Origin of the sequence: Clostridium swellfunianum (assembly GCF_023656515.1) — a bacterium.
GTDB classification, from domain to species: domain Bacteria; phylum Bacillota; class Clostridia; order Clostridiales; family Clostridiaceae; genus Clostridium_AT; species Clostridium_AT swellfunianum.
This window is the reverse complement of sequence record NZ_JAMOFV010000006.1, coordinates 1,125,343-1,183,013: the sequence shown is the minus strand read 5'-3', so window position 1 is coordinate 1,183,013 and position 57,671 is coordinate 1,125,343. Positions and strand designations below refer to the sequence as shown.

Here is a 57,671-nt window from a genome sequence, read left to right as displayed (position 1 = left end):
AGTAGCAAAGGCTTATACTAATGCAAATAAGGATATAGTTATAGCAGATATAAAATTAAAGACTGAAGAAGCAGGTTCTGCAGTAGCAGTTAAAAAAGGAAATGAAGAGCTTGTGAGCACAATAAACAAGACTTTAGATAAACTAGCAACCAACAAGACTATTGAGACTTGGGTAAATAAGGCAAACGAAGATGCTGATAAACTAGCAGAATAATTTAATTACAATTACTAATAGAGAATGAGGGAGGAAAACAAATTTGGATTTTTCATTCATGTCTAAGTATTATTCGTTCTTTTTGGATGGAGCAAAATTTACTATAATACTTGCAATATTTACAGTTTTATTTGGAGTCTTATTTGGAGTCTTATTAGCTCTGTTAAGATTATCTAAGAATAAAGTTTTAAACTTTATAGCAACCGCTTATGTTGAGTTTATAAGAGGAACCCCTCTTATGGTACAGCTTTTCATAATTTATTTTGGGCTTCCTAATCTTATAGGTTTTCCTCTGCCTGATATGCTTGCTGCTATATTGGCACTTTCAATGAATAGTGCTGCGTATATAGCTGAAATAATTCGTGCAGGAATACAAGCAGTTGACAAGGGTCAAATGGAAGCTGCTCGTTCTCTTGGAATGAACTATGGAATGGCAATGAGGCATATAATAATACCTCAAGCTATTAAGAACATTTTACCAGCACTAGGAAATGAATTTATAGTTGTTATAAAGGAATCTTCAATAGTTTCAGTAATTGGTATTGGCGAACTTATGTATAACGCTGATACAGTAAGAGGAAATACCTACAAGGCATTCGAACCTCTTTTAATTGCAGCGCTTATGTACTTTATTATGACTTTTACGCTTTCAAAGCTTATGGGAAGACTTGAGAGGAGGCTGAAAAATAGTGATTAAGGTATCTGATTTAAATAAAAGCTTCGGCAAGCTTCATGTGCTTAAGGGAGTGGATATTGAAATAAGTAAAGGTGAAGTTGTAGTTGTTATCGGTCCTAGCGGCTCTGGTAAAAGTACCTTCTTAAGATGTCTAAATCTATTAGAAGAGCCTACAGGGGGAGAGATAGTATTTGAGAATATCTCCATTACTGATAAATCTACAGATATAAATAAATTAAGAGAAAAAATGGGAATGGTTTTTCAACAGTTCAATTTATTTCCTAACATGACTGTATTAGATAACATAACACTAGCACCTATAAAGGTAAAGAAACAGTCTAAAGAAGAAGCGGAAAAAATAGCTTACGGACTTCTAAAGAGAATTGGACTTGAAGATAAGGCTAAAGCATATCCAGCTCAGCTATCAGGTGGACAGAAACAGAGAATAGCTATTGCAAGAGCGCTTGCTATGTCGCCTGATGTAATGCTGTTTGATGAGCCAACTTCAGCACTGGACCCAGAAATGGTTGGAGAAGTTTTAGATGTTATGAAAGAGCTTGCTGCCGAAGGTATGACAATGGTTGTTGTTACACACGAAATGGGCTTTGCAAGAGAAGTGGGAGACAGAGTGCTTTTCATGGATGGAGGAGTTATACTAGAGCAGGGAACTCCAGAAGAGATATTCAAAAATCCACAACAGGCAAGAACACAAGACTTTTTGAAAAAAGTACTTTAATAAATGAGGAATGAAGAATGAAATGGGGCTTCATTCTTCATTTTTTTATGTATATATATCTGAAAGTTCAATATTAATTCTATCGACTTTCATTTGGCTATCTGAAGTTATTTGCTCTGAGTCTATTCTACAGGCAGGAATTACTTTCATTGGAAGTTCAATAATGAATTCACTCCCAACCCCAACAGTACTATTTACTGTAATTGTTCCTTCGTGAGCTTCAATTAGTGCTTTAACTAAGGATAATCCTATTCCACTTCCTTCAGCTCTTCTTGTAAGCAATGAATCCACTTGCCTGAATCTTTCAAATATAACCTGAAGCATGTCAGATGGGATGCCGCAGCCTGTATCTTTTATGCTTATAAGAACGCTGCTTTCTTTAGCTTTAACTGTTACCTCTATAGTTCCACCTGGGGATGTAAACTTAATTGCATTTGATAGCAGGTTTAAAAGTATTCTCTCAAGTTTGAGTACATCAACAGCTTGAATTTTTTCTTCTACATCTGTATCAAATATAAGGGAGATGCCTTTGTTCTCTATGTACGGAGCTACAGATAGAGCAATATCCTCAACCATTTCGACTATATTTAAATTTGTATATTCCATCTTAAAGAAACCAGAATCAAATTTAGTTATGTCTATTAGATTATTGATAAGCTTAAGAAGTCTATAGCTGTTTTGCTGAAGTCCAGGTATGTATTTTTCGTAGGCATAAAAAAATTTATTTAAATTTGTAGCCTTATTTTCATAAAAGATATTTAATAGTTGAATGCTAGACATCATTATGTTTAAAGGAGTTCTAAGCTCATGTGATATATTGGAGAAGAACTCTGTTTTTAGCCTGTCATATTCCAACGCTTGATCAAGAAGCTTTTTATTTTGCTCTAAGATAAGCTTATGTTCAGTTGTATCTCTGACATAGCTAATAAAGGAATAGCCAGTTTCGTCAGGTATTATAGTTGTAGATATTTCAGCAAAAATCTTTGAACCATCAGGCCTTAGAAGTTCCATTTCCATAGGAAGTATCCCGTGACCGTCAGCTAAAAGACTAAGCCTTTTGGAGGATATATCCTTGTAAAAAGGGAGAATATACTTTTCTATAGGCTCTCCAATAATACTATCCATAGAATCTACTCTAATCAAGTCCAAGGCCCTTTCGTTGGCATAGGTTACTATACCATCTTTGTGTATAACAACAGTATGAGGGGACAAATCTACAAGGTTTTTAAATTTCCTCTCATTTTCTTCTGCTCTTCTTCTTGCAGTTATATCTACAAAAATACCTGATAAATAAAGGGGTTTCTTAAAAGCATCTCTAAATACCTTTCCTTTGCCCAAAACCCACTTATATTCACCAGATTTAGTGTTTATCCTAAACTCGTTTTCAAAAACATCAAGGTTATTATTTAGTATATCTTCTATAATAGTTTTATACCTTAAAACATCCTCAGGATGAATAATTGCATGCCAGTAGTTTATGTTATCGGTAATTTCACTTGCTGAATAGCCTAAAGACTTTTTAAAATTGTCAGATGTTTTTGCTTCTCCTGTTTCAATATTAATTTCCCAAACCCAATCCAGTATACTTTCTATTATTAACCCATCCCTTATATTCTTATCAATCATAAATTCCCCCTGATGCAAGCATTATTGCCAACATAAAAAGACATAAATTACTAATGTATTAAATATTATACAATGATTTTCCTTTAAATGCTATAAACATATAAACAAAATGAAGAATTAAGAGTGAAACTTTGTTTCTTAATTCTTCATTTTCCTTAAAGAATCATCTTTTCAGCTAAGCTTAAAGCTGTTTCTGTTACCTGCATATCTACTTTATACTGTTCGTGAAGATCGTAAGCATTGTAAAAGCCTCTTTTTATCATATAATTCGTAATCGCTTCATGTGCATCTATAGTATCATTGAGTTGCCTTTTTAGAGTTTCTCTTATTTCATCGGAGGTTGTTTCGGTAATTGCTACTGCGTAATTTTGTATACCTGCCTTAGCTGATATTAAAAAATCTGTTGCGATAACCTGATCGCTAAGTTTATCCATTCCAGTTAGCTTTTCTATTAATGCATTCACAAGTTTCACCTGCCTTCAATTATTTATTTAAGCCTGACTTTTGCAAAAGCGATTGCAGTTCCTTAACATGCTGCTGACCTAATGAAACATCGTTTTTAAGAATTGCCTTTAGCTCTTCGTCAGAAACTAATGGAGACATCGCAACTGATTTTGTTAAGCAAAGATTTTTGAAGGTCAGCATTTCAAGCAGTTGAACATTCTCATTAGGTTCAATACCCTTATTTTCCATCATATTCTCTCCTTTGTTTATGGTTTAAGCACTACCTTGATACAGTCTTCAGTTTTTGTGTCAAAAACATGATAAGCATGTTCTGCATCATCTAGAGGTAGTCTATGGGTAATGATATCGCTAGGATCAACTTTTCCTTCAACAAGCAGATTGTATAGTGTAGGCATATAAGGAATAACTGGTGCCTGACCTGTTCTTATATTTATATTTCGATTTATAATATCTCCAAAAGGAAAAGCATTATATCTGCCGCCGTAAACACCAGTAACTTGAATCATTCCGCCTTTCCTAACAGCTTGAGTAGCTATAATAAAGCCACCTAAAGCACCACTTTGAAGCTTTAAGCCAGTACCAACAAATTCAAGTGGGGTCATTTTCCCATCCATCCCAACACAATCTATAACTATGTCTGCACCTCCATGTGTGATTTCTTTTAAATATTCTCCAGTATTTTTATGCTGCTCGAAATTTACTGTTTCTACCTTATTGTACTTCTTAGCGTGCTCTAAACGATAATCAATGTAGTCTACTGCAATAACTCTCTCAGCTTCATGAAGCCAGCAGAACTTTTGAGCTAAAAGTCCAACAGGACCACACCCAAGTACAATTACTGTATTTCCTTTCTTTACTCCAGCGTTTTCAACGCTCCAGTAAGCAGTTGCCATAGCATCAGACATTAATAATAGCTTTTCATCTTCTACCTCACAGTCTTCTGGAATTTTAAAAGGGGTAAAATTAGCATAAGGTACCCGCATATATTCAGCTTGACCTCCAGGATAGCCACCAAAGGTTTCTGAATAACCGAAGAAGCCGCCATTTTCACCATGAGGATTTGAATTATCGCACATGCAGGTTAAGTCATGCTTGCAGTAAAAACATTCTCCGCAGCTTACATTGAAGGGGACTATAACTCTATCACCTTTCTTTAATTTTGTAACTTCAGGACCAACTTCTTCTACTACTCCCATTGGTTCATGGCCGATAATATAGCCTTGGGGCAGATTTGGAACCATATCATGAATAAGATGCAAGTCAGATCCGCATATTGCGGTACTTGTTATTTTAACAATTATATCATCAGGTTTATGTATTTTAGGGCTTTCTACCTGTTTTACTTCAACTCTCTTTATACCTTGAAATGTTACAGCCTTCATAATTTGAATGTCCTCCTTTCTCTATTTTTCTGGTGTTGCAAAAGTTCCTAGTCTGCTTGTATCGCCAGGGAAAAGATTTAAGCTGACAATTTGAGACACTGTTTCAGAGGATTCTATGTCCATATGAAATTGCTTACTCAAAGCATGAGGATGAAACCAGCCTTTTTCTATCATCATCTTAGAAATTTGCTCATGCATAATAATTGCTTCGTCTAGTTGTTTTTTTAGAGCTGCTCTAACCTCTGGAGTAGCAGATTCTGATAAGGCTATAGCATAATTTCTTACTCCGCTTTTAGCATTTAATAAAAAAGTAAGTGCCATCATATTATCAACTAACTTAGGCATGCCTTCTGCATTTCTTACTTCTAAATAGTCGTTAATCATTTTAATCCTTCCTCCAATCTAGTCTCTCCTAATGGAGCTTTTGCTAAAAGTTCTTGAAGCTCTTTAACGGCTGGAAGGGATTGTTGAACATCTTTTTCAAAAAGCGCTTTAAGGTCTTGGTCAAAAACAACGCCTTCCATAGCTTTAGCTGTAGCCATACATACAGTTTTAAAGTTAAGCAATTCGTGTATTTGAAGTGTTTCGTGTAATGCTAAAGTTTTTTCTGCCATGATATTCCTCCTTGTATTGTGACAAAGCTAGTTTCCCACTTAAGAAAATGGTTTATACAAATAAAAAAATCACAGCTAGAATAAGCTGTGATTTCCTATTATGCTCCTTCACTAAGGAACTTATATTGTGACATGTATAGATTGTGATATAAACCTTTGTTTTTCATAAGTTCGTCATGAGTTCCTGCTTCAGCAATATTCCCATCACTTACAACCATGATTTTATCGCAGTCTCTAATGGTTGAGAGTCTATGAGCTATTACAAAGGAAGTTCTGCCATGCAGAAGCTTCTGAATACCTCTTTGAACAAGCTTTTCTGTTTGAGTATCGATATTTGAAGTTGCTTCATCAAGAATTAAAATTCTTGGATTAGCAAGAAGAGCTCTTGCAAAGGAGATTAACTGTCTTTGACCTACTGAAAGTCTTGAACCTCTTTCGTTAACCTCTGTGTCATAGCCGTTTTCCAGACTCATTATAAATTCATGAGCACTAACAGCTTTTGCTGCTGCAATAACTTCTTCGTCTGTGGCATCAAGCTTTCCATACCTAATATTCTCTTTGATTGTTGTAGAAAACAGGAAGGTATCTTGAAGCATTATTCCCATTTGGCTTCTTAAAGATTCAAGCTCAACATTTTTAACATTCTTGCCATCTATTAAAACTTCTCCAGACTGAGTATCATAGAATCGGCTTAAAAGATTTACTATGGTAGTTTTGCCAGCTCCTGTTGGGCCAACTAGAGCAATAGTTTCACCAGGATTAATTTTAAAATTTACATCGTTTAAAACTATTGTACCGTCATCATAACCAAAGGTAACATTTTTAAATTCAACTTGACCTTTGATTTTAGGCATCTTTAAAGCACTGCTTATATCAAGTATATCTGGCTCAATATCCATTATTTCAAATATTCTCTCACCAGCAGAGAAACTCATAATAAGATTGTTGTAGAAGTTACTTATTTCAAGTATTGGTCTCCAGAACATCCCTATATACATAGTAAAAGCTATTATAGTACCTATACTTAGGCTGCCGCTGCTTATTAGTTTTGCACCAAACCAGTAAACTATTACTGTACCAATACCCCAAGAAGTATCAACCAAAGGCCAGAATAAGTCATTAAGCCTAACTGCTTTTATAAAGCTTCCCATCATATCCTTAACAAGGTCGGAGAAGTTGTTTGAAGTCTTTGACTCATTTGCAAAAGCCTGAACGACCTTTATACCTGAAAAGTCTTCATGAGTATAAGCATTGAAGGTAGAACGCTTTCTTCTGTAATCCTGCCATCTTCTTCTTGAAATTGTTTCTATAGAGAACAAGCTAAAGGCAAGAATTGGAAGCATTGTTATTGAAGCAAGCGCTAGTTTAGGGTTTAGATAAAACATCATTCCACCAACGCAAATTACAGTTAATATTTGAGGTATAAAGTTTGTTACTGCATTGTTAAATAATTCTTGAAGCGAGTTAACGTCACCAATAACTCTAGCAAGTATTTTTCCTACAGGCCTGCTGTCAAAGAAGGAAAAAGATAGCTTCTGAATGTGAGTGTAAAGATCATGTCTTATTTTCAGAAGTATGTCATTAGTAACGGAAGCCATCTTTATTATTCTTAGACTCGAAGCAAGCATGGATAAAATATTCAATACAATCATTGCTGCTCCGATAAAGAGCAGCCCTTTCATATCATTGTTTTTAATATTAGTATCTATAGCTACCTTTAATAAGTAAGGATTAATAAGGTTAACAATCATTACAAACACTAAAAGCATAAGCACTATAAAAACTTTAAATTTGTAGGCTTTTAGATAGCTAAAGAGCCTAACTAATATTTCACTGTTAGAAAACTTTCTTATATCTTCATCTTGTCTAACTGTATTTCTAGCCAATTATCCCACCTCCTGTTCACTGTCTGCACTATCAAAGTCCTTAAATTGCTCGCAATAAACTTCGTAGTATTTACCTTTTTTAGCAAGTAGATTTTCATGATTTCCGCTCTCTACAATGTGACCATTTTCAACATACAGTATTATATCCGCATTTTTTACGGCTGAAATTCTATGAGCGATAATGAAGGTTGTAGCCTTCTTATGCTTTTCATTTAAGTTTTTAAGAAGTCTGTATTCTGTCTCCATGTCTAAAGCTGAAGTTGAGTCATCAAGAATTAGTATGCTGGAGTTTCTTATTAGAGCTCTGGCAATAGATAATCTTTGTTTTTGACCACCGGATAGACCGATTCCTCTTTCGCCTATTACAGTATCGTACTTGTGCTCAAGTTCTTCTATAAACTCATCAGCACAGGCAAGTCTACAGGCTTCTCTAATTTCATCAAAAGTAGCATCTTCTTTTCCAAAACGAATATTTTCTTCAATACTAGCTGAGAAGAGGAAGGTGTCTTGAGGAACTATTGACATTCGGCTTCTTAAATCCTTGAGATTCATTTCCTTGACATCATAGTTGTCGACATAAACAGCACCTTCGGAAACATCGTAGTATCTTCCAATCAAATTTATAATTGAGGATTTTCCTGAACCTGTAGTTCCCATTATAGCAACTGTACTTCCGGACTTAACCTTGAGATTTATATCTTTTAAGATCAAGTCATCTCTGTACTTAAAGGATACATTTCTAAATTCGATATCTCCTCTTACACTAGGAACTCTAAAGGAGTCATCATTATCCTTTATTTCTGGTTCTGTATCCATAATCTTTTCTATCTTCTTAGCAGAAGCGTTTGTTTGAGCTATTAAATTCGTAAGCCATCCCAGCATTCTCATTGGCCATATAAGCATCCAGATGTAACCGTTGAAGGCAACAAGTTGGCCTATAGTCATGCTGCCGCCCATTACGAATATTCCACCAAGTACTACTAATAGCACCATAGCAAGGTTTGTTAGGAACTCAATAGGAGGAAAGTAGCGAGCAATAATTTTGTTTTGCTCCATACTTAAATCAAAGCTTTGATTATTAAGCTTTAAGAACTTTAGTATTTCATGCTTTTCTCTAGCAAAAGCTTTAACAAGTCTAACTCCTGCTATATTTTCCTGAGCAGCTGTGTTTAGCAAAACTCCCTGATCACTTATTTTTCCATAGGATTCACCAATCTTCTTTTCAAATTTCAAAGCTAAATAAGCGATAGGAGGCATTCCTACAAGACAGATAAGAGTAAGTTTCCAGTTTAATGAAAACAGTATAGTAGAAGCAGTTAAGAAGTAAATCATATTCTCGATAAATAGTCTAATACCAAAGGATACGCTCCTCCAAACGTTATCTACATCTTCACCTATTCTTGACATGAGCTCTCCTGTATTCATACTATCAAAATACTTGAAGGGAAGCTTTTGAATATGATTAAAGACATCCTTTTTGATGTCTATGCTGATTTTTGCAGAAAGCACATCGAATAAATATTCCTTAGCATAGCCTAGTAATGCTCTTAATGCAGTTATTGTGATAAAGCCCCCAAGTATAGGCCATAGAAGATTCATCTCTCCACCTATAAATACCTTGTCAGTAATAAGCTGTTGCAGATATGGGTTGAACATATCTAAGCCTATAGAAAGCATCATAGCAATAGAAGGTATGAGTACAAGTAGTTTGTATTCCCAAACATATTTAAAAATCCGTTTCATTCTGTGAGTCCCCCTTTCAATTTGCGACTTAAATTTTTAGAATGAAAAAAACCATGGTTATCCCATGGCTTTAAAAACAATAACTTTCCAAGGCAAAATATGCCTCAAAAAACCTATATAAAAAGGCCATGGGTTATCGTAGCCCATGACCTGTATTCACAATCAATGAAAACTGGTTAAGTATCAAGGCGTAGAAACCGATACTGAGGTAGGGCTACCATATGAAATTTTGAGCGCAAACATGCCATTAAAAGACACAGCTATTCCTGTAAAGGACGCAAAATTGCCGTTAATACTGCTATTTCTTTGTCTATTTTTTACTGTTGACATATTTACTAACATTTTCCTACCTCCTTTTTAAAATTTAATAATTACTTCCATTTAAGGTTACAACCTTTTACAACTTCTGTCAATAGGTTTTTTTGAAATATATTGACAATTTTTAAACATATTCAATTAGATTGGCCTTTTCTTTAATAGTTTATTCATAAGTTATTGTTTTGATACTTGTAAAAGAATAAGAAAAAATATTTTGTTAGCTTATTTCAATGTGACGCTAGGGGTTATATAATTAAATTAAGAAGCTTTACTTTATAAATAGTAAAGAGATGGGGGATAGAATGGAAATATTACTTTTATTTTTTGGAGCTTTAATACTTATTGCTGCATTATCATCAGGACAAAGACAAACTAGAAGAACAGTAAGGAAAAGTTTACCGAGTAATTTCAGAACTTATTTTCACTCACTTCCACAGGATTCACAGGTGGACTATATGAATACTTTAAACGATATACAAAGGATGCAGTTCATGGAAATGCTTGATAATGACAATATTCAGGTTACGGAAGAAATAGTTAACGAATTTAATGATTGGACGGACACCGAAGAAAACTCTACTATTGAACCATATGATAACTGTGATTTCCAACAGGATTATAACTGTGAAGGCCTAAGCAGTGAAGAGGAAAAATGGAAGGACAATTACTACGATGACAGTAGTTCATGGGATTTAAACGACTTTTCTAACTCCGATGATTCCTATAGTGACTTATCAAATTTTAGTGATTCTGGAAGTTATGACAACAATTCTGATACAAACTCTTCAGATTTTTAAGCTGAATAATAAAAATGTAAGAAGTTCAGCATAATAAAACTATGAATTTTATTATGAAAAGCTTAAAAATGTAAGAGGGAGAGATTAAAATGGATGTTGAAAAGGTTATAGGAAATATAAAAATGATTGATTGTCCTGTTGATAAGCTAAAAGAAAATATAACGGCTGCTTGTAAGGTACCAGGGATGGCTGGAGAGCCTGTAGTTGTTGTAGATAGAAATGAAAAGATGGATAAGGTAGGGCTTCAGGCTTATAATGTGCACATTATGAATGGAGAAGCGCCTAAAATTGTTGCCATGGTTAGAGAAGGCAGTGATGGTTATGTTTCTACTGTTGAGGATGCATTTTTAGAATATTAAAGCAAAGGTATTTAGATAGGGCGCTTAGCTGCCCTATTTTTATTTTTTGGTATCGATTTTAATTTCGACTCGTATATATAAGTAAGTTGGGTATGATGGGATTAATTGGATTTGGTATTTAACAATTGATAATTGTTATGTACCCTAAAGGAATACAGGAGGCATAATAATTGATAATTGTTATGTACCCTAAAGGAATACAGGAGGGATTATAATGAAAAAGAGAGTTTTACTATGCAGCTTTATGGCATTGTCAATTATACTATCGTCTTGTGCTAAGAAGGCTGAAACCGGCATGTCTGCAGCAAGTTCACCAAATGGAAAACCTAGTGCTGCCTACGACAGCTTAGCTTTGAAAAATGAAGCCAAAAATTCATCTAGTAATTCATCAATAAAAGAAGCACCAAAGGCTGACATGAAAGACAAAAAAGCAGAGGAACAAGAGCAAAGCAAAAAAATAATTAAAAATGCTTCACTCTCCATAGTTGAGGAAGACTTGACCAATCTTTCTGAAAGTATACGTAAAAAGGCGGAAGAACTTGGTGGCTATATTGAAAGTGAAAATACAATGGAAGTAAGACTAGAAGCTAGGGTAAGAATTCCGGCGCAAAGATTTGATGAATTTATAGCCTATGCAGAAAAAGGGTTTACAGTAAGAAATAAAAATGTTTCTGCAGAAAATATTACTGATGCATACGTGGATAACGAAGCAAGACTTAGGAATCTTAGAGCTCAAGAAGAGCAAGTGCTTACTATATTGAAAAAAGCTAATACTGTTGAAGAAGTGTTAAAGGTTCAGACCGAGCTTTATAAGATAAGAGGAGAAGCAGAAGCTTTGGAAGCTAGAAAAAAGAGCTGGGATAAGCAGGTTGATTATGCAACCATAACTCTTAATGCTGACAAAAAAATAGGCGTTATAGATAACAAAAAGACAGTGTTAGGTGGAAATGAATTTTTCAAGGCCATAGGTACTGGCTTTAGAAACACCTCTGTGACTTTGGTGCTAGCAGTACAAAATATTTTAATATTTATATTATCAAATATAATTGTATTTGCTTTCTTAGCTATAGCAGCTGTGTTTGGGATAAAACGCTACAAAAAATATAATAAGAAGTAGATAGTGGAATAAAGCTATATTTTATGGAAAAACTACGTTATATGTACGTAGTTTTTCTTTATTATTTAGTATTTTTATAGGAGGAATGGATATGGCTTCAAACAACAACGGCGAATCCTTAGACGATTTTTTTAACTATAACGGTAACGGTGACACAGAGATGGCTCAAGAAATAAGCAATCTAAAGGAACAGCTTAACAGCATGCAGCAGACTCTTTATGATATGCAGTCAAGCTCTATTACTGGCGGCAATTTCAACATGAGCAGCAGCGGAGAAAGTCAGCAGCAGGAGAAAAAAGGACAGGAAAACAAGAGTAAAAATGGAGCAAATGAGAGTTTAAATCAACTTTTAAAACAGATGCACGATTTTAGAAACCAAGCTCAAAAGCAGCAGGAGCAGGTACAACAGCAGGTTCAAAAATCTATTCAGGAGGCTATGTCTGCGCTTCAGCAAGCAAATGAGCAAATACAATCTAATCAGGCTCTTACTCAAATGAATCAGCTTATAGATCAAGCTCAGCAGCAGCTTAATGGTATGGGACAACAGGGAGGAGAACAGAAGGAAAAAGAAAAGCCAGATCAAAAATCAGATCAAAAATCAGATCAAAAGAATAAGTAAATTACTAATCAACAATGAAGAATGATTACTCATTCTTCATTATATTTTGGGGGTATTATGAAAAAGCTTAATCGAGAATTTTACAATAGAGACAGTGTTACAGTAGCAAAAGAGCTTTTAGGGAAATACTTAGTTCATGTAGTAGAAGGTGAAAAGCTCATTGGAAAAATTGCAGAGGTAGAAGCTTATATGGGGCCTACTGATAAAGCGGCTCACTCCTATAACAATAGAAGGACAGAACGTAATGAAATTATGTATGGCGGCCCTGGATATTCTTACGTTTATATAATATATGGAATGTATAATTGTATGAACGTGGTAGTTGAGGAGCCAGAAAAGCCGCAGGCTATTTTGATCCGTGCTCTTGAGCCTGTTGAGGGTATGGAGAGTATGAGTAAATTTAGATATGAAAAGGAGTTAGAGCAGCTTACAAAAAGAGAAAAATTAGGGTTAACCAGCGGCCCTGGAAAACTCTGTAGAGCACTAAATATAGATAGGTCACATAATGGACTGGATCTATGCGGAGACGAACTTTACATTTTACATGATGATAATGAAGAAAGTTTTGAGATAGTAGCTACCACAAGGATAAATATAGACTATGCAGAAGAAGCAAAAGACTTCCTTTGGAGATTTTACATAAAAAATAATCCATACGTATCGAAGAAGTGATTTGTCGCCATTTATCGTATTGACAGGAATTTTGTTATACAGGTACAATGAACTTATAATGATTTTTTTAAATAGCTTTAACGTAGGAGAGTGACTTGGGAATGGGGTTTATTAAGGAGGTTCTTGACAAGGAAATTACTAAGAGGATATTAGTTTTACTTGCTTTAATATTGATATTTTATTTTATGGGAGGTCTTTTAAATCTTTTTCTATTAACCTTTGTGTTTACTTATTTTATCTACAGCCTGCAAAGCATAATTATGAAGAAGCTTGGAAAGATAATTCCTTTAAACTATGCTGCAGTAACTATTGTTTTTTACGTGGTGTTTGCTACCCTAATAGCATTTTTTATTTACAAATATGTTCCTGTAGTTATAAATCAAATTATAAACATAACAAATCAAGTTGCAGAATTTGATTTTAAGTCTAATATACATATTCAAAAATATTTATTGCCTGTGTTTGATCAAGTAGATATTAAAGGCTACACAAAAGGAGGAGTTAATTTCCTTTTGGCTCTTGCTGCAGACATTGGAAAGTGGAGTATAAACATTTTTATTGCTCTTATGCTTAGTATGTTTTTTATGCTTGAAAAGCATAAGGTGGCAGACTTTATGAGAAGATTTAAGAACAGCAGAATAGGAGGTTTTTATACATACCTTCACTATTTCGGCTCTAATTTTTTAAATTCTTTTGGAAAAGTTATTCAAGCACAGATACTTATAGCTTTGACTAACTCTGTACTGTCAGTTATATTTTTAAAGTTTTTAGGGTTTAAGCAGCTTTTAGGTTTGGGAGTTATGATATTTTTCTTTAGCTTAATACCTGTAGCAGGAACGATTGCTTCACTCATACCCTTATCTATAATTGCTTTTAACATAGGAGGAGTAGTAAAAATACTCTATGTTCTTGCAATGATTGCTGCACTTCATGCTTTGGAAAGTTATGTGTTAAATCCTAAGCTTATGGCATCAAAGACAGAATTGCCGGTATTTATCATATTTATTGTACTGCTAGTATCAGAGCATTTTATGGGAGTATGGGGACTGCTTATAGGTATACCGCTTTTTATGTTTTTACTCGACTTATTAAATGTAAATGTAGAAGAATAAAAGTGCCTAATTTAGGAGAGTTTAATTTCCTAGATTAGGCGCTTTTTTACATTTATTATATCGTATATTTGTTTTAAAAGTATGTAGAAAAGAATAAATAGAAGGTTTTTTTCAGCAGCTTCAATTAATCAAGCAGACAAATGCTTTGAGAAGATATGCCTTCACCTCGTCCAGTAAAGCCTAACCCTTCTTCAGTAGTTGCTTTTACATTGATTTTATCTTCTGAAACTCCTAAGACTTCAGCAATATTTCTTACCATTGCAGGTATGTGAGGCGCCATCTTCGGTTTTTGAGCTATTATAGTTGAATCTATATTTTGTATTTTAAAGCCTTTTTCTTTAATAAGCTTTCCAACTTCCTTTAAAAGCAATATGCTTGATATTCCTTTATAAGATTCATCAGTATCTGGGAAATGCTTTCCTATATCCCCAAGAGCAGCTGCCCCTAAAAGGCTGTCCATTATTGCGTGAAGCAGTACATCTGCGTCTGAATGGCCAAGCAGACCTTTTTCATAAGGAATGTGTATTCCTCCCATAATAAGTTTTCGCCCTTCTACTAATCTATGAACATCATAGCCCATTCCAATTCTCATAAAAGTTCTCCTTTCAATAAGTTAATTAGTTTTATTTTATCATAAATTCTGAGAAGAATACATTTATCTAAAGCGGTCGATAAAAGAAGAAATATAAGGAACGATTTTGAGTACAAATGCTGTCATTAAGCCGTTTTATGTGAAGGAATTATTAGGTAATTGTAGAATATATTTATGGGGAAATGAAATAAAGGCAAATAATGTAATTTTATATATTGCTATGGATAGTCTATAGGAAGGGTAAAGGTGGGCTAATTTGAATAGATTTTCTGATAAGGGAACTTTGATAAAGAACAGCTTGTTTATAGTTTTAGTTTTAATTGGTTCATACTATTTAAGCTATATTAACTATACGCTATTTCATTTGGTATATGAAACAGCGTGTATTATTATTGGTTGTAGTATATTTATAATAACGAAAAATACCCATAAGGTATCACAGAACAATTATTTTATTTTTTTAGGAATATGTTTTGTTATTGCCAGTATATTCGATTTTATGCACTTAATAACCTATGATGGAATGAATCTAATATCTGCAGTGTCTAGAGATGTTACAATACAATTCAGAATAGTTGCAAGATGGATACAAGCATTTTCGTTTTTAGTATTTTGCCTGCTTATAAATAGAGAAAACAAACCTGTCAAGCTTACAAACCTTTTAAGAATTTGCTATGCCTTATCAATTATGATGTTTGTTTCAATATTTAACTTAAGAATATTTCCAAAGGTTTATACAGTCTATGGAAGGTGGGCTAGTTTTAAATATATTAGCGAAATTTTTATATGCTTAACTTTTATGTTAGTGGTTTTAGTTCTTTATAAAAACAAGAAAAAGATTCATGAAAATATATCTCTATTTTTAATATCTTCAATAGGTATTCTTACTGCATCAGAATTATGTTTTATTTTTTATAAGTATTATGGAGATTTTATCGGAATTACGGGGCATATACTAAAGCTTATAAGTTACTATCTGCTTTATAAGGCAATAGTTCAAACTACTTTAGAAAATCCATACAATGTGCTGTTTTATAAGCTTACTGAAATAAATAGCAGTTTAGAAATTAAAACGAGACTTCTTATGAAGATTAATCAGAAGCTAAATGGAGAAATAAATGAGCGCAAGGCTGTTGAAGAGAAGCTTAGGGAAAGTAAAAGAAGATATCAGGAACTCTTAGATTTTCTTCCTTATGCAATAATAACTCATTGTGAAGAAAAAATAGTGTACTTAAACAATGCTGCCTTATCACTTTTTAAATTGGAAAATTATAAAGATGCATTAGATAAAGATATATTAGAGTTTATACATCCAGATTATCGAGCTGTATCAAGAAGGAGAATACAAGATGTATATAACAGCATTGAAGGGGATATAGATGAGATTAAAGTGATTTCTAGCGATGGTGATGAGATATTTGTTGAAACAAAGGCTGTTCCGTATGTATTCAAAGACAAACCAGCAGGTTTGGTTGTGTTAGGAGACATAAGCGAAAGGAAAAAAGCTGAAGAAAAAGATAAGGCTTTAAAGGAAGCTATTGAATACGATAGAATAAAGAATGAGTTTATGGCTAATATCTCTCATGAACTTAGGACTCCGCTAAATGTAATATTTGGAGCTGTACAGCTTATCGAATATTACTCTGAAAGCAATTCTGTATTAGAAAATAAAGCAAATATATCCAAGTATTCAAAAAGTATGAGACAAAATTGCTATAGAATGTTGAGGCTTGTTAATAACCTGATTGATTTAACTAAACTGGACTCGGGATTCTTAAAACTTAATCTTTGTAATCATAATATAATAAACATTGTAGAAGACATAACTTTGTCAGTTGCACAATATATTGAAAGCAAGGACTTAAAAATTGAATTTGATACAGAGGTAGAAGAAAAGCACTTGGCTTGCGATGCTGATATGATTGAAAGAATAATGCTTAACCTGCTCTCAAACGCGGTCAAATTTACACCCGCAGGAGGAAAAGTCGCTGTTAATATTTATGATAGAGGAGAGTTTATATTAATTTCTGTTAAGGATACAGGTATAGGTATTCCAGAAGATAAATTGGAACTTATATTCGATAGATTCAGGCAAGTTGATAAATCCCTTACTCGTAACACTGAGGGCAGTGGAATTGGGCTCAATCTTGTTAAGTCTCTTGTTGAGCTTCATGGAGGAGAGATATCTGTGGAAAGCATATATGGTGAGGGAAGCGAATTTATAGTTGAACTTCCTTCAAGAACTGTTGCCTATGATGAAGTGGCAGCAACATTGGATATTCCTCATGGAAAGGTTGAGAGAATTCACATAGAATTTTCTGACATTTATTCTTAATTTATAGAAAAGGTGGTAATAGCTTGGTCGAGATTTTAAATTTAAGCAAGAACTTTAAAAATATTAAAGCAGTAGACAGTATAAGTTTCAAGGTACACAAGGGCGAAATAGTTGGATTGCTAGGAGAAAATGGAGCTGGAAAGACTACAACCCTAAGAATGATAGCTACAATGCTTAAGCCTACAGAAGGTACAGCTATTATAAATGGTTATGATATAACCAAAGATCAAAGCAAGGTTAGAGGGGAAATCGGAATTCTCTTCGGAGGTGAAGTTGGTCTTTATGACAGACTTACAGCAAGAGAGAACATAAGATACTTCGCGGAGCTTAATGGCATGAAAAGGGCTGAAATTAATGAAAGCATAGCTTATTTAGTTAAGGTTTTGGACATGAGTGAATATATGGATAGAAGAGTAGGGAAATTTTCAAGGGGCATGAAACAGAAAGTTGCAATAGCTAGGTCTATAGTTCATAAGCCTTCTATAATGCTGTTTGACGAGCCTACAGCAGGACTAGATGTAACCGCTGCAAGAATAGTACAGGATTTCATTATTAAATGCAAGGAAGATAATAAAGCCATAGTATTTTCTAGTCATAGCATGGCAGAGGTAGAAAGACTTTGCGATAGAATAGTCATCATACATAAAGGCAAGATACTTGAAGAGGGAACTGTAGATGATTTAAAGAGAAAGTATGGAAATGATAACATGGAAGATATATTTATGCAGTTAGTAGGTGATAGCTATGGGAAGTAAAGTCAGTTGGATAGTTTTTAAGAAAGAACTTATGGATATATTTAGAGATAAAAAGACCTTTATCCTCGGAATACTTATCCCACTTATAATGTTTCCTGTATTATCATTAGTTATGGGAAAAAGCATGGATAAAACAACCAAGCAGGTTGAAAATAATCTTAAGGTAGCTATTGTAGATAATAGTGGGAAGAGTAGTTTAGCAGAGTTTATCAAGACTCAAAAGAATATAAACCTCATACAATCAGATAATATAGACGAAGACGTCAAGAGTGGAAAGATACTAGCGGCTCTTGAGATTCCTAGGGATTTTGATGGAAGCATTGAAAAGGAAATTCTAGCAAGCCTTAAAATAACTTATGACAATTCAAGTCAGGCTTCACAAATTGCAATGAATAATCTTAAGGGTTTTATAGATGCTTATTCAAAAGGTGTGGTATCTCAAAGACTATCAAAAAGAAATATAAGCGGAGAAATTTTAAATCCTGTTAATGTTGAAATGAAAACTTCGGTAAAGGAAGAAGAGGGATTTGGAAAGTTTATGTTATCTTTAATGCTGCCGCTTATGCTGGTTATTTACAGCGTAGCAGGACCAATGGGAGCAGCAGTAGATCTTGGTGCTGGGGAGAAGGAAAGAGGCACCTTAGAACCTCTTTTAACGACACAAGCCGGAAGATTATCACTCCTATGGGGAAAGTTTTTTGCTATAACTGTAATGGGGCTTTTAACATCAGTAGCTTCGTTGGCTGGTCTTTTTATAGCTATGAGGCAAGAAGGCGGGCTTTTTGAAGGAGCTTCAGGCAACATTGGTACAACAATTATACTTTTAATAGGATTAGTTACTCTGCTGCTCACTATGGTATTTGGGGCGCTAGAGCTTGCTATAAGCATTTATGCTCGTTCCTTTAAGGAAGCACAAACTTATATATCCCCTCTTATGATGATATCTTTCGTGCCGACTTATGCTACCTATATGCTTGATGCTAAAAATATTGAAAGCTTTTACTTCCACATTCCTCTTGCAAATGTATCCTGCCTTTTGAAGGAATTTATTTCAGGAATATATAACTATAGCCATATAGGAATAACCTTTGGTTGGATAGCTGTTTATATAATAGGTTCGGTATTGTTTGCCAGATATATGTTTAGTAAAGAAACAGTAATCTTTAGAACATAAAAATAAACTCTCATTTTCCTTTGAAATGGATTATGAGAGTTTATTATTTTCATAAAATAGACTTATGATTATTATCCAAAAGTTTTGGTTTAGGATTGTATTTTTTCGAAGATTTAAGTTTTGATTTTATACTGTTTATAATGTCCGCAAAAAAACCTTTAGGTTCACTCTTGCTTTTCATTTTTGCAGTGAAATCAACCCATATTATATTATTTTTCATAACACCGCCCCCAAAAAACAATTTAAATAGCCTTATTATAAGCATACCATATATGGATATAAATGTTAATTGATAATATTATGAACGTTCTGTAAAGATAATATACAATTCTACCTATAACTCGATGGCACTTAATTTCTATGATATAATTGTATTTGAAAAATATGTTAATTATTAGGGAGGGGTATGCTTGAAGAGAAGAATAATAGGAATTATTTTTATATTTATGGGGTTAAGTATTATAGGAAGTGCATTATTTATGAGATATAGCGCCAATAGGCAACAGCAGGCCATGTTGGAGGCTTTTGAGAAAACTATTCAAAAGGTTGATGAAGATCTTGGAAATGAAAATGCTCAATCTTCTGAAATAGAAGCATCTCCAAATGCAAAACCTCCTTCAGAAGATGTAAATGCTGCAATTGGCATAATCAAAATCCCCAAAATAGATTTAAAGGTTGCAGTTGGTGAAGGTATAGACAATAATACTTTAAAATATGCAGTGGGGCATTTTGAAGGAACTGCCATGCCTGGAGAAAAGGGTAATTTTGCAGTGGCTGGGCATAGAAGTTATACTTATAGCGAGTATTTCAATAGGTTGGACGAGCTTAACATTGGTGATGATATTACCGTGAAAACTAAAAAAGGTGAATTTACATATAGAGTTTACGAAAAAAAGGTTGTAGAACCTACTGAAGTATCAGTACTTGATAAGACTAAGGATGCTACAATAACTCTCGTTACCTGCACACCTATACGAGTTGCAACGCACAGACTCATTATAAAAGGAAAACTTCAGTAAAATAAACTTTTCAAAAAATTACACACAGGTTATCCACATAATTGTGGATAATGTTTATAAAGCAATATATTTTGTTGGGTTATCTACAATATATATTGCTTGAATTTTTTGTGTACACAATTTTTATAGAAATCTATGCTTGAAGAGACATAACTCACATAAAATTAACAGCTTATTAACAGGGGGTGTGGATAATGTTGAAGGATTTGTTTTACACCTAATTAATGGGTATGAATAGAAAGTTGCAGATTTGTAAAAATCAGAATAAAAAATGTTATAAATATTGAATAATTTGTGAAACGTGTTATAATAAGCATGTACATATTTTATATAAAAGGAGAGGGTTCGAATGAAAAAATTCTTATCAGTTATTCTTGCATCAGTATTAGTATTTTCATTAGCTGCCTGCAGCAAAAGCAATACTAGTGATACTAAACAAAACGCAAACACACCAGCTACTTCAGCACCAAAGAAAGATGAGTTTAAGCCTAAGGAAGTAACTAAGTTTGGAGACATATTAGATAATATGGCAAACAAAGATAATTACTTTACAGATATAAATGTTATTAAGCTTACAACTCCTAGCAAGGCTTATGCAGCTAAGGCTGACACAATTGTAGCTAATGCAATGAAAGAAAAAAATGTTGATGTTAAAGCTAATGCTAAGACATACAACTACTACAAAAATGTTAAAATGAACAAAGAGCATAAGGTATATGTTGTTGCTATTGATGCTAGCAAGGTTCCAACAGATTTATATGAAGTTAATATGACAGTTAACGATAAAGACGAGCCAGCATTAAAGGATGTTAAAAAAGTTGACAATGCTATAAACGATGCTTTTAAAACTCAATTTGCTAAAGAAGTAAAATAGTATAAGACAAAGACCTGGTGTTTTTCACCAGGTCTTTTAATAATCATCAAATAATAAAGTTTATTATCTAAAAATAACAAGTTATCAACATAATGGCTGTGGATAATGTGAATTATGTCTTTAAAGCTTTGAGGCCTCCTCAGTTTTTACAGATGAAGTTATCAATGAATTCAAGGTTTCTAGTTCTTCCTTTGTGAGGTATCTCCACTTTCCTGTGGATAAGTCTTTTAGATGTATATTCATAATTCTAATTCTTTTAAGCTTTACTACTTTATATCCAAAAACCTCACACATTCTTCTTATTTGCCTGTTTAATCCTTGAGTAAGGATAATTCTAAAGGTGTTTTTTCCTTCCTTAGTGACTATGCAGGGCTTGGTTATGGTATCTAAGATACTAACTCCGCTGGACATCCCTTTTATAAATTCAGAAGTTATAGGCTTATCTACTGTTACTATATATTCTTTGTCGTGATTGTTGCCTGCTCTAAGTATTTTATTAACTATATCTCCATCATTAGTTAATATTATTAAGCCTTCAGAATCTTTATCAAGTCTTCCAATTGGGAAAATTCTTTGTGGATAATTGATAAAATCTACTATGTTTCCTTTCACTTTATGTTCAGTAGTACTGGTTATGCCTACAGGCTTGTTTAATGCTATATACACAAGTTTCTCTCTTTCAGATAGAAGCTTACCATCAACCCTTACTTCATCGGTAGATTTAACTTTTGATCCTGTTTGAGCTTTTAAGCCATTAATAGTAACTCTGCCAGTTTCAATCAACTTATCAGCTTCTCTTCTAGAGCAGATGCCTTTTTCGCTTATAAATTTATTTATTCTTAATTCTTCGTTTTTATCATGATGTATAATTGGATTTTTATGAACCATGCTTATCACTCCTTAAGGACTTAAAATAATCAACTTATCTTAGTATATATTATTGTATAAAAAAAGTTAACATAATCAAACTTATATTTTGATTGACAAACAATTTGTCCATAGAGTACAATTTAATTAATAATTATTATTACTTAAATACTATTTAAGTAATGGATACTAGTAATTATTATGGCATACAATTAATATAAGAGGCATAAAGATTATTAGTCTTTATGTATAAAAAAAGAATACAGGAGACATAAAGATTGATAATCTTTATGTACAAAAAAGGAATACAGGAGGCGTAAAGATTAATAATCTTTACGTACAAAAAAGGAATACAGGAGGGACATATAATGAAAGAAGTTATAGTTTACACATCAAATACCTGCACATACTGCGGACAGGCAAAGGAATATTTAAAGGAAAATGGAATCTCTTATGAAGAAAGAAATATTAAAGAACCTACCTATAGAAAAGAACTAATGAGTATGGGATTTATGAGCGTTCCTGTTATAAAGATTGAGAGAGACACAGTTCTTGGCTTCGATAAAGAAAAAATTGATTCCTTGCTAGGTTTATAAAATATAGTATATTAAAAAAAAGATTACCATGTGGTAATCTTTTTTTATTTTCCTTATTGACATAAATGGAAAAAATGGTATCATATTAATTGTTGGGAAAATAATTATTTATAAATATAAATTATTTAAAGGGAATGAATTTAATTTATTAGGAGGATGGTTTAAAATGAAAAAGTTTGTATGTAAGGTATGTGGATTTATTTATGAAGGAGAGGCTGCACCAGAAAAGTGTCCAGTATGTAAGGCTCCAGCAGAAAAATTTGAGGAGCAATCAGGTGAACTTGTTTGGGCAGATGAACATAGAGTAGGAGTCGCTCAAGGTTTAGACGAGAGAGTAATAGCTGGATTAAAGGAAAATCTTTATGGAGAGTGCTTTGAAGTAGGTTTATATTTAGCAATGGCTAGACAAGCCCACAGAGAAGGTTATCCAGAAGTAGGAATGTATTACGAAAAGGCTGCTTATGAAGAAGCTGAGCATGCTGCTAAGTTCTGCGAATTACTTGGCGAAGTAGTTACAAATTCAACAAAGAAGAATCTTGAAATGAGAGTTATTGCTGAAAATGGTGCAACTGCAGGAAAGAAAGAACTTGCAACTTTAGCTAAGCAATTAGGCTATGATGCAGTTCATGATACAGTACATGAAATGGCTAAGGATGAAGCAAGACACGGAAAGGCGTTTAAGGGCCTTTTAGATAGATACTTTGCATAAAATATATTAAATATAAAAAATGAAGAACGAAAAATTGAATAAGTTTTTCGTTCTTCATTTTTTATATTTAAGTAGATTTTAAAATAGATATGTAATGCTTTCTCTAAATTCTTATAATATATATGAAAATGTTAAAGTTATACTTAAGAAAATCGATAAATTAGCCGATAAAATAATATACTCTGTGCGAAAAATGTAGATATTTCGCAGTATAGTGTTAATAATGTGGAAAGGAGGAAGTGGATGAATAATGAAATTGAGATTTCAGATGATGAGGATAAGATAAAACGACTAAGGGATATTGCTCTAAAGTATGAATTTATTAAAGATAATGCAAGGGATATAATGCTTCTTATAAAAGAAGATGGAACTATATTAGAAGCTAACAAAGCTGCAGAAGAAGCTTATGGGTATCAGTATAGCGAGCTTTTGGGCATGAATATTAATGATTTAAGAGAAAGTAAATATAATTATGTTCCTGAGGAAAGTCGTTTTGAAGCTGTCCATAAAAGAAAAGATGGTTCAACCTTTTATGTTGAAGTAAGCTCTAAAGGAGCTCTATTTAATGGAAAGTATATTTCATTAGATATAGTTAGAGATATATCTGAAAGAAAGAAATCAGAAGAGAAGCTTAATAAATTGGCCTATTATGATCCTGTTACTGATTTGCCTAATAAAAAGCACTTTAGCGAATATATTATAAAGGCTTTAGATAAGGCAAAAGCTAACGAGGAAAGGATAGCTGTACTTTTTATAGATTTGGATAGATATAAAAAGGTTAATGATACAATGGGACATCTTATTGGAGACAAGCTCCTAAAGGAGGCTGCAGATAGATTCAAAACCCTTACAAATGATTCTGTATTTACTGCCAGGGTTGGTGGAGATGAATTTATTTTTATTCAATCAAATATTAAAGCCGCTGAAGAGGCTGCAGAGCTTGCTTATAAAATTTTACAACTTATTAAAACTCCTTTTGAGCTTGATGGTATTGAGATTCATATAACAACTAGCATAGGTATAAGTATTTATCCAGAGCACGGGGAAGATGCGGTTACTCTTATGAAGAATGCTGATATGTCAATGTATAGAGTTAAAAATAGCGGTAGAAATAATTATGAGTTTTATAATACTGGCATGAACAAAGAAGCCTATGAGCAGATAGTTATTGAAAATTCTCTTCACCATGCTCTTGAAAATGATGAGCTTGTTCTGCATTATCAGCCTAAGTTTAATGCGCTTACTGGCAAGCTTGTAGGTATGGAAGCTTTAGTAAGATGGAAAAGTCCTAAGCTTGGTCTTGTACCGCCAGGAAAATTTATAGACTTGGCTGAAGAAACAGGTCTTATAGTCCCAATTGGAAAGTGGGTATTAAGAAATGCTTGTGCACAAAATAAACTTTGGCAGGATTCAGGATATCCACCTATGAGAGTAGCTGTAAATCTTTCTGTTAGGCAATTTGAGGAAAATAACCTTCAAGAGGTAGTAGATGAGATATTAAAAGAAACAGGGCTAAATCCTGAGTATTTGGAGTTAGAAGTTACTGAAACTATGGCTATGAAAAATATGGAGCTTATCGTAAAGAATCTAAGGAAACTTAAAGAGATGGGAATAAGTATTGCTCTAGACGACTTTGGAACAGGCTATTCCTCTTTAAAGTATTTAAGAAACATTCCAGTGGATACTCTTAAAATAGATAGGTCGTTTATTAATGATATAAACAGCAACTCTGCCTATGGTGCAATAATTGATGCTATTATAGACATCGCTAAAAAACTAAAGCTTGGAATAATTGCAGAGGGTGTTGAAACAGAAGAGCAGAGCAGCTTTTTAATTGAAAAGAATTGTTATGAGATGCAGGGCTTTCTATTTAGTAAGCCTGTTGTTAAGGAAGAATTTGAGATTATTCTTTCAAAATATAATTGAGATTAAAAATAATGCCTGAAGCTATTTGCTTCAGGCATTATTTTATATTATTCCTTCAGTTTTTAAAATATTTTCAAGCTCTTGGAGCTTTTGAGAAAGGAACATGAATTTTTCCTTAACCCCATCTGTTGAAAGAGTTTCGTTTTTTAAATCCTCTTCCATGTTTTCGATAGCAGCTAATGCTTCATCAATATCTTGGTGAACTAGTTTTAAATTGTCTTCCTTCATTAGTTTCCCTTCCTTTAGTTCAAATTCTTTCTTGATTGTTTATTTTCTAAAAATGGAGCAGAGAATTCAAAAGTCTTTTCATGCCCACAGTTTGAACAAGTACATGTACATAGGTCGTACGGAACATCATCTATTATAGCAATATGTGTATCTTCAGCAAAGTAATCGCCTCCGCATATTTCACAGGGAGTGTGATTGATAATCTTAAATTCGCTTTCGATATATTTCATTATATCTCTAACAGTCATTTTTATCCTCCAGCTTAAGCCTCTATATTCTTAAATGGTATCATTATATAAAATTAAATGCAAGACTATGCATCTTCTAACATATAAATAAATGTGGCTTTTCATAGATATCTATAATACTTAAGAATATAAGAATATAACTTCTTATATTCTTATATTCTCATTTTTATTGGGAGGAGAGAAAAAGATGATTAATGTAATTTGGTTTATTATCTTAGTTTGCGGCATAGGAGTTGGAGTACTTACCGGTAGAGGAGATTTGGTTTCAAAAGCTGTAGTCACTAGTGCTGGATCAACAGTTGAGTTTATTATTAAACTCGCAGGACTAATGTGTATTTGGTGCGGTGTTATGAGAATTGCCGAGAAAAGTGGGCTTACTGAAAAATTAGCCAAGCTTCTTAGACCTATACTAGGGCTTATTTTTAAAGATGCAGCTAGAGATGAGAAAGCTATGGGCGCTATAGTGATGAATCTTACTGCAAATATGATGGGACTTTCTAATGCAGCAACCCCCTTTGGTATAAAGGCAATGGAAGAAATGGATAGGCTTAACCCTGAAAAAGGAAGAGCCAGCAACGATATGTCTTTATTTTTAGTTCTCAACGCTGCTTGTATACAGCTTGTTCCTACTACAGTAATTTCAGTTAGAGCAGCAAGCGGTGCTGCAAATCCAGGAGAAATAATCATTCCTGCCATACTTGCTACTACTGTGGCAGCTGTTATGGGAGTAATATACTGCAAAATACTGCAAAGATATTTTTAGGAGGGAGATTGATATGCTTAGTTGGTTAGGAAACTATCTGCTTACATCCATAATTGCGTTAATAATAATGGCTATAGTAGTTTACGGCATGGTAAAGAAGGTTAAAGTCTATGAATGTTTTGTTGAAGGGGCTAAGGAAGGGTTAACTATATGTCTAAGAATTTTTCCGTTTCTTTTGGCAATGCTTGTTGCCATAGCTGTATTTAGAGAATCTAAAGCATTAGACTATTTTATAGCTTTAGTAAAGCCTGCAGTAAAACTAATAGGACTTCCACCTGAAGTAGTTCCCTTAGTATTGATAAAGCCTTTATCGGGTAGTGGTGCCTTAGGTGTGCTTTCAGATATTCTTATAAAGCATGGGCCAGATAGCTTTATTGGAAGATTGTCCTCGGTAATTATGGGTACAACAGAAACAATTTTTTATACTCTTACTGTTTATTTTGGCGCAGTAAATATAAAAAAAATCAGGCACACGCTTTGGGCGGCAATTTTAGCTGATATAACAGCTGTAATTATGGCAATAACTTTAACTAGAATAATGTTTTAAAGTTGAGATAAAGGGAGATAATTTAAGATAGAAGGAGATAAAGTATTTAAAGTTTTATAATATGCTTAAAAGAGTTATTAAATAACATATAACAATGATTAGGATAACTTGAAACTAATACTATAGCGGTATATAATTATTACATAGTTGTTAAATTTTGCACAAACAACTTAAGGCATGCAAGAATTAATAATCTTTACGTGCTAAGAAGAAAAAACAAGGGGGAATAGAAATGATAGAAATTAATAATGTAAGCAAAAGCTATAACGGCTCTATCAAAGCAGTAGACAGCTTAAGCCTGAATATCCCGGAAGGAATGATATTCGGATTTTTGGGACCAAACGGTGCTGGGAAAAGTACCACAATAAAAATGATTACAGGTATACTTAATCCAGACGGCGGAGACATAAAGGTAAATGGCATAAGCATAAAGGATAAGCCTCTTGAAGCTAAAAAACAGTTTGCCTATGTTCCAGATAGTCCTGATATGTTTCTAAGACTCAAGGGAGTTGAGTATCTAAACTTCATGGCAGATATGTACGATGTGCCCAAGGAAGTTAGAAAAGAGAGAATTCAAAACCTAGCCAAAAGATTTGAACTTGCGGATGCTTTAGGGGATAAAATTCAAAGTTATTCTCATGGAATGAGACAAAAGATTGTACTTATGGGTGCATTAGTTCATGATCCTTCTGTATGGATTTTAGATGAACCTCTAACAGGCTTAGATCCAAAAGCTTCATACACATTAAAGGAAATGATGAGAGAACATGCTTCAAGTGGAAAGACTGTATTTTTTTCAACTCACGTGCTTGAAGTGGCAGAAAAAATTTGCGACAAGGTTGCTATAATAAATAAAGGCAATATTCTATTCAGCGGCACATTGGAAGAGATGAGGGAGCACTTTAAATCCAATGGTTCACTTGAGAATATGTTCTTGGAGTTGACAGAAAATGAATAAGTTTTTTGCATTAACTAAGGTTCTACTAAAGAATACAGGAGAAGCTTTAGTACAAAAGGATAAGAAAAAGCTCCCTAAAACTATAGCTCTTTTAGTACTTATGGCAGTTGCCTTCCTTCCTATGGTTGCAGGTTTTGTAGCAATGGCAGCTGGTTCCTATGGTTCTCTTGTAAGCATGAATCAGGAAGGTTTTATACTTGTGCTTGGAGTTTCAGCGGCTTCATTAGTAATATTTATTTTCGGTATATTCTATGTTATGTCCACTTTTTATTTCTCAATGGACATAGAGAAGCTGCTGCCTTTGCCTTTAAAGCCTTCAACAATACTTGGGGCTAAGTTTACAGTAGTAGCAATTTATGAATATTTGACTGAGCTTGTATTCTTGCTCCCAATAATGATTACCTTCGGAGTTATGAGTAAAGCAGGAGTAGTTTATTATTTATACGCGATTTTGGTATTTTTAACTCTTCCTGTTGTGCCGCTTGTTATTGCAGCTTTTATAACCATGGTTATAATGAGATTTACTCCTTTTGCTAAAAACAAGGATTTATTTAATACCGTTGCAGGTATATTTGTAATTATCCTATCAGTAGGCATAAATATATTTTTCCAAAGACTAGGAGCAAATAACCAAGATCCAGAGCAGCTTCTGATGCTTATGGCTCAAGGCAATAATTCTCTAGTGAATACAATGTCAAGCTTCATTCCTAGTGCGAAGCTAGCAGTTAATGCGCTTGTTTTTAGCGGAGAACTAAAGGGGTTAATAAATATTCTTTTATTCTTGGTTATTACTATAGCATTTTTACTAATACTGTTAGTACTTGGCGAAGCTCTCTATTTCAAGGGAGTAATAGGAATCACACAATCCTCCTCGAAAAGAAAGAAGCTAAGCAGTGAAGAATTTGAAGAAAGCACAACACAAAGTTCAGCAATTAAATCATATTTGTTTAAGGAATTAAGAATTCTATTTAGAACGCCTGCTTATTTCATGAATTGTGTGCTTATAAGTTTCTTGTTTCCTGTTATTCTAATGGTACCTATTTTTTCTCAGCCTGATGCGATGCAAGGCTTAAAGGAAGTGAGAGCAGTAGTAAATGCAGGTAATCTTCCAGGATTTATAATTGCAGCTGCCTTTGGTATTATGATGTTTATAGCAGTTGCTAATCCAACATCCTGTACTGCAATATCAAGAGAGGGTCAAAACATATTTGTGTGCAAATACTTGCCAATAAGCTATAAAAAGCAGTTAATTGCAAAAGCTTTATCATCAATATTGCTAAACCTTATTGGTATAGGTCTTATGATAGTTGCAGCAATGGTAATAATAATTCCACCAGTTTACTTGTTAGTTCAAGTTGTTGTTTTAGGAATTTTAATAACAATCTTTGATGCCTTTATAGGGCTACTAGTAGATTTAAGCTTTCCAAAGCTTCAATGGGATAATGAGCAAAGAGCTGTTAAGCAAAATATGAATGTTCTTATAGTAATGTTTCTTGGCTTTGCTATAGGCGGTGCAACCGTGTTTGGCATCATAAAGCTGGGGTTCAATATTTGGATTTCCTTTGGAATTCTTGCAGGTGCTTTTGCTGTAGTAGATATAATTCTATACTATATTCTAAGCACATATGGAATCAAAACCTTCCAAAAGCTTCAAGCTTAAAAGTATAGGGAAACAAGCTTAAAGGGGCTGCCTCAAAATATGTTAGCACAAAAGCAGCTGAAATATATAAAAGNAGTTATTCAACTTCAAAAGAATTGCTGGTCATTTACCTTTATATTCTCTGTTTAATTTTCAAAGACCAATTTGTTTGCCGTCATCTGACAGCTTTTATATTTTATCAATTCCACATCAATTTGTCAACATTTTTTTGTTGGTAATTTGTGGTGAAACTAATTTGTTTTAGTAGCTGTTTGCTACTGTGTGAATTATCTTATCAGGATTAATCCACCTTGTCAACATCAAACTTACTGGTAATACTTTCTTACAGTTCGTCTAATATTGAGCACTCTTACCGCTTCAAGCGACGTCATTAATATTATCACATTATGCTTATCATATAATAGAGTTAGTAAGCAATATGTTAAATTAGATATTAATTCCTCTATTTTTCTACATCTTACTTTAGTATTCGCTAATTGATACACCCGGTAAGTTTGCCATATATAATTGAAATCTTGTAAATTACGATACAATTCAAATTTCAATAATGTACTTGAATACAACCTAAAATAAAAAGCCCGCGCCTCATATCCACGGACTTAGATGCACTAACCATCTTAACATATTCTAGGAAGCATATTTCCCTCTAATGGAGCCAATATTCTTTTGCCTCCGAAGTAATTTTCTACAAATATCTTATCCTGAGGGCCCTTCACAAAGCTTCCTATAATTCTAGCATTCTCACCATTTTCTACAGCCTGAATTTTATTTAGTATCTTCTGTGCTTCGCCTTCCTTGACTACTAGAATCATTCTACCTTCGCAGGCCATATAGAATGGATCTAGCCCCAAAAGGCTGCTAGAAGCTCTAACCCCTATGCTTATCGGAATATCCTCTTCAAAAATATGCACTCCTAGATTAGAAAGCTCTGAAAATTCATGAAGCACTGTAGCTAATCCTCCGCGGGTAGGATCCCTCATTATTTTTATGCAATGTAAATCTTCCTGAAGTAATTCCAAAAATGATAGCAGTGGTGCACAATCACTTTTTATATCTCCTCTTATATTTACATTATATCTTTCAAGGGCAATAGTGGTACCATGCTCACCTATACAACCAGTTATTATAATTTTATCTCCTGCTTCTATGGGCTTAATTTCATATCCCTTTAAGACTTTCCCAATACCGCTTGTATTAATGAACAGCCCGTCTACGCTGCCCTTTTCAACTACCTTTGTATCTCCAGCAATAACATTAACCCCTGTTTCCATACAAGTTTCAGCCATAGACTTAACTATCTCTTCTAGTTTTCCAATCGGAAACCCCTCCTCTAGTATAAATCCTGCACTCAAATAGAGAGGCTTTGCTCCAGATGCGACCAAATCGTTTATTGTACCACAAACAGCAAGCTTACCTATGTTACCGCCTGAGAAAAACAAAGGTTTTACAACAAATGAATCCGTAGTGAACGCCATTTTTCCTTGCATAGCTGGGAAAGTAGCTGAATCCTGTCCATCTAATAGAAGCTTATTGTTAAAATACTTGTAGAAGACCTGCCGAATGAGCCTTTGAGTATATTTAGCTCCATCACCATGAGCAAGTTGAATAACTCCTTCCATCCCATCACCCCAATTATACTAAAGCTTATATTTGTAATAAACTGCACATGCGCCCTCAGAAGATACCATACAAGGACCAGCTGGATATTCTGGTGTGCAAACTGTTCCAAACAACTTACATCTATTAGGCAGCTTTTTGCCTAATAATACCTCGCTGCAAACACAACGTATTTCTGAACCGCTGCAGCTTTTTATACCAAGCTTGAGCAACGCATCATACTCTTTATATTCTGCTCTTAAAGCAAACCCTGAGCTCCTAATCCTTCCTATGCCTCTCCACTCAACATCACAGTATGTAGAAACCTCCTCTATAATTTCTTTAGCCTTTTTATTTCCATTAGGAGCTACGCAAGCTTTATATAAATTAACAAAGGATTTTTTATTTTGTTCCTGCTGTCTTATCAAAAAATATAAGGCTCCTAAAATATCTTCAGCCTCAAAGCCAGCTATTACCGCTGGAACGTTATACTGTTCTGTAACAAACCTAAAATAATCTTCTCCCACCACAGCTGCAACATGCCCCGGACATATTAAGCCATGGATTTTGTGATCATTATTAGAGAGTATTTGATTCAATACAGGCTCCATTCTCTTCATCCCCATAAGAAAAGATATATTTTTTATACTCCTCTCCTTGGAAAGCTTAACGGCTAAAGCAATTAAAGGTGAAGTAGTTTCAAACCCTACTCCTAAGAACACAATTTCCTTATCCACATTCTGCTTTGCCAAGCTAATTGCAGCTAAAGGCGAATACACTATGCGAATATCCTTCCCCTTTGCCTTTTGCTCCATTAAGGTTTCTTTAGTCCCTCTTACTCTCATCATATCCCCAAAGGTAGCTATAGCAGTATTCGGATACTGTAAAATTTCTATAGCAGTGTCTATATAAGCCTCGGGGGTTACACAAACAGGGCAGCCTGGACCAGATAATAGATGAATATTAGGCTCAAACAGCTGCCTGATACCTAACCTTGAAATAGCTTGTGTATGGGTTCCGCAAACCTCCATTATATTCAATTCCTTACTAGGAAACTGCTTAATTCTTAAGACCATTTCCTTAATCAATTCTTGGTTCCTCATAATTATAATCTTCCTCTAAAATTGCTTGAAAGATACTCTGCAAGTCCTCAAAATGATTACTATCGATTCTCTGAATAGCACAACCAGCATGAACCAATATATATTCCCCAGCTTTAGGCTCTTCAATAAGCTGTATATTAACACTACTTTCCATTCCCATAACATCTACTTTTGCAACATTTTCTTCTATAGAAACTATTTTAGCTGGTACTGCAAGACACATATCTATCCTCCATCATTGCACTGGCAGCATGTAGCTGTCCAAATGAGATTCCTCCATCATTAATAGGTATTTGCTGATTATAAAACACTTCAAAATCATTCTCTAATAGACTTTTATGAAGTTTTTTTAAGAGATATTGATTCTCGAAAACTCCTCCGCTAAGAACAACCTTATTTATTCCGTATTTTATTCTTAATAAACAAACCATACTGGATGCTGCAAGAGCTAAAGTATTATGAAATTTTGCAGATATCCTAGAGGGTGACTCTCCTCTTTCAGCATCCTGTACTACTCCGCGAATAATCCATTCATACTCAACACAAAGTGAACCATCATTATCTTTAATCTGACAGCAATACAGTTCATCTATATCCTCTTCAATAATACCTTCTAGTTCAATAGCAGCCTGTCCATCATAAGTTATATTATTTCTAAGCCCTATTAGTACTGCTACTGCATCAAAAAGCCTTCCAATACTGGACGATAAAAAACAGTTTAGTCCTGCTTTCAAAGCTTGTTTAACACCTTCAAGCTTTTCTCTTTCCACGCCCTGTATTACCTTTACTGAGTCGTATCCCAGAGCATAAAGATAGCTTGCTGCACATCTCCAAGGCTCTCTTACAGCCTTCTCACCGCCTTGAATGCTTATATATTCTAAGTGTCCCGCTCTTATAAAGGATTTTCTTGTACCTACTAAAAACTCCCCACCCCATACTGCTTCATCTAATCCAAAACCTGTACCATCAAAGACAACTCCTATTACAGGCTCATAAAGTAAATGTTCAGCCATACAGCTTACCATATGTGCATGATGATGCTGAATCTCAAGAGTCTCTACTTTTTGGGCCTTAGCATATTGCGTACTTAAGTAACCTGGGTGCATATCATGTACAATAATTTCCGCATTCACGTCAAATAGTTCCACTAGGTGTTTTAGCACATACTGAAAATTCTCGTAGCAGCTTAATTGCTCCAAATCCCCTAAATATTGACTCATGTTTATATAGCCGTTTTTAGAAATACACACCGTATTCTTCTGCTCTGCTCCAAGGGCAACTATCTGCCTTTCAGTATCTGCTCTCACTGAATAAGGTACATAACCTCTTGCTCTTCTAATAATAGCTTCTCTTTCTTCAATCACCTTAACTACAGAATCATCTATAGGAACATAAATATCCCTATTATTCATTAAAAAGTAATCCGCAACTTTATGTAAATGTGCAATTGCTTCTTCATTTCTATACTCTATAGGCATACCGCTGATATTTGCACTTGTCATAATCAAAAGTCTTAGCTCTTCGTCAAACAATAGGTAGTGCAAGGGAGCATAGGGAAGCATCACTCCAAGACTCTTTTGCGCTGGAGCTATAACATCAGTCAACGCAGAAAACTCTATCTTTTTCATAATTACAATAGGTCTCTTATTGCTCGTTAAAAGTTCTTCTTCCTTTTCTGAAGCATAACAAATCTCCTTTACAGCCTCCATGTCTCTTGCCATTAAAGCAAAAGGCTTATGTTTCCTCAGCTTTCTATTTCTTAAAGTCTTAATTGCAACTTCATTTCTCGCATCACAAACTAGGTGAAAACCGCCAACTCCTTTAATAGCTAGTATTTTTCCGTCCTTAAGAAGCTTTATAGTCTCTTTTATAGCATCCTGGCATCTAATCCTGTTTCCTTTGTTATCAGTTAGAAAAAGCTCAGGACCACACTTATCACAACAGTTAGGTTGAGCATGAAACCGTCTGCTGAGCGGATTATGGTACTCATCATCACAAGTACTGCACATAGAAAAGGTCTGCATAGTTGTGGAAATCCTATCATAAGGCAGAGCTTTTATAATAGAATATCTAGGTCCACATTCTGTACAGTTTGTAAAAGCATACCTATATCGAGAGGTTCCACTTCTTCTAACATCCTCTAGGCATTTTGGACATACTGCAACATCTGGGGATATGAACCTTACTTGTTTTCTATCTTGAATACTTTCTTTAATTACAAACCCTTCTGCAAAAGTATAAGCTTTAGAAATACACCGAACTCTTTCAATTTTCGAAAGCGCTGGCGGATTTTTTACAATCTCTGTAAGAAAGTGTTTAAGATTAGCCTTTGTCCCACTGCAGTCAATTATTACTGCACCACCTGCATTCTCTACCCAGCCTAGTATTTTAAACTCCCTTGCTTTCCTATAAACAAAGGGGCGAAAACCCACACCTTGAACAACGCCATATATCTTTACAAGATAGCTTCTGACATCAGCCTCATCTTTTTTATTCTTCACTCTTCTCCCCCTCAATGCTGTGAAGGATAGCTGTTTGCTCTAATATATCATCTCTTTGAACTTGAATTTCCGTCCACTCTCCTATCAAGTTTGCACATGCATATTGTAGGTGATCATAAAGATTTTCTTCATTTACGTGACTGTTATTATTTACAACAACAGCCAATTTATTTACCTTCTTAATATTGTTCATGCCGCAAACCTGATTTACAGCATCAGAAATCTTATTCAATAAAATAGTATCATGCATATTTGTTCACTCCTTTTGTATTTATTAAATAACTTGAATTCAGTATTCATTATATTAAAACAAGCTTCACTATATTCTAATTCTGAGGCAATAAAAAAGGATTGTCTCACAATAGAAAATAATTTCTAAGTGTGACAATCCTTTTTTATTATTTTAATTCTTTAAATGAAAATGTGGCCGAAACAGGATAATGATCAGAGTAATTCTTCTTATCAACAACATAGCTTTTTAAATCTAAATTTTTAGAATAAAGTATATAATCAAGAGTACTGTTTTCAGATGGAAATGTAACCAGAATGCTTGAACCATATATTATATTAAATTCATTGGTCATCATCTCTAATTCTAAGGAGCTCTCTAAATTAAAGTCACCCATTATTATAATAGGCCCACTTAATTTTTTTATGTAGTCTTTAATATACGCCAATTGCTTGGTTCTTACATCCTTGCTATTGTACTCCAAGTGAGTTACCAGTGCATTTACGTTAACCCCCTGTACATTTATCACAGTATGAAGCAAGCTTCTCTGCTCAGAATTCTGCTCATTATATAACAAAATTTGTTTCTGCTGCAAAATATCATATTTTGTAAGTAATCCGTTTCCGTAATATCCCCCCTGAAAATCTAAAGATTTTGAGAAAGCCATATTATAGTTCAAGTTATTTGATACTACAGATAGCTGATTTGTAGTATTGCTTCTATTAGTATTGATATCAACCTCATTTAAACCTATTATGCCTGGTTTTTTTGCTTTGAAGTAGCTATTTATAAGACTTTCGTTTCTTTCACCATCAGGCTTATGCCCCGAAGCTATGTTATATGTCATAACCGTAAATGTAGATCTATTAATTCTTTGATAATACGCAATTATTAATCTGATAGCTAATATTAAAGCAATAATTATATATATCCTAGAACTCAAGGCTTGCCCTCCTTTCTTATACTGTATTTTAGTTATATGTACTAAATAAGGATTTATTTAAACAGAATAAAGAAAGTGCAAAAACAATATATTTTTGCACCTCCAAAACAAACTAATCAGCAGTCTTGTTAATCTATCTAGACTAATTTATTTCAATTCATTAACTATTTCTTTAAATCTATTTCCTCTAACCTCAAAGTTAACAAACATATCAAAGCTGGCACACGCTGGAGCAAGGAGCACTACATCCTTGTCTTCAGAAGCTGTTCTAGCCTTTTCCACTGCATCCTCAAAGGAATTGGCCATTATTATTGGCATATTTAAATTCTTTTCTTCTATAATTTTCTCAAAGGCAGCCTTTATCTTTTCCCTCGTAGCTCCCAGAAGTACAAGCTTCTTTATATAGGGATAGCCTTCTTCTGCAAGAGGTTCAAAAGGAATCTTCTTATCATAGCCTCCTGCAATTAAAATAATAGGCTTTCCAAACACCTTAATATCTGCAAGTGTTCTTGAAGGACTGGAAGCTATAGAACTGTTATAATATTTAACACCTTCAAAATCTCTAACAAATTCAATTCTGTGTTCAACTCCTGGAAAGGTTGTAGCAACCTTTCTCATGCTTTCTATAGATACATCATCCTTTAACGCACAGAAGGCAGCAAGATAGTTTTCCACATTGTGCATTCCCTTAATAACAATATCCTCAGCCTTACACACTTCCTGCCCCATTAAATACAAAGCTCCATCTTTGTAATAAGCTCCATCTTCGATGACTTCCTTAGTGCTAAACTGAAATACTAAACCCATGGCTTCACCAACCATAGAGTTAGTAATTTCATTATCTCTGTTTAGTATTAGAATCCCATTGGTGTCTTGGTATTTAAATATATTTTTCTTTGCATCTACATACTCTTCCATATCCTTATGAATATCCAAGTGATTTGGACTTAAGTTTGTTATAACAGAAACCTCAGGGGATACGGTCATAGTCATAGTCTGAAAGCTTGAAAGTTCCAGCACAACCTTGTCAGTTTCCTCTATTTCTTCAATTTGAGCAAAAAGCGGTGTTCCAATATTCCCACCTACCCAAGTCTTATAGCCTTCTTGCTTTAAAATGTTATACATAAGGCTTGTAGTGGTTGTCTTTCCATCGCTGCCCGTAACACCAAACATTTTAGCTGGACAATATCTAACGAATTCCTCAATCTCAGAAGTAACATAAGCTCCTTCTGCCTTAGCTCTAACCAAGCAAGGGCTGTCAATTCTCATAGAAGGAGTTTTAAAAACAACCTCATAGCCTGTTAAATTATCCAAATAGTTTTCTCCAAGAACTAGGTTAACACCCTTAGACTTAAATTCTTCCGCTACCTCTCCAAGCTGTTCTTCAGTTTTTTTATCAAAGGCGCTAACTTTAGCCCCTAATTCTAAAAGAAATCTTATAAGAGGAATATTGCTTACCCCTATTCCAACTACAGCTGTATTCTTACCTTTTATAAAATCCTTGAATTCCTGAAACTTTTTCTTCATATGCCCCTCCTGTATTCCTTAAGAGCACATAAGAATTATCAATTCTTATGCCTCCTGTATTCCTAAAAAGTCCATAAGAATTATCGATTCTTACGCCTTCTGTATTCCTTATAAGCACATAAGGATTATTAATGTCTTCTTTATAAACAAGTGCTCTTCTATAATTATACCACTTTTCCATTAAATTCTTCAATTTAATGGAGAGTATATAATATATTTTTTCATTTTTATGGTTATATCCTTCATATACTATACAGAATTAATCTTAGGTGTGGTGAATATGCCTTTACTAACATTATTAATATCCTCTCCTTTTATTTTTATAGCAAAAAATAAAAAGCAACAAGAAGAGCGCTTTATTTCCTTAAAACTTTTAGGCATTTGGCTGCTAACTTTAGTCTACATAACCATCAACGACAAATTTCGCATGCCTGTCGGAATTATATGTGCTATACTAATCGTTTACAAATCTAAAAACAACAGAAAATCAAAGCTGGTTGCACTTTTGATTGGGATAATAAGTTTACTGCTAAGCTATTTATCTTTTTTGCTATTTAAAATATAAAAAGATTCATGTCGAAATTGTGCGAATTTATTTAAAATAAAAACTTTAAGTTTTACTATTGTAAAGCACAAAATATGTGTGCTATACTAATCTCGTGCCGTAAGGAAACATTAATATAATTCCCCATATTTTAATATTATAATATATCCCCATGATAAACCCCATTTGACACCGGATACCCCCATATCCGGTGTCTTTTTTTATTTAAAATTATGCAATATAATAATATCCAATGGTTATCATAACATAGATAGAAATGAGTATAGCCCCTTCTAGCCAATAGGTTTTTCCATCTTGAAACACAAAGAAGGACATTCCTACTGCTATAAGTGCAATTATAATTTGAAAGGTGGTAAATACGAAAGTCATAGGTACTGCTGTAAAGAATGCAAATATAATCAAAATCGGGGTAACAAATAGAGACATCTGTATGCTGGAGCCTATAGCTATTTCCAAACTTAAATTCACCTTATTGTTAAGCGCACTAATTATTGCTGAAACATTTTCTCCAATGTTGCCTAGTATGGGAATAAGTATAATTCCTAGGAACTCCTGAGAAATCTTATAGGTATTAACTATGTCCCTAATATTATAAATAAGCTTCTCGCTCAAGATATACAGAAGTACCGTTTCTAAGACTAGGCCCATAAACAGCACCTTTATATTTTTGGATTTCGTTATTTCTATCTCTTCTTTATTTTCACTAACTACAAACAAGTTACTATGCGTATACAGTGAAAATATAAGTCCTAAAATATAAACCAGTATAAGTACTACTGCCATTTTAACGCTTATGGCAGAGGACATTTTTACTGTTAATGTGCTGTATCTGTTTAAGGAAGCCATAAGGATTATAGCTGACATTGCAAGCAGCAGCATATTAAAATTTGTTCTGGCTACGAGCTTATTAAATTCCTGCTCTTTATATTTAATGCCTCCAAAAAATATTGAAATCCCAAGCACTAAAAGCATGTTTCCTATAATTGATCCTATAATAGAGGATTTTACCATTGTAAGCATCCCATATCGAATGGACAAAAGCCCCATCATAAGCTCCGGAAGATTGCCAATAGTGGCAGCTAGAAGGCCTCCTTTTTTATCGCCAATCAATTCAGATATATCCGAAGTAAAGTCGCCTAACAAAATAGCAATAGGAATTATGCCAATGGAATATAGAATAGCGTTGATTAGGCTTGAGGGAGTTTCCACAAATATAAGTACAAGTGATATTAAAGTAAAGATATAAACTTTTTTCATAAAATTACACCTTGTATTATTAATCTCCCTTATAGGTTATTCAAAAGGTAGTAAAATGTTACGAAAGAGATGAATACAGCAGAATTACCTTGAAACGCAAAAGCACACTTGGTTTACTCTCAAGTGTGCTTTTGCGTTTTATCTAATACAAGTTGTATTATTATAAATATTTATTTCTAGCTATTAATTAAAACTCTAACTTTTCTTCAATAAACTTTTCAAGCTCATCAATGTTTAATCTAACCTGCTGCATAGAATCTCTGTCTCTTAAAGTAACTGTGTTATTTTCAAGAGTATCAAAGTCTATAGTTATGCAGTATGGAGTACCTATTTCATCTTGTCTTCTATATCTCTTTCCTATGCTTCCTGCTTCATCGTATTCTACGTTGAATTTCTTTCTTAGCATATCATAAACTTCAGTAGATTTTTCTGAAAGCTTCTTGCTTAGTGGAAGTATTGCTGCCTTAAATGGCGCAAGTGCTGGGTGAAGGTGAAGCACTGTTCTAACATCACCGTCTTCTAAGGTTTCTTCATCATAGGCATCGCACAGGAATGCAAGAGCAACTCTGTCTGCACCAAGTGATGGTTCTATGCAATATGGAACATATTTTTCATTTGTTGTTGGATCCATATAGCTCATATCCTCGCCTGAGTGCTCAGCATGCTTCTTAAGGTCATAGTCTGTTCTGTCAGCTATACCCCAAAGCTCTCCCCATCCGAATGGGAATAGGAATTCTATATCTGAGGTTGCGTTACTATAGAAGGACAACTCTTCCTTTTGGTGATCTCTCATTCTTAAGTTATCCTGCTTCATGCCAAGATTTAAAAGGAAGCTCCAGCAATAATCCTTCCAGTATTTGAACCATTCTAAATCTGTTCCAGGCTTGCAGAAAAATTCAAGTTCCATCTGCTCAAATTCTCTTGTTCTAAATATAAAGTTTCCTGGAGTTATTTCATTTCTAAAAGATTTACCTACTTGAGCTATACCAAATGGAACCTTTTTTCTTGAGCTTCTTTGAACATTCTTAAAGTTAACAAATATACCTTGTGCTGTTTCTGGTCTTAAATAAACCTCTGACTTTGAGTCTTCAGTTATACCCATGTAGGTTTTGAACATAAGATTGAACTTTCTTATGTCTGTAAAGTTCTTCTTACCGCACTTAGGGCAAGCTATATTGTGCTCTTCTATATAGCCCTTAAGCTGTTCATTTGACCAACCATCAGCGCTTGCAGCAGCAGCACCCTGCTCTGTCATGTGGTCCTCAACTAACTTATCTGCTCTGAATCTTGACTTACAATCTTTACAGTCCATAAGTGGATCTGAGAAACCTCCAACGTGACCTGAGGCTACCCAAACCTGGCTGTTCATGAGTATAGCACAGTCAACACCAACATTGTATGGGCTCTCTTGTACAAACTTTTTCCACCAAGCCTTCTTAACATTGTTTTTGAACTCAACACCAAGCGGACCGTAGTCCCAAGCATTTGCAAGACCTCCGTATATCTCTGAGCCCGCAAACACAAAGCCTCTGCCTTTTGCCAAGGCTACGATCTTATCCATTGTTTTTTGTACTGCCATGATAATTCCTCCTTTTATTTTAGTCGGAAGCACTGAGCAATTAAGCTTACTCGCTTCCATTCATAAATTATTGGTTTAAGACATAACGAGAAAAGAATATTACAATATAAGAATATAAATTGTTAAAAAGTTATATTTTTATATTTTTAAAAAGTTAACAAGTTAACTTTTTATGCTGTTGTTTAAAACAGCTATTCCTTTCCCTCTTTGCTTCATGTTATTTTGTGCTGTAAATAAAAAAAGCCTTTGCCATCAAGGGACGAAAGAAATTCTTCCGCGGTTCCACCCTTGTTGGCAAAAGCCCTGCTTTACAACTTAAACACTCAAAAGCTCCCTTCGCAATAGTCCTTTAACTGTTTTCACCAACCACAGCCTCTCTTTAAAACTTCTACCGCTACTCTTCTTTCTCATCATGTAATATTTATTTATATACTATTCTATAGCATATTAGAAAGTGTTGTCAATAATATGATATTATTAGCAGAATTATATAATTTATACTTGCACTAATTTCTTCATAAGTTCTGCAGCTGCCCTTACATCACTTTTACCAAGAATACAAGAGATAACAGCTATTCCATCAATATTTGCAGCTTTTAATCCCTCTACATTATTTTCATTAATTCCTCCAATTGCTACAACAGGAATTGATACGCTTTTCTTTATTTGCTTTAAATCCTCTAAAGAAACAGCTCTAGCGTCCTGTTTTGTAAGTGTAGGAAATACAGCACCGACACCAATATAATCTGCGCCATCTTCTGCAGCAGTTTTAGCCTCTTGTAAGGTTGCTGCAGAAACTCCCAATATTTTATCAGACCCAATAAGTTCTCTTGCAAGCTTAGCAGGTAAATCTTGTTGTCCTAAGTGCACTCCTGCAGCATTTACAGCTAAGGCAATATCGAGTCTATCATTAATAATTAAAGGTATATTATGTTTATCAGTTATAGCCTTAACCTTAGAAGCAATTTCATAGAACTCTGCTGAGTTTGTGCACTTTTCTCTAAGCTGCACTGCTGTAACACCACCTTTTATAGCTTCCTCTACAGCAGCACATAATTCTCTATCAGCCAGAACTTCTCTGTCGGTAACAAGATAAAGACTATAATCTATATTAGGCTTCATTTATCTTACTCCTTTTACATAAATTTTCCTCACATAAATTAAATATAGCATCTATAAGCTTGACCTTTAGTGTACCTGTTCCCTCATCTTTTTTATTCAAGCTTTCATAAGCAATTTCCCCTGCTATGCCCATAGATACAACTCCTGAAAGGGCAGCCAAAAGCTTATCCTCTCCCGCACCTAAATAAGAACCAATAAGAGATGTGCACATGCAGCCTGTTCCTGTAATTTTAGACATTGTTTCATGTCCATTTTCAACTGAATAAAGTATAGTTCCATCGGTTATTATATCAATTGCGCCGGTTATAGCTATTATCGTATTAAGCCTAAGCGCAAAGTCTTTTGCCAGCTTCTTTACAGCTTCAAGCCCACCATCCTTGCCTTCAAATGTTTCTGAAGAATCTACACCTCTTGTTTGGGCTTCTATACCATACAGTGTTTTTATCTCAGATAAGTTTCCTCTTATCACTGACAGTTTTATTTCGTTCATTATCCTTTTGGCAGTTTCTGTTCTATAGGAAGTAGCTCCAGCTCCAACAGGATCTAAAACTACAGGTACGCCTAGTTCATTGGCTCTTTTTCCTGCTTCAAGCATAGCTTCAACAGTTCTGCTGTTTAGGGTTCCTATGTTTATTACTAATGATGAAGCTAAAGAAACCATATCCCTAACCTCATTTATATCATCTGCCATTACAGGTGAGCCACCAATAGCTAAAGTAATATTAGCACAGTCATTAACTGTAACGTAGTTTGTTAAATGATGCACCAAAGGCTTCTTTTCCCTTAGTTTGTATAATAGTTTTGAGATTCTTTTACTAGCTTCCATTTATTAATCATCCTCCATGACAAAATATATATTACTCCTGTTATAACCATTACCGGAGCAGTAGCCCCTAAGAAAAAGTCTAGCTTAATAAAACTATAGTAAATTCCAATTCCAATAATCCAAATAAGAACAGCTCCCCAGTTTATAAGTATTCCGGGTTGTACTTTTGTGTTTTTCTTTAAGATAAAGTAATCTGTTATTACAATCGCAAACAGCGGTGCAAAAACTGAACCTATTGCATATAGAAAGCTTTCATAATTCTCCATAGGAAATACTACTGCTACTACAGTTCCAACAACAGCCATTATGACTCCGATAGTTTTTTCACTCATTTTAGGCATAAGATTTATAAAGGAAATACCTGCTGAGTAAACATCCAGGAAGGTGGTTGTTACTGTTGAAAGAACTACTATCCCAAGGGCTGTAATGCCTAAATTGGCAGCAAGCATCATAGCTGAAGGGTCAGCATTATTGGATACAATAGCAGCACCAAGACCTATTATAAACATCCAGGAGCTTCCTAAAAAATACCCTACAAAGCTTCCATAGGCTCCACTCTTTTCACTTCTGGCAAAACGTGTGTAATCAGCTATAAGCGGAAGCCATGAAAGTGGCATAACCACATTTAGTTCTATTGCTCCTCCAAAGGAAATCCCTTCACTAGCTGCCTTTGAAAGCAAGGCTGCATCCTTAAATATGATAGAGCCTAGAACTAAAGTAAGGAGAAAAAGCAATAATACAGCAGCAGTATTTAACTTTTTCATGCCAGCTTTTCCAAACCAAATCCACAGGGCAGTAAGAATTCCTATAAATAAGCTGCATAATAGAATACTGTCAAAGTTCCATAAATTTTTTGATATTAGATTTATGGAATTTGCTGCAGATCTTATCATTACTGCAGTCCATCCAATAAGCTGAAGTACATTCAAAACAGAAAATAAGTAAGTCCCATACCTCCCAAAGGAAATCCCAGTTGAAGTTATAGCTGGTATCTTTTCTCTTGCGCCAATAATTCCACCTAGTACAAAAATTCCTGTTCCTATTAAGTGTCCAAGTAAAATGGCAAGCACCCCTGTTTTAAAGCCCAGTGGAGCTATAAGCCCTCCAGTCAAGATTTCTGCAATTGAAACTGCAGCTCCAAACCAAAGAAATACATAGGTCCAAAATCCAAGTCTTTCATCAGCATTAATCATTTAGCAATCCTCCTTTCTTATATAGCTCATAAAAATGATGGGTTGGTCCACAGCCATGACCTATATCTAAGGAATGTTCTATAGCTGTAGTTATATATTGCTTGGCCCTGCTAACTGCCTCCTTTATAGAACAGCCAAGCGCCAGGTTTGCAGCTATAGCAGAGGATAAGGTGCATCCAGTTCCGTGGGTATTTTTTGTAGGTATTCTTTCCGAATGAAAATAGGTAAGCTCCTTACCATCATAAAGTACATCCACAGCTTCTCCTTCCATATGCCCTCCTTTTAGAAGTACATTTTTGCAACCAAGCTTATAAATTTCTTTTGCCCCTGCCTCCATTTGCTCAACAGTTTCTATAACCTTAATTTTAGAACCTACTTCCTTCAAAATCTCTAAGGCTTCAGGTATATTAGGAGTTATAACATAAGCGTATGGGACTAAATTTTTAATTAAAGCACTTTTAGCCTCTGGCTTTAAAAGAGCATATCCACTTTTTGATATCATTACAGGGTCAAGCACAATTCTTTGAGCCTTGTATTGCTGAAGCTTATGACTTATAGCATTAATTGTTGAAGCTATAGAAACCATTCCTATCTTTACTGCATCCACTTCTATATCTGTAAAAATAGCATCAATCTGCGCTTTAATTATTTCCTCATCTATATCCTGAACAGCGAAGACCCCTTGAGTATTCTGCGCAGTTATAGCGGCAATAACACTCATTCCATATACTCCATTAGCACTAAAGGCTTTCAAATCTGCCTGTATTCCTGCACCTCCACAGCTGTCAGAACCCGCAATAGTCAATACCTTTTTCATTTCTTCTCCACCTTTCATTAAACTAATTAAGTATCCTTATTGGCACGAAACAACTTTGACTAATCTAATACCTTGAGCATTATGTAGATTTTAAGTTTCCTCATGCAGTGCTTACTAAAATAATCAAAAAATAAAAAGCACGAATCCATAGGATTCGTGCTAAAAATCTTGTACTACTAGCTAATAATAATACACTACAAACATCTTCCTACGCTGGTATTACCCAGTTCAGGTTCATAGGGTCAAAGAATTATGGTTCTTAATCTCAGTTGGCCTATCCAACACCCCTGTGTCAAAAACGATATTAATTTTTACACCTTAATCATAGCATGTCAAATAAATACTTTCAACTATAAATTATCCATTATCCAATAGTTAAACATCCATTCTTTTCAACTTTCTTACTTCTCTAAAGCCGTTGTTTAGATTCATTAGCTGCTTCAGCTTTCTGAATTCATCATCCATAGTTTGCTTTTGGAGCATCAGTATTTCTAGGTTTTTACTTATGCCTTCATAATTTTCACTTATGAATTCACCCATATCTTTACCACTATGGTAGCCCGCAAAGACCTCCCCAAAAATTGCTATCCCATCCTTGTAACCTTCAAGAATTCTATCTATAGCATCATGCTTTGAGAAATTCAGGGTTCCTCTAAGCCATCCTCCCAAATCCTTTGAAGGAAGCATTTCTATTATCTTTGCGTTCGGATACAAGCTTTTGTCAATTCGTCTTCTTTTGTTGAAATATATAACGATTATTATATCGCAGCCAGCATCGTAGAGAGGCTTAACAGGAATATTGTCTACAAGTCCACCGTCCATATACCACTTCTCATTTATGCACTCTTTTTCAAATACGAGAGGTATAGCAGAAGTAGCATATAAAAGAGTTTTTAATGACTCTGTCTTAAAATCCTTAATATTAAAATACTCTGCCTTCACCTCTGGAACCTCAGAGCAGCATACATAACATTCCTTACCCGCGGTATTCAGCAAATCATAGTCCACATATTTTTCAATGAGTTCCTCAAGCCCCGCCCTTGAAACAGTTCCATATTCCTTTAGCTTCTCATCCATCTCCAAAAGATTTCTCAGGTTATTTTTAGTTTTTCGAATAAAATATAAATTTCTAAGTATAAGCTTTTCGTCTATAGGAAGCATTTTCTCCTGAGATATATTAATCCATATATCCTCTGCCTCATCGTACTTTTCCTGCAAAAACAACATAGCATTTAGGGCTCCTATTGAGGTTCCCGAAACAGCTTTTATATCTTTATCAATTCCATAGGTCTTAAGCGCTTTCCAAGCTCCTATTTGATAAGCTCCCTTGCCTCCGCCCCCGGCAAATACCAATCCCATCTTTGTCATACAGCATTTCACCTGCTTTAATATTTTATAAACTCAGCAGCATCAATTTACAGCATAATATGTTAATATTTTACTATCGCTAAGTATAAAAAAGCAATGCCAAAACTGACATTGCTGGTTAACTTTATGTAAATGTTCAAAAAATAAAAATGGCTCCGTGGAGAGGACTCGAACCTCCAACCCTTCGGTTAACAGCCGAATGCTCCGCCATTGAGCTACCACGGAATGCTCACTACATTTGTTATTATAGCAGATTGCAGAAAAAATGCAATAGGTTTTTTGAAAAAAAATTATATGTTAGAAATAATTTATTTTATCTCATTCTATAAAGATTTTTAGTAAAATAAAGTGCATAATTTCATATAACTAAGTTTTAAAATGGGTGATATTTTGATTTTATTTGACAGTCATATACATACAAAGTTTTTAACTGATTCCCAGATGAACATTGAAGAAGCAATAAAAAAAGAAAAAAGCTGAGTATTGCTATGTTAATTAATTATTTACAATGTTGCCACCATACTGCAATACAGCTGCCTTATTATATAGTTAAATCAAATAAGAAAAGGAGCTGTAAAAGCAATGGATGAAAATAAAAATCCAGTTGAGCAAAACTTGAATATTACTAATGAACAAAAGGTAGAAGGAGCAACTTCCTCATCAGATATAAGCAAAGTAAAAATAGTAAGTGTTTTAAAGCATAGGTTTAAAAATATGAAGCCAGGCTTTAAAAAAGCAATTCCCCTTATACTTGTAGGTATCATATGCTTTGCTGCTGGTATTGGAGTTGATAGAGCTTTTATAGGTAGACGAATAAATAGGAACTTTAAGGATAGACCTGGAATAAATCAGAAGCTGCCTAACAATCCTAATATGAATAAACAAAATGGTAAGAACAATGATAATTCATCTTCTAGAGGTTCTCAAAAGCAATAAAACCTTATAATAAAAAATCTGCAGCCACTCCCCCTTGGCTGCAGATTTTTTTGTTATCTTTAATCTTTTATTAATTCTTTGGATTTTCTAAATAAGCCCATTAAGAGTAAAGCTGCAACTATGTTAAGTATTAATGGAATAAACATAAATCCAGCTACATCTTTAGGCATATTTAAAGAAAAAGGCATGTAGAAGATAAATATAACATTCAGTATAAAATAAAATCTGTAACGATCTCTTGCATTTTCTTTAAGCTGCTCTTCTCCCCTGCTTTCAGATACTAAAAATATTCCCTTGCAAATTATATAGTACATATACAAGCTAATTAGTACAGATGCAGATGATAATATCATAATCCAAATAGAAGCATCACCAAACTGACCTTCTAGCAAATTTACATTTTTAGGCTTAAAAAGTTCTATCAAACTTATAACAATTAAAATTGAAGCAGGAATCTTTCCTCTCTTGAATATGGGATTTTGTTCTTCCAGATTAATTAAGGCTGATAAAATCAACATATATCCCACAAAATTGGGGAGGATATCAAAAAATCCAATATTGAAATTGAAAACTACTAAAAACATTCCCCAGAACAGTTTGTTATAGCTATCATAATACATACTTATTCCCTCCCCTGTGCTTTCAGCAACTCCTTGATATTATACCCCTTAGAATGCTGCTGCCAGTAGTTTATAATCTGGAATGTGCTTTTCTCCCTGTAACCATTTGAATCCTCAGTTAAAACCTCTATCGGCAAGCTATACACATAAGAACTTCTTATATCATTTTTATCAAGTCTAAAACTATACTCTATACTGACATTTTCATTTGCTTTAATATTCATTGGCAAGGAAATATCGTTATAATCTTGACCATTAATCCTAAACTTTAACGCATCACCAACAATTTCATTAAATCTAAAGCTTAGTCCAAGTATTTTTATATCTCTTCCTGCAATAAAGCTTGCTGATCCAGTATTATCACTGCTGGAAGTAGAACCGCTATTCTTCAGATTTAATGTTTCCTTTTTGTCTGGCGTATCACTATATAAATATATTTTTCCCAAATCTACAGTCATGGTTTTGCCATCAGAAAAATGTACTTCTGCTTTTGTTATTACTTTATTTTTTAAATCAGCAGGAATTTGTTCTGCCTTTCCGTTAAACATATTTATTCTTAAATTTTTCATTTTGTAATATATTCGCTCAGAATTCCATTCAGTCTCAACAAAAGGCACATATTGCTTGTTAAGCTCTGGAAAACTTATAATTACTACATTCTGAGCAGAGTTGATATTTTGAAGATAAAAAAGCTGAAATTCAGACCATCCAGAATTGATATTATAATAATGCTTTAAAAAAAGAGGCTCCTTAAGAACTCGACTGTTGTAATAAAATACATTTACTGTCCAAGCTGCTGCAAGAAGTATAAGACCTGTCACTATTAACTTTTTACTGTAATTCATTTTTCCCCCGCCCCAAAAATATTTTCTATCTATATACTAATATTACCATATTTGCATATCATCTAGATATATCAATAAATAAATTCATAAACAAAAAAGGTTAACAATTCTTAGCTTAATAAAAGCATAAAATCGTTAACCGTTCTTATTTCGATATAAACATCCATGGACAAAGCTTTCTTTCCATTAAATCTATAAGTTTAAGTATAAAAAGCCCCATCAAGCTTAAAGCTAAAATGCCTGCAAACATTTCTACATACCTAACCATTGTCCATGCGTTCATTATAAAATAACCTAATCCATAGGTAGTAGCAAAATTTTCACTAAAAAATAAAGCGGATATACTTATGCCTATACTGACCCTAAGTGCTGAAATTATCTTCGGAAGCACAGCCGGTATAACTAGATTGGTAAATATCTGGCCTCTGCTTAACCCTAGTGATACCACCGAATCAAAAAGCTGCGGCGAAATTTCCTTAACTCCATCTCTTGCTGCCAAGAGTATTGGAAAAATTATAATAGTTATAATAAGCACAAGCTTTGAACTATCACCTAACCCAAGTAATATCATAAAAACCGGTAAAAAAGCTATTTTGGGTATTGGATACAAAATGTAGGCTGCAGGCGAAAGAATTGAATCTGCGAGCTTGTTCATGCCTATCCACAATCCTAAAGGAACTCCTATTAAAACAGATATTAATACTGCTGCCAATATCCTATATAGACTTGTGCCTACATGAAGCAGCAAGTCTCCACTAAGCAGCTTTAAAAACATAATTGTAGTTTCTAGAGGTGCTGGGATAACCCTAGCATTTATAGTCATATGCATAAGCTGCCACATTAACAAAACTATAAACATACCTATTAAAGTTCTGCTATTAATAATTCTCTTTAGAAAATTCATTAACCTTCACCTTCATAAAGCCATTGTCTAACTTCTGCACATATACTGTAGTACTCAGGCTTGGACCTTATATTTTCATCTCCGAAGTACGGATTATCAATTATATGCTTAATAGCTGACCTTTCCATTACAACTATTTTTTGTCCCAGAAAAACAGCCTCCTCGATACTGTGAGTTACAAGCATCATAGTCATAGGTTTTTTCTTATATATACTTAAAATCAAATTTTGAATATGTTCCTTCGTTATAGCATCAAGCGCAGATGATGCCTCGTCTAAAAGCAATACATCAGGCTCCGTTACTAAAGTTCTTGCTATGGAAACTCTCTGCTTTTGACCTCCGCTAAGCTGCTCTGGAAACTTATGCTTATGCTCTATTATATTTAATTCTTCAAGAATTGCATCAACCTTTTCAGCAGTAATAGTCTTATGAACTCCTCTGGCTTTAAGCCCTAACACTACATTATCCCATACAGTTTTCCAAGGAAGAAGCCCATTGTTTTGAAGTATTATACCAGTTTCTTTCCTTACTCCTTTAAGCTCAGTTTCATTAATTTCAACATTTCCGTCACAAGACTTTAAAAGCCCAGCAATAATATAAAGCAGAGTAGTCTTCCCGCATCCAGAGGGTCCAATAATAGCACAAGTCGTATTCTTATAAATATTTAAATTTATATTCTTAAGCGCAGTTTCATTTCCGTAACTATAGCTTAAATTCTTAATCTGAATCATATTTTAAAAAGCACCTCTCAGTTATCTACGAACTTAGTCTACAGTCTAACCCCCTATTCTATAAACTTGAAATTGCTTACGTCTTCAAATTTATAATCTTTCTTTACTAAGCCTTTTTTCTTTGTCCATTCTAGAACGCTGCTAAAAGTTTCAGGGGTTATCTTTCCTGCCTTTTCATACTTAACTCCACTGCTTAGGTATTTTCCTATAGCATCAGGGAAGCCATACTTGCTTAGTATTTGGCTGTATTCAGAAGCATTCGTAGTGTTCATATACTCCACAGCCTTATTATAAGCTTTATAAAAAGCCTTAACTTCCTTCTGATTATCCTTCAAAACTTTTTCATCAAACATTAAAGTTCCAGCTTTTAAATTATATTCCTTAGAGGTTGCAAGAAGCTTAGCTCCTTGTGACACAAGCATGCCAGCTTGAGGCTCAGTAAATATAACTCCACTTATCTTATCAGCTAAAATTGCCTCAAAACGAGCTGTAAAAGAAGGAATAACAACGGTTTTATAGGTTATATTATTCTTTTTAGCCATTTCGTCCATTATATACTCCAAAACAAAGTTAGGTACTATGGAAACATCTTTTCCATTAAGCTTTTCAAAGCTATCTATACCTGATTTTGGAGAAGTTAAAAGCTTAAAATCCTCATTTATATCTGAGGTAATTTTCATATTAACTCCTGCCTCATGAAAGGTTAATGAGGTCATAACATCTGCTATTGTTGCGTCAAGCTTTCCAGCTTGTACAGCAACGTTTCTGTCATTAGGGGCATTAAAAGGAAGAAGCTCTACATTTACTCCTTCTTTTTCATAAAATTCTTTTTCCTTAGCTACAATTATAGGAATTGCAGATTCAGCTGGCAAAAGTCCAAATTTTAAAGTTTTGCTAGCTGTTTGCTGTTTTGTGCAACCAGCTAGCATAGTTATTGATGTAGCTGCAGCTAACATTAGTGCTAATACTTTTTTCATAAGTTTTTTCATCCTCTCAATAAATATTATTTAAATATACTTTTAAACTTCTCTAGGTTGTAAGGGAGTATTACAGCATTTCTATGGAGCTTTAAAGGATTTGTTCCCTTTGTGTTCCTTCCAGCTTCAGAAGTAAATGCAAGCAGCGTTCCAAGCTCTTTAAGCCACTTAATATTATCCTCTGAATAGCCGCCAAAGGGATAGGCAAACATATGCTTAACATTTACAAACTCTTCACAAGCTTTGTAATCTTCATCAAAGGTTTCCTTATCTACCACCTGTATAGCAGTCAAGTTATCCTTTCTTGTATGCAAGGCCTTTGTATGATTTGCATATTCAAACACATCACTCATAGCTTCTAGCTCTAGCCTAGATAAACAAACAGAACGAGTTGTTGAATATTCCCTAGGTTCATCAAATAGCCAATCCAAAGTTACAAACCCAACAGCGCTAAAATTATATTTCTTAAGTATTGGATATGCATATAAAAGCTGTGACTTATACATATCATCAAAGGTTATAAGCACTGATTTTTCTGGAAGCGCTTTGTCATTATAATAAAAATCAACTACTTGCTGTAGTTTTAAAGTTGTATATCCATTTTCATAAAGATACTCCATCTGCCTTTCAAATTCTTCCTTAAAAGCAAATAAAACCTCAGGAAGTATATCCTTATACCCCTGCTTAACTTCAATACCTTCATAAGTATTTCTATTGTAGTCTTCTTTTTTAATAATTTCGTGATACATAAGTATATTAAATCCGCTCAAAACTTACTTCACCCTCCCTTAGCTATGAACTTGACTTCATCTTTCAAACTTCACAATATATAATGTTATCTCATTAAATTTTACATGTCAAACTTATAACAAATGCAAAAATAAAAAGGACACTAATAGCCTTAAAGTTATTAGCATCCCTATGTTTATTACTATCTTACTATTTAAAACTGTCTTGCTGCTTCCTTAGCCCTTAGAACAGCTTCAACCATTATTTCTTGAGCCTTGTCTGGCGCTGCATTCATGCCCTCAGCTATAATAGACTGCTTGTCAGTAATTCCAACAAAACCTAAGATAGCATTTATATATTTGTCACCCATTTCTACAGCCGCTGCAGGTCCTTGTGAATATATCCCGCCTCTAGCTTGAATATGAACAGCCTTTTTATCTTTTAATAATCCGACTGGTCCATTTTCAGTGTACTTAAAGGTCTTGCCAGCAACACAGATACTATCTAGATAAGACTTCATTCTTGCTGGCACAGTAAAATTCCAAAGAGGAGTAACAAATACATATTTATCAGCAGATATAAATTGCTCTAGTATAGAGCCCATAGCTGCTATTTTTTCTTGCTCCTCTGAAGCTAGTTGTTCAAAGGAAAATCCTTGTGCAAATTTTCCCCAGGCACTAAATACTACCTCATCTATCTCTGGTACTGTCATGTTGTATAAATCTACATTAATTATTTCGTCTTTTGGATTTGCTTCTTTGTAAGTGCTAACAAAAGCTTCTCCCATCGCTATACTAAAGGATTGCTCCACACTTTTTGGATTAGCTGTTATATATAATACTTTTGACATTATTATCTTCTCCCTTAAATCTTACATGATTAATTTGCATCAACTTACTTTATGTAACTATAATATTATAACTAATAATAATTGTCAAGTAATAATATACAACAAATTATTAATTAATTCTATGTGTCAATTCTTTTTTTAGAGATGGTTTTATAAATTAATTTATACTATAATAAATTTATGAATTTAAAATTATTGATTATTCGAATTATACAGTACATTGCGTGAATATAATTAGGGGGGTTATTGATATGCAAAATTTAGCTAAAACTGTATCAATTCCAAAGGAGAACTTATGCATTTGCGGTAGCGGTAAAAACTTCGGAGACTGCTGCTCTCATAAGAATCACACTTATGAAAGCTTGCTCATAGATGAAACAGGGGCAACAATAGTCTATGATCAGAGCGAAATTTTAAACTTAGTAAAAAGCCTAAATAGCTTTATTGAAGCAAGAGTAAATAACATTGCCACTAAGCTATCTGCTGAAGAAGCTTTAAGAAAATTAAAAAAGCTTTATCAGAAATTTGGAGAAGCGCTTAAACCTATATCAAACAGCACTTCCTGCAAAGCAGGCTGCAGCCACTGCTGCAACTTACTTGTCTTAACAAGCCAGCTTGAAGCAGAATTAATAAATCAGTACATAACCACTCATTTTTCTCAAATTGAAATTGAAGAATTTAAAAGAAAAATAGAAAAGCATAAAGAGTTACTTAAAAGCATTCTACCTCTTAAGGACGGTTCTTTCTCAAAGGAAAGTACTCAGGCTTATTTATCCTCTAACATTTCCTGTGCTTTCTTAGACAGTAATAATTGCTGCAGCATTTACGAAGCAAGACCTTTCATATGCAGAAAATATCTCGTATTTAATAGTCCAGAACTATGCAAAAATCCTTTCAGTAAAACAAATCAATATTATGCAGGTTATCACACCACCGTAAAGGACACCATCATAAAGCTTAATCAGTTGACCTATGGACATGATTATAAGTACAAGCACTTGCTAAATTGGTTTATTGAATAATAAAAAAGCTAGTAATACATATTCTAAATTCCACATGTACTACTAGCTTTCTTTTACTTTTTCTTTGGACCTTTTACCAGTTCTTTAAAATATTCAATCTCATATTTGCTGCTGATAGCATGTCTAGATAGGTTATAAAACCCATCAGATTTCCTCGCTCGTCCATAGAAGGTCGTTACTGCAACCTTATATTCCAATTGCTCTAAGGCCTTAATTGTATCATCATTATACTCACCATATGGATAAGCAAGATACTTCACTTCTCTTCCCAATATATTCTCTAATCTTTTTTTAGAGTCTCTTAGCTCTTTGTATTGTTCATCATAGGAAAGATTACTTAATCTTGGATGTGTTACTGTATGAGCTTCAATCCTTACTCCATTTTTATCTAGTTCCTTAATTTGATTTGAGTTAATAAACTTATTATTGGTATCAATCGTTGAAGTAATATCAAAAATAGTAGCCTTAAATCCTAATTGTTTTAGTATAGGATAGGCATTAGTATAATTATCTACATAACCATCATCAAAAGTAATAACTATTGGTTTTTCAGGAATGGGAGCATTATTAGAAAAATAATCATAAACTTCATCCAGGCTTAGGGTTGTATATCCATCATCCTTCAAAAACCTCATCTGTTCAGCAAATTTTTCCTTCGGTACACACATTTCATTGGTAGGTGAGTAATCTACATAATGGTACATTAAAATTGGAATGTCTTTATCACCTCTATGAACAATTTTATCAACTTTTCTCTTAGCCCTAGCTTTTAACCCTCTAAAAGAATTAGGCTGCTTTACATCTTCATAAAAATTTAACTTCTCTATCCTTATTCTATTCTCTGCCTGAATCTTAGCATTTCCTTTTCCCCGAACTATAGAATTTGCTGATGTACTGTCATTAAATAAGGTGATGCTATTATTTAATATCAAAGTCATAAAGATAACACCCAAAATTAGAATTAATGCCGAAGAAAAAATAATAAGGTGTTTTTTTGAAATATGTTTCTTCCATCCCACTAATACTCACATCCATTTTCTAATATTTCTGTCATTTTAAAAATTATACCATATTATTCACAAAAAATTAAGGACTTAGCTATAATTTTTATTGTCACTACTACTATAGTTAAGTCCAAATATTTATATTAAAATTTGTATTGTTTTATACTGCTTACAACATTATTAATCATATTATCCAGCCTTTCAACCGAAGCTACTATTTCTTCCATTGCTTTAGACTGTTCCTCTGCCGAGGCACTTATTTCTTCAGTTGCTGCAGCAGAGTGCTGAGCTATAGAAGCTATACTTTCAACAGAGCTTAGCACATTAATTCTTAAATGATCAATTTCTTTTATATCCTTATCCAGATATTTTATTTCGTTTACTGTATCATTTACCGTGACATTTATTCCATTTAATGCTTCTCTTGAGGTTTCTATTGCAGTTTTAACACTACTAATAAGAGTCTTAGACTCATATGTTGCTTTACTTATATCTGCAATGCTATAAGAAACCTCATTTACTATCTGCTGAATTTCCTTAGCAGATAAAGCTGCCTGCTCAGCGAGTTTCCTTACTTCTTCAGATACGACAGCAAAACCTCTTCCATGTTCACCTGCTCTTGCAGCTTCTATAGCGGCATTTAATGCCAGTAAGTTTGTCTGCTCTGCAATAACTGTAATTGTCTGCAGTATATTATTTATAGAAGCAGATGCAGCAGATAACCCTTCAACCTTGTCAGCTATGTTTAATGCTAAGTTTGAGTATTGTCCAAAGCTTTTCTCAAGGTTGCTTATGGAAGTACTGCCTAATTCATTTTTTCCTTCATAATAGTTGTGTTCGTATTAGCTAAATGTAATCTGTCAGATATTTCATGCACCTTTTTTGACAAATCATTTGCAAGTTCATAGCCTCTAGTTGCCTCTTCTGCCTGGTCAGAACTGCCGGCAGCAATTTCTCCTACATTTGTTGCTATACTTTCACTAGAAGCACCAGTTTCTTCAGCTGACCTAGCTATTATATGTGAAGCTGCCGCCAACTCCTCAGATGAGTTTTGAATACTTAACAGCACATTCTTGATGTTCTCAATCATTTTGTTAAAGGACGCTGATAAAATTCCTAGTTCAGTATGGTCTTTAACCGTAAGAGCCTCTACTTGCAAATCATTATTTGATACCTTGTTAGCTATACCAACTATTTTAATAATTGGTCTCGTTATGTATAAAGCCATCATTCGCCCGCAAATTGCAATAATAAAGCTTGCGCCAAAAGCTATAAATACAGCTAAGGTTTTAAGTCTCTGAAGACCCTTGTACATATTTTCAACATCATAATCCACACCAATAAAACCTATAACCGTATCATTATCCTTTATTGGATAATATGAACTTATAACAATTCCCCACTGGCCTTCGTTTCTCATCTTTGTATCTGTAAAAACCTTGCCGGAATAAGCTACATCATAGCCTACACTGGACTTATCTAAATCACCTATGTGAGACAGACCTTCTTCATCCGACCCATCAACTACATACATGAACTTTCCATCATCAGTTTTTCTCATAGTGTAGACATACTTTGAACCGCTTATTTTTCTTACCTTCGAAAGACTTTCTCTCATGTTTATATAAGAGGCTTTCTTTTCATCCTCAACAGTTTTAAGCTGTTGAAATTCTTTAACATCAATATATTCCAAAGCACCTTTAGCTATGCTGGCAGCTTTTTCTGCCATATTCTTAGATATGATACTGCTGCTTATTCCATATAGCAATGTGGATAAAGATGTTATCATTATTACGGATAGAATCAAGAATGTAAATGTTATCTTTGTCCCTAACCTTTTAAAATAACCAAGCTTTAAAGTGTTACCTAAGTCTGTTTTATTACTCATAATACTTTCTCCCCTGCATTTATGACCTCTTAACTCTTGTGTCTCTTGAGTTTCCTGAGACACAGCAATTCAAACTGTTGTATCCTCTCCTATTTCCTTTTTACGCTACTCATATCCTATGGTAGGCCTAAATCAATGTTAAATTAATCACAAAAATACACATACGGAGAAATTATATCATACTATATATGTCTAAACAAGATACTTTATGTTGAAATCTCATTGAAATTATAAAAGTTTGTTTTAATAATTATCGCTTTATTAATTATCTTGCAATTTAGCTATGATTGTTATATAAATCGAATAGAAGAAAAATAATTATTTTACGTTAATCCTTCAGATAGAATTGGACTTTGTTTTGTTTATCAAACTCACCATAAATAAGTAGACTTATATGGGGTTCGTAGTCCTCAGCACAGAATTTTGCTTTCAGCTTTACGCTCATGGTGGACATCCTTGTCGTAAGCTAGCACTTGGTGTTGCCAACCCCTGCAGCGGGCTTTCTCCATCAAGCTGTATCCTATGCTGGGCGAACTAAAAAGGCAACTAGCTTACAACCAGTTGCCTTATCATCAAAGTATTCATTGCTTAACTTCTTTTTTACACAAATTCAGGCTTTCTCTCCTTGAAATAGACAATTTTAAGCTTGCAGTTTTCAGCAATCACTTTAGCCATATCAAAGTTAAAGCCTATAGAGTTCTCATAGTGTGAATCAGACCCCACAGTTATCATTCTTCCACCCAGTTCATAAAACCTTTTATATATCTTTGTTAGATTATTTATCGCATCATTGTTTCCGAGCCTTCTTGTATTTAATTCCAGCGCCTTGTCAGCACTAATAACAGCCTTTAAAACCTCATCAATGTATTCAGAAAAGTCTTCGTAGTAAATTTCCTTGTCCTCATACACTGCATACCTTGAAATATAATCAATGTGCCCTATGCTATCAACA

Annotated in this window: 63 protein-coding genes, 1 tRNA gene, 1 pseudogene, 1 riboswitch and 1 other annotated feature (2 of these 67 only partly in view); of the genes and pseudogenes, 23 read left to right on the top strand and 42 right to left on the bottom strand. The window is 34.1% G+C overall.

Going from position 1 to position 57,671, the window contains the following annotated elements; all coding sequences use genetic code 11:
- The 3 genes in view from NBE98_RS05380 to NBE98_RS05370 are tightly spaced (at most 43 nt apart) and all read left to right on the top strand, a layout consistent with a single transcriptional unit that may run on beyond the window.
- On the top strand, positions 1-214 hold the 3' end of the coding sequence (locus tag NBE98_RS05380; RefSeq protein WP_250813332.1) for a transporter substrate-binding domain-containing protein. The gene continues 587 nt to the left of window position 1, outside the view; the window shows 214 of its 801 coding nt (coding positions 588-801); its start codon lies off the left edge, out of view; it ends in the stop codon at positions 212-214.
- Between the two features lie 43 nt (positions 215-257).
- Positions 258-911 (top strand): amino acid ABC transporter permease, encoded by a 654-nt coding sequence (locus NBE98_RS05375; RefSeq protein WP_250813330.1) that lies wholly within the window; start codon positions 258-260, stop codon positions 909-911.
- A complete protein-coding gene (locus NBE98_RS05370; protein WP_250813328.1) occupies positions 904-1,626 on the top strand; it encodes an amino acid ABC transporter ATP-binding protein in 723 nt (240 codons plus the stop codon). Before NBE98_RS05375 ends, NBE98_RS05370 begins: the two co-directional genes overlap by 8 nt.
- 45 nt (positions 1,627-1,671) lie before the next feature.
- Here NBE98_RS05370 and NBE98_RS05365 read toward each other — a convergent pair whose 3' ends face one another.
- From NBE98_RS05365 to NBE98_RS05325, 9 genes are all read right to left on the bottom strand, one after another.
- A complete protein-coding gene (locus NBE98_RS05365; protein ID WP_250813326.1) occupies positions 1,672-3,252 on the bottom strand; it encodes a PAS domain-containing sensor histidine kinase in 1,581 nt (526 codons plus the stop codon).
- Between the two features lie 155 nt (positions 3,253-3,407).
- On the bottom strand, positions 3,408-3,716 hold the full coding sequence (locus NBE98_RS05360; RefSeq protein WP_250813324.1) for a spore coat protein: 309 nt from the start codon (positions 3,714-3,716) through the stop codon (positions 3,408-3,410).
- Between the two features lie 19 nt (positions 3,717-3,735).
- On the bottom strand, positions 3,736-3,948 hold the full coding sequence (locus NBE98_RS05355) for a DUF3231 family protein (RefSeq protein WP_250813322.1): 213 nt from the start codon (positions 3,946-3,948) through the stop codon (positions 3,736-3,738).
- A 14-nt stretch (positions 3,949-3,962) separates the two neighbouring features.
- A complete protein-coding gene (locus NBE98_RS05350) occupies positions 3,963-5,099 on the bottom strand; it encodes a zinc-dependent alcohol dehydrogenase (protein WP_250813321.1) in 1,137 nt (378 codons plus the stop codon).
- 21 nt (positions 5,100-5,120) lie between these two features.
- On the bottom strand, positions 5,121-5,483 hold the full coding sequence (locus NBE98_RS05345) for a spore coat protein (protein ID WP_250813320.1): 363 nt from the start codon (positions 5,481-5,483) through the stop codon (positions 5,121-5,123).
- Positions 5,480-5,713, bottom strand: a complete 234-nt coding sequence (locus NBE98_RS05340; RefSeq protein ID WP_250813319.1) for a spore coat protein — start codon at positions 5,711-5,713, stop codon at positions 5,480-5,482. Before NBE98_RS05340 ends, NBE98_RS05345 begins: the two co-directional genes overlap by 4 nt.
- A gap of 98 nt (positions 5,714-5,811) precedes the next feature.
- On the bottom strand, positions 5,812-7,599 hold the full coding sequence (locus NBE98_RS05335; protein ID WP_250813318.1) for an ABC transporter ATP-binding protein: 1,788 nt from the start codon (positions 7,597-7,599) through the stop codon (positions 5,812-5,814).
- On the bottom strand, positions 7,600-9,342 hold the full coding sequence (locus NBE98_RS05330) for an ABC transporter ATP-binding protein (protein WP_250813317.1): 1,743 nt from the start codon (positions 9,340-9,342) through the stop codon (positions 7,600-7,602).
- A 183-nt stretch (positions 9,343-9,525) separates the two neighbouring features.
- Positions 9,526-9,684 carry a hypothetical protein gene (locus tag NBE98_RS05325; RefSeq protein ID WP_250813316.1) on the bottom strand — a complete coding sequence of 53 codons (159 nt, stop codon included), beginning with the start codon at positions 9,682-9,684 and terminating at the stop codon, positions 9,526-9,528.
- A gap of 278 nt (positions 9,685-9,962) precedes the next feature.
- Between NBE98_RS05325 and NBE98_RS05320 the strand changes: the two genes are divergently transcribed.
- From NBE98_RS05320 to NBE98_RS05295, 6 genes are all read left to right on the top strand, one after another.
- Positions 9,963-10,457, top strand: a complete 495-nt coding sequence (locus tag NBE98_RS05320; RefSeq protein ID WP_250813315.1) for a hypothetical protein — start codon at positions 9,963-9,965, stop codon at positions 10,455-10,457.
- 89 nt (positions 10,458-10,546) lie between these two features.
- A complete protein-coding gene (locus NBE98_RS05315) occupies positions 10,547-10,816 on the top strand; it encodes a hypothetical protein (protein ID WP_250813314.1) in 270 nt (89 codons plus the stop codon).
- 214 nt (positions 10,817-11,030) lie between these two features.
- Positions 11,031-11,933, top strand: coding sequence for a DUF4349 domain-containing protein (locus tag NBE98_RS05310; protein WP_250813313.1), 903 nt, complete (start codon positions 11,031-11,033; stop codon positions 11,931-11,933).
- 91 nt (positions 11,934-12,024) lie between these two features.
- On the top strand, positions 12,025-12,552 hold the full coding sequence (locus NBE98_RS05305; RefSeq protein WP_250813311.1) for a hypothetical protein: 528 nt from the start codon (positions 12,025-12,027) through the stop codon (positions 12,550-12,552).
- Between the two features lie 57 nt (positions 12,553-12,609).
- On the top strand, positions 12,610-13,224 hold the full coding sequence (locus NBE98_RS05300; protein WP_250813309.1) for a DNA-3-methyladenine glycosylase: 615 nt from the start codon (positions 12,610-12,612) through the stop codon (positions 13,222-13,224).
- A gap of 101 nt (positions 13,225-13,325) precedes the next feature.
- On the top strand, positions 13,326-14,336 hold the full coding sequence (locus NBE98_RS05295; RefSeq protein WP_250813308.1) for an AI-2E family transporter: 1,011 nt from the start codon (positions 13,326-13,328) through the stop codon (positions 14,334-14,336).
- A 124-nt stretch (positions 14,337-14,460) separates the two neighbouring features.
- On the opposite strand, the gene ispF is transcribed toward NBE98_RS05295, so the two are convergent.
- Entirely contained in the window at positions 14,461-14,928 is a 468-nt protein-coding gene (ispF, locus tag NBE98_RS05290; RefSeq protein WP_250813307.1) for a 2-C-methyl-D-erythritol 2,4-cyclodiphosphate synthase, read from the bottom strand.
- Positions 14,929-15,184: 256 nt separating this feature from the next.
- Here ispF and NBE98_RS05285 point away from each other — a divergent pair, with 256 nt between their 5' ends.
- The 3 genes from NBE98_RS05285 to NBE98_RS05275 are packed head-to-tail and all read left to right on the top strand — an operon-like array spanning position 15,185 to position 19,192.
- The gene (locus tag NBE98_RS05285) at positions 15,185-17,263 is read left to right on the top strand and encodes a sensor histidine kinase (protein ID WP_250813305.1); all 2,079 of its coding nucleotides are present in this window, start codon (positions 15,185-15,187) and stop codon (positions 17,261-17,263) included.
- A gap of 23 nt (positions 17,264-17,286) precedes the next feature.
- Positions 17,287-18,018, top strand: a complete 732-nt coding sequence (locus NBE98_RS05280) for an ABC transporter ATP-binding protein (protein ID WP_250813304.1) — start codon at positions 17,287-17,289, stop codon at positions 18,016-18,018.
- Positions 18,008-19,192, top strand: coding sequence for an ABC transporter permease (locus NBE98_RS05275; protein ID WP_250813303.1), 1,185 nt, complete (start codon positions 18,008-18,010; stop codon positions 19,190-19,192). Before NBE98_RS05280 ends, NBE98_RS05275 begins: the two co-directional genes overlap by 11 nt.
- 49 nt (positions 19,193-19,241) lie before the next feature.
- On the opposite strand, the gene NBE98_RS05270 is transcribed toward NBE98_RS05275, so the two are convergent.
- Positions 19,242-19,412, bottom strand: a complete 171-nt coding sequence (locus tag NBE98_RS05270) for a hypothetical protein (protein ID WP_250813300.1) — start codon at positions 19,410-19,412, stop codon at positions 19,242-19,244.
- A 190-nt stretch (positions 19,413-19,602) separates the two neighbouring features.
- On the opposite strand from NBE98_RS05270, the gene NBE98_RS05265 reads away from it, so the two are divergent.
- Positions 19,603-20,211: a class D sortase gene (locus tag NBE98_RS05265; protein ID WP_250813298.1), complete on the top strand. Its 609-nt coding sequence runs from the start codon at positions 19,603-19,605 to the stop codon at positions 20,209-20,211.
- Positions 20,212-20,560: 349 nt separating this feature from the next.
- Entirely contained in the window at positions 20,561-21,085 is a 525-nt protein-coding gene (locus NBE98_RS05260; protein WP_250813296.1) for a hypothetical protein, read from the top strand.
- A gap of 120 nt (positions 21,086-21,205) precedes the next feature.
- On the opposite strand, the gene rluF is transcribed toward NBE98_RS05260, so the two are convergent.
- Positions 21,206-21,973, bottom strand: coding sequence for a 23S rRNA pseudouridine(2604) synthase RluF (rluF, locus tag NBE98_RS05255; RefSeq protein WP_250813294.1), 768 nt, complete (start codon positions 21,971-21,973; stop codon positions 21,206-21,208).
- Positions 21,974-22,320: 347 nt separating this feature from the next.
- On the opposite strand from rluF, the gene NBE98_RS05250 reads away from it, so the two are divergent.
- The 3 genes from NBE98_RS05250 to NBE98_RS05240 all read left to right on the top strand — a co-directional run bounded on the left by NBE98_RS05250 (position 22,321) and on the right by NBE98_RS05240 (position 25,183).
- Positions 22,321-22,548 (top strand): glutaredoxin family protein, encoded by a 228-nt coding sequence (locus tag NBE98_RS05250; protein WP_284703605.1) that lies wholly within the window; start codon positions 22,321-22,323, stop codon positions 22,546-22,548.
- 166 nt (positions 22,549-22,714) lie between these two features.
- On the top strand, positions 22,715-23,257 hold the full coding sequence (locus tag NBE98_RS05245; RefSeq protein WP_250813292.1) for an NADH peroxidase: 543 nt from the start codon (positions 22,715-22,717) through the stop codon (positions 23,255-23,257).
- A gap of 243 nt (positions 23,258-23,500) precedes the next feature.
- Complete coding sequence (locus NBE98_RS05240; RefSeq protein WP_250813290.1) at positions 23,501-25,183, top strand: sensor domain-containing protein; 1,683 nt, start codon at positions 23,501-23,503, stop codon at positions 25,181-25,183.
- Between the two features lie 42 nt (positions 25,184-25,225).
- Here the strand turns inward: NBE98_RS05240 and NBE98_RS05235 are convergent, their stop codons facing one another.
- Positions 25,226-25,411: a hypothetical protein gene (locus NBE98_RS05235; protein ID WP_250813288.1), complete on the bottom strand. Its 186-nt coding sequence runs from the start codon at positions 25,409-25,411 to the stop codon at positions 25,226-25,228.
- A 14-nt stretch (positions 25,412-25,425) separates the two neighbouring features.
- Entirely contained in the window at positions 25,426-25,659 is a 234-nt protein-coding gene (locus tag NBE98_RS05230) for a metal-binding protein (RefSeq protein WP_250813286.1), read from the bottom strand.
- A 187-nt stretch (positions 25,660-25,846) separates the two neighbouring features.
- Here NBE98_RS05230 and NBE98_RS05225 point away from each other — a divergent pair, with 187 nt between their 5' ends.
- From NBE98_RS05225 to NBE98_RS05210, 4 genes are all read left to right on the top strand, one after another.
- Complete coding sequence (locus NBE98_RS05225; RefSeq protein ID WP_250813285.1) at positions 25,847-26,422, top strand: nucleoside recognition domain-containing protein; 576 nt, start codon at positions 25,847-25,849, stop codon at positions 26,420-26,422.
- A gap of 13 nt (positions 26,423-26,435) precedes the next feature.
- Positions 26,436-26,969: a spore maturation protein gene (locus NBE98_RS05220; protein WP_284703604.1), complete on the top strand. Its 534-nt coding sequence runs from the start codon at positions 26,436-26,438 to the stop codon at positions 26,967-26,969.
- A gap of 232 nt (positions 26,970-27,201) precedes the next feature.
- Positions 27,202-27,927 (top strand): ABC transporter ATP-binding protein, encoded by a 726-nt coding sequence (locus NBE98_RS05215; RefSeq protein ID WP_250813283.1) that lies wholly within the window; start codon positions 27,202-27,204, stop codon positions 27,925-27,927.
- Positions 27,920-29,587, top strand: coding sequence for a putative ABC transporter permease subunit (locus tag NBE98_RS05210; protein WP_250813280.1), 1,668 nt, complete (start codon positions 27,920-27,922; stop codon positions 29,585-29,587). The genes NBE98_RS05215 and NBE98_RS05210 overlap by 8 nt, the downstream gene beginning before the upstream one ends.
- Positions 29,588-30,204: 617 nt before the next feature.
- On the opposite strand, the gene hypE is transcribed toward NBE98_RS05210, so the two are convergent.
- From hypE to NBE98_RS05130, 16 genes are all read right to left on the bottom strand, one after another.
- Positions 30,205-31,206, bottom strand: a complete 1,002-nt coding sequence (gene hypE, locus NBE98_RS05205; protein ID WP_250813278.1) for a hydrogenase expression/formation protein HypE — start codon at positions 31,204-31,206, stop codon at positions 30,205-30,207.
- Positions 31,207-31,224: 18 nt separating this feature from the next.
- The gene (gene hypD / locus NBE98_RS05200; protein WP_250813277.1) at positions 31,225-32,286 is read right to left on the bottom strand and encodes a hydrogenase formation protein HypD; all 1,062 of its coding nucleotides are present in this window, start codon (positions 32,284-32,286) and stop codon (positions 31,225-31,227) included.
- Positions 32,264-32,509 carry a HypC/HybG/HupF family hydrogenase formation chaperone gene (locus NBE98_RS05195; RefSeq protein ID WP_250813275.1) on the bottom strand — a complete coding sequence of 82 codons (246 nt, stop codon included), beginning with the start codon at positions 32,507-32,509 and terminating at the stop codon, positions 32,264-32,266. Before NBE98_RS05195 ends, hypD begins: the two co-directional genes overlap by 23 nt.
- Positions 32,487-34,787: a carbamoyltransferase HypF gene (hypF, locus tag NBE98_RS05190; RefSeq protein WP_250813274.1), complete on the bottom strand. Its 2,301-nt coding sequence runs from the start codon at positions 34,785-34,787 to the stop codon at positions 32,487-32,489. Before hypF ends, NBE98_RS05195 begins: the two co-directional genes overlap by 23 nt.
- A complete protein-coding gene (locus NBE98_RS05185; RefSeq protein ID WP_250813270.1) occupies positions 34,777-35,037 on the bottom strand; it encodes a hypothetical protein in 261 nt (86 codons plus the stop codon). The genes hypF and NBE98_RS05185 overlap by 11 nt, the downstream gene beginning before the upstream one ends.
- A gap of 148 nt (positions 35,038-35,185) precedes the next feature.
- Positions 35,186-35,959 (bottom strand): endonuclease/exonuclease/phosphatase family protein, encoded by a 774-nt coding sequence (locus tag NBE98_RS05180; protein ID WP_250813267.1) that lies wholly within the window; start codon positions 35,957-35,959, stop codon positions 35,186-35,188.
- A 147-nt stretch (positions 35,960-36,106) separates the two neighbouring features.
- Positions 36,107-37,486 carry a UDP-N-acetylmuramoyl-L-alanine--D-glutamate ligase gene (gene murD / locus NBE98_RS05175; RefSeq protein ID WP_250813265.1) on the bottom strand — a complete coding sequence of 460 codons (1,380 nt, stop codon included), beginning with the start codon at positions 37,484-37,486 and terminating at the stop codon, positions 36,107-36,109.
- Entirely contained in the window at positions 37,443-37,667 is a 225-nt protein-coding gene (locus NBE98_RS05170; protein WP_250813263.1) for a hypothetical protein, read from the bottom strand. Before NBE98_RS05170 ends, murD begins: the two co-directional genes overlap by 44 nt.
- A gap of 594 nt (positions 37,668-38,261) precedes the next feature.
- Positions 38,262-39,308, bottom strand: coding sequence for a calcium/proton exchanger (gene cax, locus NBE98_RS05165; protein ID WP_250813262.1), 1,047 nt, complete (start codon positions 39,306-39,308; stop codon positions 38,262-38,264).
- 187 nt (positions 39,309-39,495) lie between these two features.
- A complete protein-coding gene (locus tag NBE98_RS05160) occupies positions 39,496-40,887 on the bottom strand; it encodes a glycine--tRNA ligase (protein ID WP_250813260.1) in 1,392 nt (463 codons plus the stop codon).
- Positions 40,888-41,139: 252 nt separating this feature from the next.
- Positions 41,140-41,307, bottom strand: a binding site (T-box leader).
- 75 nt (positions 41,308-41,382) lie between these two features.
- Entirely contained in the window at positions 41,383-42,009 is a 627-nt protein-coding gene (thiE, locus tag NBE98_RS05155) for a thiamine phosphate synthase (RefSeq protein WP_250813258.1), read from the bottom strand.
- Entirely contained in the window at positions 41,999-42,835 is an 837-nt protein-coding gene (gene thiM / locus NBE98_RS05150) for a hydroxyethylthiazole kinase (protein ID WP_250813257.1), read from the bottom strand. The genes thiE and thiM overlap by 11 nt, the downstream gene beginning before the upstream one ends.
- Complete coding sequence (gene cytX, locus NBE98_RS05145) at positions 42,793-44,028, bottom strand: putative hydroxymethylpyrimidine transporter CytX (protein ID WP_250813255.1); 1,236 nt, start codon at positions 44,026-44,028, stop codon at positions 42,793-42,795. The genes thiM and cytX overlap by 43 nt, the downstream gene beginning before the upstream one ends.
- Positions 44,021-44,845: a bifunctional hydroxymethylpyrimidine kinase/phosphomethylpyrimidine kinase gene (gene thiD, locus NBE98_RS05140; RefSeq protein WP_250813252.1), complete on the bottom strand. Its 825-nt coding sequence runs from the start codon at positions 44,843-44,845 to the stop codon at positions 44,021-44,023. The genes cytX and thiD overlap by 8 nt, the downstream gene beginning before the upstream one ends.
- Before the next feature lie 187 nt (positions 44,846-45,032).
- Positions 45,033-45,144: riboswitch (TPP riboswitch) on the bottom strand.
- Between the two features lie 76 nt (positions 45,145-45,220).
- Positions 45,221-46,213: a patatin-like phospholipase family protein gene (locus tag NBE98_RS05135; RefSeq protein ID WP_250813250.1), complete on the bottom strand. Its 993-nt coding sequence runs from the start codon at positions 46,211-46,213 to the stop codon at positions 45,221-45,223.
- Between the two features lie 150 nt (positions 46,214-46,363).
- Positions 46,364-46,438: transfer RNA gene (locus tag NBE98_RS05130), tRNA-Asn, on the bottom strand.
- 357 nt (positions 46,439-46,795) lie between these two features.
- On the opposite strand from NBE98_RS05130, the gene NBE98_RS05125 reads away from it, so the two are divergent.
- Complete coding sequence (locus tag NBE98_RS05125) at positions 46,796-47,149, top strand: hypothetical protein (protein WP_250813248.1); 354 nt, start codon at positions 46,796-46,798, stop codon at positions 47,147-47,149.
- A 59-nt stretch (positions 47,150-47,208) separates the two neighbouring features.
- Here NBE98_RS05125 and NBE98_RS05120 read toward each other — a convergent pair whose 3' ends face one another.
- From NBE98_RS05120 to NBE98_RS05090, 7 genes are all read right to left on the bottom strand, one after another.
- Positions 47,209-47,769 carry a hypothetical protein gene (locus NBE98_RS05120; RefSeq protein ID WP_250813246.1) on the bottom strand — a complete coding sequence of 187 codons (561 nt, stop codon included), beginning with the start codon at positions 47,767-47,769 and terminating at the stop codon, positions 47,209-47,211.
- Between the two features lie 2 nt (positions 47,770-47,771).
- Positions 47,772-48,614 carry a hypothetical protein gene (locus tag NBE98_RS05115; RefSeq protein WP_250813245.1) on the bottom strand — a complete coding sequence of 281 codons (843 nt, stop codon included), beginning with the start codon at positions 48,612-48,614 and terminating at the stop codon, positions 47,772-47,774.
- 145 nt (positions 48,615-48,759) lie between these two features.
- Complete coding sequence (locus NBE98_RS05110) at positions 48,760-49,518, bottom strand: ABC transporter permease (protein ID WP_250813244.1); 759 nt, start codon at positions 49,516-49,518, stop codon at positions 48,760-48,762.
- Positions 49,518-50,249, bottom strand: coding sequence for an ABC transporter ATP-binding protein (locus NBE98_RS05105; protein WP_250813243.1), 732 nt, complete (start codon positions 50,247-50,249; stop codon positions 49,518-49,520). The genes NBE98_RS05110 and NBE98_RS05105 overlap by 1 nt, the downstream gene beginning before the upstream one ends.
- 53 nt (positions 50,250-50,302) lie before the next feature.
- Complete coding sequence (locus NBE98_RS05100; protein ID WP_250813242.1) at positions 50,303-51,226, bottom strand: ABC transporter substrate-binding protein; 924 nt, start codon at positions 51,224-51,226, stop codon at positions 50,303-50,305.
- 26 nt (positions 51,227-51,252) lie between these two features.
- Complete coding sequence (locus tag NBE98_RS05095; RefSeq protein WP_250813241.1) at positions 51,253-51,996, bottom strand: polysaccharide deacetylase family protein; 744 nt, start codon at positions 51,994-51,996, stop codon at positions 51,253-51,255.
- A gap of 173 nt (positions 51,997-52,169) precedes the next feature.
- A complete protein-coding gene (locus tag NBE98_RS05090) occupies positions 52,170-52,805 on the bottom strand; it encodes an FMN-dependent NADH-azoreductase (protein WP_250813240.1) in 636 nt (211 codons plus the stop codon).
- Between the two features lie 251 nt (positions 52,806-53,056).
- On the opposite strand from NBE98_RS05090, the gene NBE98_RS05085 reads away from it, so the two are divergent.
- Entirely contained in the window at positions 53,057-53,827 is a 771-nt protein-coding gene (locus tag NBE98_RS05085) for a YkgJ family cysteine cluster protein (RefSeq protein WP_250813238.1), read from the top strand.
- A 53-nt stretch (positions 53,828-53,880) separates the two neighbouring features.
- Here the strand turns inward: NBE98_RS05085 and NBE98_RS05080 are convergent, their stop codons facing one another.
- From NBE98_RS05080 to NBE98_RS05060, 5 genes and pseudogenes are all read right to left on the bottom strand, one after another.
- On the bottom strand, positions 53,881-54,765 hold the full coding sequence (locus tag NBE98_RS05080) for a polysaccharide deacetylase family protein (protein WP_250813236.1): 885 nt from the start codon (positions 54,763-54,765) through the stop codon (positions 53,881-53,883).
- A 209-nt stretch (positions 54,766-54,974) separates the two neighbouring features.
- Positions 54,975-55,154 carry a hypothetical protein gene (locus NBE98_RS05075; RefSeq protein ID WP_250813234.1) on the bottom strand — a complete coding sequence of 60 codons (180 nt, stop codon included), beginning with the start codon at positions 55,152-55,154 and terminating at the stop codon, positions 54,975-54,977.
- A 105-nt stretch (positions 55,155-55,259) separates the two neighbouring features.
- A pseudogene (locus NBE98_RS22580) lies at positions 55,260-55,520 on the bottom strand (methyl-accepting chemotaxis protein); the annotation flags it as partial.
- A 116-nt stretch (positions 55,521-55,636) separates the two neighbouring features.
- Entirely contained in the window at positions 55,637-56,719 is a 1,083-nt protein-coding gene (locus NBE98_RS05065; RefSeq protein WP_250813232.1) for a HAMP domain-containing protein, read from the bottom strand.
- Positions 56,720-57,319: 600 nt separating this feature from the next.
- Positions 57,320-57,671 carry the 3' end of a histidinol phosphate phosphatase gene (locus tag NBE98_RS05060; protein ID WP_250813230.1) on the bottom strand. Its footprint extends 413 nt past the window's final position, so 352 of the gene's 765 nt are visible here — the last part of the coding sequence; the start codon falls outside the window, past its right edge; it ends in the stop codon at positions 57,320-57,322.

Coding starts and splice junctions, on each gene's coding strand:
- NBE98_RS05365 (WP_250813326.1), bottom strand. CDS start 3,252: ATGATTGATAAGAATATAAGGGATGGGTTAATAATAGAAAGTATACTG.
- NBE98_RS05355 (WP_250813322.1), bottom strand. CDS start 3,948: ATGATGGAAAATAAGGGTATTGAACCTAATGAGAATGTTCAACTGCTT.
- NBE98_RS05350 (WP_250813321.1), bottom strand. CDS start 5,099: ATGAAGGCTGTAACATTTCAAGGTATAAAGAGAGTTGAAGTAAAACAG.
- NBE98_RS05345 (WP_250813320.1), bottom strand. CDS start 5,483: ATGATTAACGACTATTTAGAAGTAAGAAATGCAGAAGGCATGCCTAAG.
- NBE98_RS05340 (WP_250813319.1), bottom strand. CDS start 5,713: ATGGCAGAAAAAACTTTAGCATTACACGAAACACTTCAAATACACGAA.
- NBE98_RS05330 (WP_250813317.1), bottom strand. CDS start 9,342: ATGAAACGGATTTTTAAATATGTTTGGGAATACAAACTACTTGTACTC.
- NBE98_RS05325 (WP_250813316.1), bottom strand. CDS start 9,684: ATGTTAGTAAATATGTCAACAGTAAAAAATAGACAAAGAAATAGCAGT.
- NBE98_RS05320 (WP_250813315.1), top strand. CDS start 9,963: ATGGAAATATTACTTTTATTTTTTGGAGCTTTAATACTTATTGCTGCA.
- NBE98_RS05315 (WP_250813314.1), top strand. CDS start 10,547: ATGGATGTTGAAAAGGTTATAGGAAATATAAAAATGATTGATTGTCCT.
- NBE98_RS05310 (WP_250813313.1), top strand. CDS start 11,031: ATGAAAAAGAGAGTTTTACTATGCAGCTTTATGGCATTGTCAATTATA.
- NBE98_RS05305 (WP_250813311.1), top strand. CDS start 12,025: ATGGCTTCAAACAACAACGGCGAATCCTTAGACGATTTTTTTAACTAT.
- NBE98_RS05300 (WP_250813309.1), top strand. CDS start 12,610: ATGAAAAAGCTTAATCGAGAATTTTACAATAGAGACAGTGTTACAGTA.
- NBE98_RS05295 (WP_250813308.1), top strand. CDS start 13,326: ATGGGGTTTATTAAGGAGGTTCTTGACAAGGAAATTACTAAGAGGATA.
- ispF (WP_250813307.1), bottom strand. CDS start 14,928: ATGAGAATTGGAATGGGCTATGATGTTCATAGATTAGTAGAAGGGCGA.
- NBE98_RS05275 (WP_250813303.1), top strand. CDS start 18,008: ATGGGAAGTAAAGTCAGTTGGATAGTTTTTAAGAAAGAACTTATGGAT.
- NBE98_RS05270 (WP_250813300.1), bottom strand. CDS start 19,412: ATGAAAAATAATATAATATGGGTTGATTTCACTGCAAAAATGAAAAGC.
- NBE98_RS05260 (WP_250813296.1), top strand. CDS start 20,561: ATGAAAAAATTCTTATCAGTTATTCTTGCATCAGTATTAGTATTTTCA.
- rluF (WP_250813294.1), bottom strand. CDS start 21,973: ATGGTTCATAAAAATCCAATTATACATCATGATAAAAACGAAGAATTA.
- NBE98_RS05250 (WP_284703605.1), top strand. CDS start 22,321: ATGAAAGAAGTTATAGTTTACACATCAAATACCTGCACATACTGCGGA.
- NBE98_RS05245 (WP_250813292.1), top strand. CDS start 22,715: ATGAAAAAGTTTGTATGTAAGGTATGTGGATTTATTTATGAAGGAGAG.
- NBE98_RS05240 (WP_250813290.1), top strand. CDS start 23,501: ATGAATAATGAAATTGAGATTTCAGATGATGAGGATAAGATAAAACGA.
- NBE98_RS05235 (WP_250813288.1), bottom strand. CDS start 25,411: ATGAAGGAAGACAATTTAAAACTAGTTCACCAAGATATTGATGAAGCA.
- NBE98_RS05230 (WP_250813286.1), bottom strand. CDS start 25,659: ATGACTGTTAGAGATATAATGAAATATATCGAAAGCGAATTTAAGATT.
- NBE98_RS05225 (WP_250813285.1), top strand. CDS start 25,847: ATGATTAATGTAATTTGGTTTATTATCTTAGTTTGCGGCATAGGAGTT.
- NBE98_RS05220 (WP_284703604.1), top strand. CDS start 26,436: ATGCTTAGTTGGTTAGGAAACTATCTGCTTACATCCATAATTGCGTTA.
- NBE98_RS05215 (WP_250813283.1), top strand. CDS start 27,202: ATGATAGAAATTAATAATGTAAGCAAAAGCTATAACGGCTCTATCAAA.
- NBE98_RS05210 (WP_250813280.1), top strand. CDS start 27,920: ATGAATAAGTTTTTTGCATTAACTAAGGTTCTACTAAAGAATACAGGA.
- hypE (WP_250813278.1), bottom strand. CDS start 31,206: ATGGAAGGAGTTATTCAACTTGCTCATGGTGATGGAGCTAAATATACT.
- hypD (WP_250813277.1), bottom strand. CDS start 32,286: ATGAGGAACCAAGAATTGATTAAGGAAATGGTCTTAAGAATTAAGCAG.
- NBE98_RS05195 (WP_250813275.1), bottom strand. CDS start 32,509: ATGTGTCTTGCAGTACCAGCTAAAATAGTTTCTATAGAAGAAAATGTT.
- NBE98_RS05185 (WP_250813270.1), bottom strand. CDS start 35,037: ATGCATGATACTATTTTATTGAATAAGATTTCTGATGCTGTAAATCAG.
- murD (WP_250813265.1), bottom strand. CDS start 37,486: ATGAAGAAAAAGTTTCAGGAATTCAAGGATTTTATAAAAGGTAAGAAT.
- NBE98_RS05170 (WP_250813263.1), bottom strand. CDS start 37,667: ATGGAAAAGTGGTATAATTATAGAAGAGCACTTGTTTATAAAGAAGAC.
- cax (WP_250813262.1), bottom strand. CDS start 39,308: ATGAAAAAAGTTTATATCTTTACTTTAATATCACTTGTACTTATATTT.
- NBE98_RS05160 (WP_250813260.1), bottom strand. CDS start 40,887: ATGGCAGTACAAAAAACAATGGATAAGATCGTAGCCTTGGCAAAAGGC.
- thiE (WP_250813258.1), bottom strand. CDS start 42,009: ATGAAGCCTAATATAGATTATAGTCTTTATCTTGTTACCGACAGAGAA.
- thiM (WP_250813257.1), bottom strand. CDS start 42,835: ATGGAAGCTAGTAAAAGAATCTCAAAACTATTATACAAACTAAGGGAA.
- cytX (WP_250813255.1), bottom strand. CDS start 44,028: ATGATTAATGCTGATGAAAGACTTGGATTTTGGACCTATGTATTTCTT.
- thiD (WP_250813252.1), bottom strand. CDS start 44,845: ATGAAAAAGGTATTGACTATTGCGGGTTCTGACAGCTGTGGAGGTGCA.
- NBE98_RS05135 (WP_250813250.1), bottom strand. CDS start 46,213: ATGACAAAGATGGGATTGGTATTTGCCGGGGGCGGAGGCAAGGGAGCT.
- NBE98_RS05125 (WP_250813248.1), top strand. CDS start 46,796: ATGGATGAAAATAAAAATCCAGTTGAGCAAAACTTGAATATTACTAAT.
- NBE98_RS05120 (WP_250813246.1), bottom strand. CDS start 47,769: ATGTATTATGATAGCTATAACAAACTGTTCTGGGGAATGTTTTTAGTA.
- NBE98_RS05115 (WP_250813245.1), bottom strand. CDS start 48,614: ATGAATTACAGTAAAAAGTTAATAGTGACAGGTCTTATACTTCTTGCA.
- NBE98_RS05110 (WP_250813244.1), bottom strand. CDS start 49,518: ATGAATTTTCTAAAGAGAATTATTAATAGCAGAACTTTAATAGGTATG.
- NBE98_RS05105 (WP_250813243.1), bottom strand. CDS start 50,249: ATGATTCAGATTAAGAATTTAAGCTATAGTTACGGAAATGAAACTGCG.
- NBE98_RS05100 (WP_250813242.1), bottom strand. CDS start 51,226: ATGAAAAAAGTATTAGCACTAATGTTAGCTGCAGCTACATCAATAACT.
- NBE98_RS05090 (WP_250813240.1), bottom strand. CDS start 52,805: ATGTCAAAAGTATTATATATAACAGCTAATCCAAAAAGTGTGGAGCAA.
- NBE98_RS05085 (WP_250813238.1), top strand. CDS start 53,057: ATGCAAAATTTAGCTAAAACTGTATCAATTCCAAAGGAGAACTTATGC.
- NBE98_RS05080 (WP_250813236.1), bottom strand. CDS start 54,765: ATGACTTTGATATTAAATAATAGCATCACCTTATTTAATGACAGTACA.
- NBE98_RS05065 (WP_250813232.1), bottom strand. CDS start 56,719: ATGAGTAATAAAACAGACTTAGGTAACACTTTAAAGCTTGGTTATTTT.